This is a genomic window from Micromonospora sp. DT15 (assembly GCF_049841475.1).
Lineage (GTDB): Bacteria > Actinomycetota > Actinomycetes > Mycobacteriales > Micromonosporaceae > Micromonospora.
The window spans coordinates 49,137-105,041 of sequence record NZ_JBNCKJ010000013.1; the positions used below are offsets into that span (position 1 = coordinate 49,137).

Consider the following 55,905-nt stretch of genomic DNA (forward strand, 5'->3'; position numbering starts at 1 on the left):
AACAACATCGGCGGCGTACACAACGCCTTGGGGGACCGGCAGCGGGCCCTCGACCACTACCACCAGGCTTTCACCATTACGCGGGAGGTCGGCGACCGGGCCGGCGAAGCTGCCACCCTCAACAACATCGGCGGCGTACACAACGCCTTGGGGGACCGGCAGCGGGCCCTCGACCACTACCACCAGGCTTTCACCATCATTCGGGAGGTCGGCGACCGGGCCGGCGAAGCCGTCACCCGGTACAACATCGCGGTGGCCCACCAGGCGGACGGTGACCTGGACCAGGCGATCCGGGAACTCGAACACGTCGTCGACCTCGACCGGCAGGTCGACCACCCCGACCTCGAAGCCGACACCGCCCTCCTCGAACAACTCCGCCGACAACGCTCCCTGCCTGACCCGGCCAGGGGTCAGTGAGGGCGGGTCAGGCTCGCGTAGATGTCCAGGTGTCGCTTGATGACCACGTCGGGGTGGAACGTCTGCTCGTACCGCAGCCGGGCCGGTGCGGAGAGCGCGGCGGCACCGGCCCGCGCGACCGGGAGCGCGGCGGACAACGCGGCCGCTTCCGGCGGGACCACCCAGCCGGCGGTGCCGGTGACCAGGCCGGCCGGCACCGCAGGCGGACCCGCCGGTGGCGGCGCATGGCCGGCGACGGCGGAGGCGATCTCGGCGGGCCCGGTGCCGGCGGGCTCGTGGGGTGCGTCGGCACCGACGAGGTACGGGATGCCGCCCAACGCCGTCCCGAGCACGGGTCGGCCGTTCGCCAACGCCTCGATGATCACGGTGGGCAGCACGTCGTGCCACATCGCGGCGGCGATCACCACGGCGCTCGCCTCAACCGCGGCCTGCACGCCGGCCCGGTCGAGCTGACCGAGGTAGACCACGTCGGGTCGCTCGGCGGCGGCTGCCTCCACGAGCGGGCGCAGCTCGCCGTCACCGGCCACCCGCAGCGTGCCCAGCGAGCCCACCGGGTGCCGGCGCCAGGCGTCCAGCAGCAGGTCGACGCCCTTCTCCGGGGAGAGCCGGGCCATGTAGAGGAACCCGTCGCCCAGCGGCGCCGGCCGACCCGGGTCGGGGATGGCGTTCGGCTTCACCACGATGCGTTCGTCCGGAATGCCGTAGTCGCGGAGGTGGTCGGCGATCGCCGAGGTGAGCGCGATGTACCGATCCACCGAGCGCCAGGTGCCCCGGTGCACGGCCAGGGTGGTCGCCATCAGCGCGCTCTGCACGGCCGAGTCGCGGTAGCAGCGGTGCTTGATAGCGGGCACACCCAATGCCCGGCCCTTGCAGTCCTGGCAGATCACGCCGTCGCGGAAGTAGATCCCCGACGAGCAGACCTGCCGGTAGTTGTGCACCGTCTGCACCACCGGCACGCCGTGCCGGTGCGCGGTCCGCACCACCCAGGGCGAGATCAGGGGGTACGGGTTGTGCAGGTGCAGAACGTCAGGTCGGTGCTCGGTGAGCAGGCGGCTCAGGTCGTGTTGTGCGCGGGGCGCCCAGATCGGCGAGATCGGCAGCAGGGCCTTCGCCGACTTCGACATCGACGGGATCTCGTCCGAACTGCGAATGAAGGGCAGCACCTCGACCCCAGCGGCGGTGAGCTGGGCGATCTCCGAGTCGACGATCGTGTTCTCACCGGAGGGCTGGGCTTCCCGGTACCGGTTGTGGGCCACCACGATTCTCACGGAGCTTGCCTCTCGTTCGCGATTGCGGGACTCGCAAGCTCATTCCTCACGCTCACGGGAAAGAAGGCTACCGTTGTGTCGTGCCCGAACTACCGGAGGTTGAGGCGCTCGCGGGTTACCTGCGTCAGCGCGCGGTGGGGCGGCGCGTCGATCGGCTGGAGATCGCCGCGATCAGCGCCCTGAAGACGTACGAGCCGGCACCCACCGAGGTCGCCGGCCGGGCGGTGGTCGACGCCAGTCGGCACGGAAAGTTCCTCGACGTCCTCTTCGAGGGCGGCCTGCACCTGGTGGTGCATTTGGCGCGAGCAGGCTGGCTGCACTACCGGGAGGCGTTCCCCGCCACCACCCCGCTCCGTCCGGGCAAGGGCCCGATAGCGGTGCGGGTACGCCTGGATGACGGTTCCGGCTTCGACCTCACCGAGGCCGGCACCCAGAAGAAGCTGGCCGCGTATCTGGTCACCGACCTCGCGACGGTTCCCGGGGTGGCCAAGCTGGGCCCGGACGCGCTCGCCGCGGATCTGCCCCTCTTCGCCGAGCGGCTGCGGAGCAGGCGGGGGCAGGTCAAGGGGGTGCTGACCGACCAGTCGGTGCTGTCCGGGGTGGGCAACGCGTACTCCGACGAGATTCTGCACGCCGCGAAGCTGTCCCCGTTCGCGATCACCGATCGGCTCACCGACGCCCAGATCGCCACCCTGCACGCCGCCACCCGACAGGTTCTCGGCGACGCTGTCGAGCGGTCCCTCGGTCAGCGGGCCGCGGAGCTGAAGGGCGAGAAGCGCTCCGGGCTGAAGGTGCACGCCCGCACCGGGCTGCCCTGCCCGGTCTGCGGGGACACCGTGCGCGAGGTGTCGTTCGCCGACTCCAGCCTCCAGTACTGCCCGACCTGCCAGACCGGCGGCAAGCCGTTGGCTGACCGTCGGTTGTCTCGTCTCGTACGGTGAGTAATTGCACTTCAGGACTACGGAGCGGAATCGCCCTCACTGAGTGAAAGCTCCGGTCCGCCGTTCTGGTCACGCGCGTATCCATCGGTATAGTGGCCCGGTCCCCGGCTTCTGAAATGGTGCGGAGCCGGCCAGATCCCGCCAGCACCGGCGGTCGCCAATCTCCTTCGGGGCGACGACCGGTCGGAGCCCGCGTGGGAGACTGGGACGGTGGGCGACCCGGGCCTTCACGCCGAGTGAGCGGCCCGTGTCATGCGGGAGGACATGGGTGAGGTGACGGCAAGCCTCCAGCGCCCGGTAACCAACGAAGGCCGGAGCAGACTCGTGCGGCACGTCGACAGCTTCGAGATCCAGCCGCCGACGCCGCCGTCCCACAACGGCGTCCCTCGGTCGGCCTGGACGAGGGCTCGACGCCGTGTCTCCCGCTGGCACCGCCCCTACATCGCGATACTGCTGCTGCTCGACTTCGGCGCGGCGGCGTTCGCCAGCTGGATCGCGATCCAGCTCTTCGACCAGGCCGCCTCCGGGTTCAACGACCTCAAGCAGGACCCGACCTGGTTCCACACCGTCTCCTACCTGCTGCTCCCGCTCGGCTGGGTGGTCATCCTCTGGAGCAACAGGGCCTACGACCGGCGCTATCTGGGGCTCGGCCCGGACGAGTTCAAGCGGGTCATCCGGGCCGCGGTGACCGTCGCCGCGAGCGTCTCGTTCCTCGCGTTCGCCACCAAGACCGCGCTGTCCCGCTGGACGGTCGGCACGGCACTCCTCGGGGCGCTGCTGCTGATCCTGTGGGGCCGTTTCGTCGCCCGGTGGGCGCTGCACTACATCCGGCGGCGGGCCGGCCAGGCCGCTCACCGGATGGTGCTGGTCGGCACCCTGCCCGAATGCCTGGAGGTCTACGCGGCGGTCACCCGCAGCCCGGCCGCCGGGCTGATGCCCGTCGCCATCCACATCACCGACGGGTACGCGGCGGCCAGAGGCATGCCGACCCCGGTTCCGGTGTACGCCGGACGCGACGTCCTGGCCCTGGTCCGTGAGGTCGGTGGGGACACCATCGCCGTCTGCGGGTCGGCCAGCGCCGAGCCGGGCGAGTTGCGCCGGCTGGCCTGGCAGTTGGAGGGCTCCGGCGTCGACCTGGTGGTCGCCCCGCAGCTCACCGACATCGCCGGCCCCCGGGTGCACATCCGGCCGATCGAGGGTCTGCCGCTGCTGCACGTCGAGGAGCCGACCCTCTCCGGGCCGGCGCTGCTGGCCAAGAACCTGATGGACCGGGTCGCCGCCGGCCTCGGCCTGCTGCTGCTGATCCCGCTCTTCCTGGCCATCGCCGTGGCGATCCGGATCTCCGACCCCGGGCCGGTCTTCTTCCGCCAGCCTCGGGTGGGGCACGAGGGGCGCACGTTCCGGGTGTGGAAGTTCCGGACCATGTACGTCAACGCCGAGGACCGGCTGGCCAGCCTGGTCGATCGGAACGAGACCGACGGCATGCTGTTCAAGATGAAGGAGGACCCTCGGGTCTTTCCGGTCGGTCGCTTCCTGCGGGCCACGTCGCTGGACGAGCTGCCGCAGCTGATCAACGTGCTGTGGGGCGAGATGTCGCTGGTCGGGCCCCGCCCGCTGCCGGCCGACGACGGTGACTTCCTGGGTGACGTGCGGCGCCGACTGCTGGTCCGCCCCGGCATGACCGGGCTGTGGCAGGTCTCCGGCCGCTCCGACCTGTCCTGGGACGAGTCGGTCCGACTGGACCTTTACTACGTCGACAACTGGTCGCTCGCGTATGACCTGAGCATCCTGTGGCGGACCGTCGGGGTGGTGCTCGCCCGCAAGGGCGCGTACTAGAGGGTTGGCGCGCGGGCTCGCAGGGGCGAGGATCGCTGCGTGGCTGCCAACCTCTCCGCCGTGGTCGGCGTCGTCTCACTCGTCACCGCGCTGACCGCGGCTCTGCTGGCGGTGCTGCGGCTGAGGGCCCGCCGTGGCATCGCCACCGCCACCCAGCGGGCCACCTACGAGGTGCTGCACACCGCCGGCCTGGCCGCCGAGCCGCTGCGGGCGGGATTGAGCGAGGCTGGCGCGGCGAAGGCCGTACGGCATCTGCGGGCGCTGGTGGGCGCGGTCGGGCTGGCGCTCGCCGACGCCGACCGGCTGCTCGCCCTCGACGGGCGCGGCACGCACCACGGGGAGCAACTGCTCGCGGCGGCGCAGCGGACTGTGGGCAGCGGCCGCTCGACGGTGCTGGGTGAGCAGGAACTGCACTGCGACCGGGTCGACTGCCCGGTCCGCGGGGCGGTGGTCGCGCCGTTGCTGGGGGCCGACGGCCGGGTGGTGGGCGCTCTGGTGGCGGTCGCCGACAGCCCGCCGCCTCCGGGGTTGGTGCAGGCCACCCTGGAGACGGCGCACTGGGCCGGCAACCAGCTCGCCCTGGCCGAGCTGGACTCGTCGCGGGAGCGGCTGGCCCGCGCCGAGATCCGTGCATTGCGGGCGCAGATCAGCCCGCACTTCATCTACAACGCGCTGACCGCCATCGGCTCGTTCGTCCGCACCGACCCGGAGCGGGCCCGGGAGTTGATCCTGGAGTTCGCGGAGTTCACCAGGTACTCGTTCCGGGCGCACGGGGAGTTCACCACGCTGGCCGAGGAGCTGCGGTCGATCGACCGCTACCTGACCATCGAGCGGGCCCGGTTCGGCGACCGGTTGCAGGTGCGGTTGCAGATCGCCCCGGAGGTGCTGCCGGTGACGCTGCCGTTCCTCTGCCTCCAGCCGCTGGTGGAGAACGCGGTTCGCCACGGGTTGTCCCGCAAGCCGGGCACGGGCATGGTGAGCATCGAGGCCCGGGACGCGGGAGCCGAATGCCACATCACGGTGGAGGACGACGGAGTGGGAATGGATCCGACCACGCTGACCGCCGGCATCGCCGAGCTGGCCCACAGCACCGGCGACCCCGGTGAGGACACGGGCCAGCACGTCGGCCTCTCCAACGTCGACGAGCGGTTGCGCTCGGTCTTCGGGGACCGGTTCGGCCTGGTCGTGGAGACCGGGTTGGGCTCGGGCACGAAGGTGAGCATGCGGGTGCCGAAGTTCCACCCGGGCGTACGGGCAGGGTCGTGAGCGAGCGGACCGGGACGGGGGCGGTGAACGCGACCGGTTTCCTGCGCGTCCTCGCGGTGGACGACGAGCCGCCCGCGCTCGACGAGCTGGCGTACCACCTGCGGGCCGACCCCCGGGTGGCCCGCCTGCACACAGCCGGGGATGCCACCGAGGCGCTGCGGTTGCTGCGCGACGGTGACGTGGACGTGGTCTTCCTGGACATCCGGATGCCCGGCCTGGACGGGATGGAGCTGGCCCGGGTGCTGCGCCGGTTCGCCCGGCCACCGGCGATCGTGTTCGTCACCGCGTACGACGACGGTGCGGTGGACGCCTTCGATCTGGGCGCCACCGACTACGTGCGGAAACCGGTGCGCGCCGATCGGTTGGCCGAGTCGCTGCGCCGGGTGATCGGCTCACGGGTGGTGCCGTCGCACCCGGCGGCGTTGGCCCGCGCGGAGGAGGACCCGACCATCCCCATCGAGCTGGCCGGCACCACCCGGATGCTGCCCCGCTCGGCGGTGCGCTGGGTGGAGGCGCAGGGCGACTACGCCCGGTTGCACACCGCCGAGGGGTCGCACCTGGTGCGGGTCTCGCTGGCCACGCTCGCGGAACGCTGGGCCGATGCCGGCTTCGTCCGGGTGCACCGGTCGTACCTGGTGCAGTTGAAGTTGATCGCGGAGTTGCGCTTGGTCAACTCCGGCTACGTGGTGGTGATCGACTCGACCGAGCTGCCGGTGAGCCGGCGGCACACCCGGGAGCTGAAGGACAAGCTGGTCAGGGCCGCGAAGCAGGATTGGAGTCGCTGAGCCGGGAATGGAAGCAGCCCTACCGTACGTTGTACGCTAGTCCGTACGACTTCCGGGAGGCCTGCCGTGACCGAGACCCCGTTCGACGCCGCATCCGAGTTCGACAACCAACTCGACCGACTGGTGCAGCTCGGTTACCCCGCCCTCGCCGGGCTGACCGAGAACGCCTTCCGCGACCTGGTCACGCCACTGCGGGCCACTGCCGTCGAGGGGGCCGCCGGACTGCCCGCCCCCACCGACGCCCGGGTGCCGTTCCTGCTGGTCATCACCCGGGACCTGATCGGTGTGCCGGAACGGGTGGAGCTCACCACACTGGCCGGCAAGCGCAAGCCCGGCGTCATCGACCGGAACTACGCCGAGGACGACCTGCCCCGCTTCGACCCGATCAAGGAGCTGGAGGTCCCGGCCGGTCCGGCGTACCTGCTCTTCGACGTCGACCGGGGCGAGGAGTTCCGCAATCTGGCCCCGGCCACGGCCATGGAGGGGATCACCGCTCAGGGCCGGTTGCCGCTGAGCATCGACGAGGGGCTCGCCTTCATCACGCTGCACCCGGCCGCGTTGGCGAGCAACCGGTGCTTCTCGCTGGTCGGCTCCCGCTGTGGCGACAAGCGGGTGCCGGCGCTGTGGATCAGCCAGGGCGCACCCAAGCTCGGCTGGTGCTGGTACGGCAACCCGCACACCTGGCTCGGCTCCGCCTCGGCCCGACCGGAGCGCATCCCGTTGAAGATCTCGTAGGCCTGGTCGTCCTCGGGGAGGCCCTGGAGTTCCCACACGCCAGTCGGCATGATCCCCGAGTTATCCACAGCCGTGCGCGGTTCTCCACAGGTTATTCACAACGCAAACCACTGATCTCCACGGCCGCTCCCTACAGTCAGGACCCATGAACGAACGCCGGGTACTGGTGGTCGAGGACGAACGGACCATCGCCGAGTCCATCGCCGCCCGACTGCGGGCCGAGGGATTCACCGTGGAGATCGCGGCGGACGGGCCCAGCGCGGTCGCGCAGTTCCACGCCGGACAGCCGGATCTCGTCGTCCTCGACGTGATGCTGCCGGGCTTCGACGGACTGGAGGTGTGCCGCCGGATCCAGGCCGACCGGGCGGTGCCGGTGCTGATGCTCACCGCCCGGGACGACGAGACCGACCTGCTCGTGGGGCTGGCGGTCGGCGCGGACGACTACCTCACCAAGCCGTTCTCCATGCGGGAACTCACCGCCCGGGTGCATGTCCTGCTGCGCCGGATGGAGCGGGCTGCCGCCACTCCCGCGCCGCCGGCCATCCGCCTCGGCGACATCGAGATCAACCAGGCCGAGCGACGCGTCCGCCGGGCCGGGGCGGACGTGCACCTCACCCCTACCGAGTTCGACCTGCTGGTCCACCTCGCGGGACGACCTCGCACGGTGCTCCCTCGGGAACGGCTGCTCGCCGACGTCTGGGGATGGGTCGACGGGAGCGGCACCCGCACCGTGGACAGCCACATCAAGGCTCTGCGCCGCAAGCTCGGCGCCGACCTGATCCGGACCGTCCACGGCGTCGGGTACGCCCTGGAGATGCCCGCGTGATCGGCCGCGCGTTCGACTGGCTGGAACGGGTGCTACCGCGTCCACTGGATCCCGTCCGCTCGATCAAGATGAAGCTCGGCGTCCTGCTGGTCGCGTCCTGGGCCGTGGCCATCGGTTACTTCTGGTACGGCATCGGTTGGCTCCCGCCCGGCACGGCGGTCACCAGCATCTGCATCGCGCTGGTGACCTCGCAGGTGCTCGCCCACGGGATGACGTCGCCGCTGCGCGAGATGACGGCGGCCGCCGGGGCGATGGCCCGCGGCGACTACACACGTCGGGTGCGCGCCACCTCCCGCGACGAGGTCGGCGAGCTGGCCCAGGCGTTCAACAAGATGGCCGAGGACCTGCACGCCTCCGACCAGCGCCGACGCGAGCTGATCGCGAACGTCTCGCACGAGCTGCGTACGCCGATCACCGCGTTGCAGGGCGTGCTGGAGAACATGGTGGACGGGGTCGCCGACCCCGAACCGGCAGCGCTGCGTTCGGCGTTGGCCCAGACCCAACGGCTCGGGCACCTCGTCGCGGACCTGCTCGACCTGTCCCGACTCGACGCCGGGGTGGTGCCGCTGCGGCGGGTACGCATCGACGTGTGGGACTTCCTCGACGAGGCGGTGGAGCACGCCACCGCCAGCGCGTCCGGTGCCGGTCTGGACGTGCGCTTCGAGCTCCGGGAGCTGCCGACACCGCTGACGGTCCACGCGGACCCGTGGCGGCTGCACCAGGTCTTCGCGAACCTCCTCGACAACGCGGCCCGACACAGCCCACCCGGCGGCACGGTACGGGTGTGCGCCGAGGAACACGGCGACCAGCTCCGCTTCGAGGTGAGCGACGAGGGCCAGGGCATTCCACCGGCGGAGCGTTCCCGGGTGTTCGAGCGCTTCACCCGCGGCGACCGGTCGGCCGGCGGCGGGACCGGGCTCGGCCTGGCCATCGCCCGGTGGGTCGTCGAACTGCACGGCGGTCGGATCGGTGTCCTCGATCCCGCCGGACCGGACCGGGGTGGCCGGCCCGGCTGCCGCATCCAGGTCACCATCCCGTGCGACGGGCCACACCGAGAAGAGGCAGCATGACCAGCCCTGGCAGTACCCCTCTCCCGGCCAACGGGCCGACCGGACCGCCGGTCTCCCCGGTCGTCGGCCCCGGCCCGGCTGCCACACCGGTCGCCGGCCGACCTCAGGCGTGGCCTGTCGCACCCGCCCCGCCCGGGCCCCCGTCGCTGATCCAGCGTCGCTGGCCGGGGCCGCCCGGACCTGCCCGTCCGCTGGTGCTGGGGGCGCTGGCGGCTGCGGCGGTCATCGGGGCGTCGACCCTGACGATGCTTCGTCCCGGCCTCGGCTGGCTGGTGGCCGCGCTGGCCGTCACCGCTGCCCTCGGCACCGCCAGCGTCGTCCGTTCCGGGAGGCCGTCCCCGACGGGGAGCGCCATCACACCGACCAGCGCGGCGGTACCGCAGGGACCGACGGCCGCGCCGGAGCGGACTGTCCAGGCGGATCCGGCCGCCGCGCCCGAGCCGACCGTCCAGACGGCCACCGCCCGTCCCGGTGCCACGGGGGCACCGGGGCGGGCGGTACAGGCCCTCTGGGCCGCCGCGACGGTCGCGTTGGTCGCCGTCGGCACGGTCCGGGCCGCCGGCTGGCTCTTCGCCCTCTGCCTGCTCGCGGCGGCGGTGACCGGGGCTCTCGCGGTGACCGGTGGGCGAAGCCCGCTCGGCATGCTGGTCGCCGTGACGCTGCCGCCCGCCGCGACGGTACGGGCGCTCCCGTGGGCGGTACGCGGAGTACGCGACACCCGCCCGGCAGGGTCCGGGGTCGGCTTCGGACGAATCCTCACCAGCCTGGCCGTCTCCGCCGTCCTGCTGACGCTGTTCGGGCTGCTCTTCTCCTCCGCCGACGCGGTCTTCGCCGAACTGGTCACCGGTCTGCTGCCCGACATCTCGCTACCCGGCGTGATCGGCTGGACGTTCCGCCTGGTGGTGATCGGCGGTGGTCTGCTCGGCGGCGCGTACCTGATCAGCCGCCCACCCGACCTGGAGGGCCTGCGACCGAGGCCGTCACGACCGGTCCACCGACTGGAGTGGACCCTCCCGCTGGTGTTGCTCGACGCCCTGTTCGCCGTGTTCGTGCTGGTCCAGCTGACGGTGTTGTTCGGCGGCGCGGGGCACGTGCTGCGTACGGCCGGGCTCACCTACGCCGAGTATGCCCGTGGCGGGTTCTGGCAACTGCTCGCCGTCACCGCGCTCACCCTGCTGGTGATCGCGGTCGCCGCCCGCCGGGCGTCGCAGGCCACCCGCGCGGACCGGCTGCTGGTCCGCGTACTGCTCGGCACGCTCACCGCGCTCAGTCTGGTGATCGTCGCCTCGGCGCTCTACCGGATGCAGGTCTACGCCGACGCGTACGGGGCGACCCGGCTGCGGCTTGTCGTGGCGACCATGGAGCTGTGGCTCGGGCTGCTCTTCCTCCTGGTCGGGGTCGCCGTGGTGCGGCTGCGGGCCGAGTGGCTGCCCCGGTTGGTGATCGGTACCGCGGTGCTGGCGCTGCTCGGGTTGGCGCTCGTCAATCCCGACCGGCTGATCGCCGACCGGAACGTCGACAGGTACCTGGAGACCGGCCGGTTGGACGTCGGGTACGTGTCCGGGTTGTCCGCCGATGCGGTACCCGCGTTGGCCCGACTGCCCGATCCGATGCGCATCTGCGCACTGACGCAGATCGCCGCCGAGCAGCCCCGGGACGGCCTCTGGGCGACGAACCTCGGCCGGCTGCGGGCCCGAGCGGAACTCGACACGATTCCGCTGAACCGCACGCTGACCTACTGCCTCGAACTGGGACGCTGGTGAGCGTGAGCGCTTGACAATCGCGTACGGCGGGCGAGACTGCCGGGGTGGCCAAGCAACTCCCCGACGTGGGGTCGAGCGGTGCGGTGCCGCCGCCCCGGCGGTCCCGGATCGTGCTGGCCGAGATCACCAGGCAGGACACCCGCGCCGAGCGGACCCGCGCCGAGCTGGCCCAGCAGACCCAGGTCGGCGAGGCGCTGGTCCGCGGCCTGGTCCGGGCCCAACTCGCGCTGGCGCTGCGGCTGTCCCTGGTGGTGGCCATCGGGTTGGGCGGGCTGCCCTGGCTGTTCGCGATCGCGCCCTCGCTCGGCCGGACCACCGTCGCCGGCGTCAACCTGCCGTGGCTGCTGCTCGGGGTGGTCTCCTTTCCGTTCCTGATCGCCGTGGGCTGGGCGTACGTGCGGCTGGCCGAGCGCAACGAGCAGGACTTCACCGACCTGGTGCAACGGCCGGAGCGCTGAGTGGGCAACGACTTCGTGGTCCCGGCCATCGTCGCGGTCACCCTGGTCACCGTCGGGATCGGCTTCTACGGGCTGCGGTTGGCCCGGACCACGTCCGACTTCCTGGTGGCGTCCAGGGCGATCAGTCCGACCTGGAACGCCGCCGCCATCGGCGGGGAGTACCTGTCGGCGGCGAGCTTCCTCGGCATCGCGGGGCTGGTCCTCAAGTACGGCGTGGACGTGCTCTGGTACCCGGTCGGGTTCGCCGCCGGGTACCTGGCCCTGCTGCTCTTCGTGGCCGCGCCGCTGCGCCGCTCCGGTGCGTTCACCCTGCCCGACTTCTGCGAGTTGCGGCTGGGCTCGCGTCGACTCCGCATACTGGCCACCGCCTTCGTGATCTTCATCGGTTGGCTGTACCTGGTGCCGCAGCTCCAGGGCGCCGGGCTGACCCTGGCCACGGTGGCCGGCTCCCCGTACCCTCTCGGAGCCCTGCTGGTGGCGGCCGTGGTCACCGCGAACGTGGCGCTGGGCGGCATGCGCGCGATCACCTTCGTGCAGGCGTTCCAGTACTGGCTCAAGCTGACCGCTCTCGCCGTACCGGTGATCTTTCTGGCCCTGCAGTGGCAGGCCGACGGCCGCCCGGCGGTGACCCCGCCGGACGGGCCGACGTTCCGGGCCGCGACCACCGTCGTGGTCGAGCACCGCGCGGCCCTCACCCTGCCCAACGGTGACATCCGGGAGGTACGCCCCGGCGACGAGTTGACCTTCGCCGCCGGTGATCCGGTGCCGAACGTCTCCGGGGTGGCCACCGATGCCAACGACTGGTTGCTGCCCAGCGCCGCCGGTGACGACGACCGGGGGCTGTTCGCCACGTACTCGCTGATCCTGGCCACCTTCCTGGGCACCATGGGCCTGCCGCACGTGCTGGTGCGCTTCTACACCAATCCGGACGGCGCGGCGGCCCGTCGGACCACCCTGGTCGTGCTGGCGTTGGTCGGCGCGTTCTACCTGCTGCCCACTCTCTACGGGGTCCTCGGCCGGATCTACACCCCGCAGTTGCTGCTCAGCGGCCAGACCGACGCGGTGGTGGTGCTGCTACCCGAAGCCGCCCTGGGTGACGGTCTGGCCGGGCGGCTGCTCGCCGCGCTCGTCGCCGCAGGCGCCTTCGCGGCGTTTCTCTCCACCTCGTCCGGTCTGCTGACCAGCGTCGCCGGGGTGATCTCGACCGACGTGCTCGGTCGGGGATCGGTACGCGGGTTCCGGCTGGCCACCGTCATCGCCGGTGGTGTGCCAGCGGTGCTGTCGCTGCACGTTTCCGGGCTGGACGTCTCGCAGGTCGTCGGGCTGGCCTTCGCGGTCGCCGCGTCGAGCTTCTGCCCGCTGCTGGTGCTCGGCATCTGGTGGCGCGGGCTGACCGACGTGGGTGCCACCTCCGGCGTGGTGGCCGGCGGCGGCGCGGCGATCGGCGCGGTGCTGGTCACCGTGCTCGGCCCACCGCTGTCCGGCTGGCCGGCCACGCTCATCGCCCAGCCGGCCGCCTGGACGGTGCCACTGGCCTTCACCGTGATGGTCGCCGTGTCGATGGCAACCCGCCGCCGCGCACCAGCCGACGTCGCCGCCACCATGCTCCGCCTGCACACCCCGGAAGCCCTCCGCATGCAGTGAGCGCCAACGCCCGGCCCCGGTCTCGCGCCAACGCCCGCGCCGATCTTGCAGTTTCGGTGGTGGATACGGGTGTTTATGCACCTTGTGTCGGTGCAGAAAGTGCAAGATCGCGTCGCGGTCCGCCTCGGGGATGATCGCGGGTCCGTCTGTCGCTGGAGGGCGGAACTGGTGATCGGCGGATAACGTCGGCGCATGACTGTTGAGCACCCCGCGCTCGCACTGCGTGGCCTGGCCAAGCGGTTCGACGGCACGATCGCGGTGGCCGGCGTCGACCTGGACGTCCCCGCCGGCTCCTTCTACGGCCTGCTCGGCCCGAACGGCGCCGGCAAGACGACCACGCTGTCGATGGCTGTCGGGCTGTTGCGACCGGACGCCGGCTCTGCCTGGGTGCTCGGGCACGACGTCTGGCAGGACCCGGTCACCGCCAAGCGGCTGCTCGGCGTGATGCCCGACGGGGTCCGGTTGTTCGACCGGCTGACCGGGGCGGAGCTGCTGGCGTACAACGGGTTGTTGCGGGGGATGGACCCGGCGGTGGTCGACCAGCGGGCCGCCGAGCTGCTGGACGTGCTGGCGCTCGGCGACGCCGGTCGCACGCTGGTGGTGGACTACTCGGCGGGCATGAAGAAGAAGATCGGCCTGGCCTGCGCGCTGCTGCACGGTCCTCGGGTGCTGGTGTTGGACGAGCCGTTCGAGGCTGTCGACCCGGTGTCCGCGGCGCTGATCCGGGACATCCTCACCCGGTACGCGGCCGGTGGCGGCACCGTGGTGTTCTCCAGTCACGTCATGGAGGTCGTCGAGCGGTTGTGCTCGCACGTGGCGATCCTCGCTCAGGGCGTCATCAAGCGGGTCGGGACCATCGACGAGGTCCGCGGCGGTCGCTCGTTGGAGCAGGTCTTCGTCGAGGTGGTCGGCGGGCGCACCGCTACCGGCGAGGAGCTGTCGTGGCTCTCCCAGTGAGCGCGAACGCCACCCCCGCCGCGCCGCTACGGTCGGTCTCCGCTCGACACTTCGTACGGCTCAAGCTGCGGGTGATGGGCAACAACTTCCGGGGCCAGGGCTGGCGGATCGCCCTGTTCATCGGCGGCGCGTTGCTCGGGCTCTGGTTCGCGGCCAGCGGGTTCTTCCTCTTCGCCGCGCCGGGCCTGGCCGGCAACGGCCGGTACGCGGTGCTCGTCGCGGCGGCCGGCGGCGGGCTGCTGGTGCTCGGCTGGCTGCTCCTGCCACTTGTCTTCTTCGGCGTGGACGAGACGCTCGATCCAGCCCGGTTCGCGCTGCTGCCACTGCCCCGGCGCACGTTGGTGACCGGCCTGTTCGCGGCGGCTCTGGTCAGCGTGCCGGTGCTCGCGGTGCTCCTCGCGACGTCCGGGCTGGTGCTGACCGCCTGGTCGTTGGGTGGCTGGTCGGCGGGGTTGGTCGCCGCCGTGGGTGTGCTCGCCGGGCTCCTGCTCTGTGTTGCGGCGAGCCGTGCGGTGACCAGCGCCTTCGCCACCATGCTGCGGTCCCGACGGGTCCGCGACCTGGCAGCCGTGCTGCTGGCGGTGACGGCGGCGCTGCTCGGCCCTCTCCAGGTCATCGGCCTCGCCGCGCTACGGGAGGCGGACTGGAGCCGGTTGAGCGGTGTGGCGACCGTGATCGGTTGGACGCCGTTGGGCGCCCCGTGGACGCTCGGCATCGACGTGGCCCAGGGGCGTGCGTGGGCGGCACCGGTCAAGTTGCTGATCACTGTGGTGGCGCTCGGCGGCCTGCTGGCCTGGTGGTCCCGGTCGCTCGAGTCGGCGATGGTGGGCGCGGCGAGCGGCGGCAAGGCACCGGTTCGACGCGGGGTCGCGGGTGGCGCGGTCGCCCAACTGTTCCCCCGGGCCGCTGGCTGGGCCCGCCGGGACCGGTTCGGTGCCCTGGTCGCCCGGGAGGCCCGTTACTGGTGGCGGGACGCGCGCCGCCGCGCCAACCTGATCTCGATCGCGGTGGTCGGCATCTTCGTGCCCGTCTTCGTCAACGTCACCGGCGGCGACTTCGCTGCCATGGACAGCGGGGGGTTGACGGCGGCTGCCAACGACAGCTCGCCGGTCGTGGTCACCATTTCCATGGTTCTCGTGGGTGTGCTGGCCGCCGCCACCCTGGCCAACCAGTTCGGTTTCGACGGCAGCGCGTACGCCGCGAACGTGGTGGCCGGCGTGCCCGGCCGGGTCGAGCTGCGGGCGAGGATGACGGCCTTCTCGCTGTACGTGCTGCCGATGCTGGCGTTCGTGTCGGTGGTGCTGTCGGTGCTGCTCAGTCGACCCGGATGGATCGGGCTCACCTTCGGCAGCCTGGTCGCCACCTACGGCGTCGGGCTGGCGGTGAACAGCCTGGTCTCGGTGCTCGGGGCGTACTCACTGCCGGAGACCAGCAACCCGTTCGCGATGAACAGCGGCGCGGGGCTCACGAAGGGGCTGCTCACCCTGCTGAGCATGCTCGCCTCGGCGGTAGCCGCGGTGCCGATGGTGGTGGCCGCCGCGCTGCTCGGTGACGCGTGGCTCTGGCTGGCCCTGCCGGTCGGCGGCGCGTACGGGCTGGGCGCGGCGCTGCTGGGCACGTACCTGGCCGGGGACGTGCTGGACCGCCGCCAGCCGGAACTGCTGGCCACTGTCACCCCGCGCCGTTAACCGACGCGGCGGCCAGCCGCCTGGCCAGCGTCGGCGAGAAAGTCACGCCAGGCGGCCGGAGCGAAGGTGAGGACCGGGCCGGAGCGATCCTTGCTGTCCCGGAGGGGCGGCCGCGCCGGGCGCGACCGGGTCGGAGCGGTTGGCTGACCCCGGCGCAGACCTGGCGGGCGAACGGCGGGCGCTGGTGAACCCCGCAGCCCAGCAGCCGGATCGGGCCTCCGACCAGGCAGGCGACCGGACGACACACCGCACCAGGGATCGGTGTCTCACCGCGAGCGTGATGTCCCTGAGGCATCAATATGATTCACAGACATCACCCTCATTCGGGCATTGCCCTCCGCCGAGCGGACCGCGCCGCGGCCGGGCGACCCCACCGCCCGGGACGGCCGGAGAGCCGACGTGAGCCGACCGCACCTGCCGATGCGGCCCGCCGACCTGCACGAGCGCTTCCTTGGTTGGGCGAGGGCCCGGGGCGGCACAATGTTTCACGTGAATCATGAGCCGGGTGCCGAGATCCACCACACCGATCCGTTCGCTGTGCCGACCGGGCAACGGTCGCCGGTACGCCGGCTGCGTGGTCGCCTCGCCGCACCGGTGACCCTCTGGACGGCGCCCGGTCCGGCCGGGCTGACCGTCTCGTCCACCCTGGTGGCCGAGGGGGAACCCGACCGGCTGCTCGGGCTGATCGACCCGGAGTCCGACCTCTGGGCGTCGGCCGAGGAGTCGGGTCGGTTCGCTGTCACGCCGCTCGGCCCGCCGCACCGGCAGCTCGCCGACCGGTTCGCCGGCCTCTTCCCCGCCCCGGGCGGGCTCTTCGCGACCGGCGCGTGGAACGAGACGCCGTACGGGCCGGTTCCGGCGGACGCCGGTGGCTGGGCCGGGTGCCGGCTGGACACCGCCCGGGAGTACGGCTGGGGCCTGCTGGTCGAGGCCACCATCGAGGCCGTCGACCTGACCGGGGAGGCCACCCCGCTGCTGCACTACCGGGGTCGCTACCACGAGCTGCCGATCTGAACGGAAGCCTCCCCATGAGGCGACCGATCACCGCAGTGACCTGAGTCACTTGGCGCAGCCAGCCAACCGCTCGGCGCACTCGCCGACCGGCGTCGATCTCAGCCTTCCCTGCCGGGGAGTGCGCTCTCTACGGTGCGCGAAACTCCTCTGACGCCTGTGAAGGTGGTGATCCACAGATGTCCACGGACACACCCGCTCCGGCCGCTTCCCAGTCGGACAAGTACCTGGCCGTACAACGGTCGGACGAGTTCGCCGGGCTGCGGCGTGCGCTGCGCGGCTTCGTCTTCCCGATGACCGTCGCGTTCTTCCTGTGGTATGCGCTCTACGTCATTCTCTCCGCGTACGCCCGGGACTTCATGGGCACGAAGCTGTTCGGCAGCAACATCAACGTCGCACTGGTCTTCGGCCTGCTCCAGTTCGTCTCCACGTTCGTGATCGCCTGGCTCTACTCCCGGTACGCGGACCGGAAGATCGACCCCATCGCGGACCGAATCCGCGCCGAGATCGGGGAGGTGACCCGTGAAGACGGTTCACGCGGTTGAGTCGTTCCTCGCGGCTGAGGCGGGCAATCACACCGCCCGCAACCTGACCATCACGCTCTTCCTGGTCTTCGTGGCAGTGACCCTGGGCATCACCATCTGGGCCAGCCGGCAGACCAAGACGGCTACCGACTTCTACGCGGGCGGCCGGTCCTTCTCCGGTTTCCAGAACGGCATGGCGATCGGCGGCGACTACATGTCGGCCGCCTCGTTCCTCGGCATCGCCGGCATCATCGCGTTGTACGGCTACGACGGCTTCCTCTACTCGATCGGCTTCCTGGTCGCCTGGCTGGTGGCCCTGCTGCTGGTCGCGGAGCTGCTGCGCAACTCGGGCCGGTACACGATGGCGGACGTGCTGGCCTTCCGGATGCGTCAGCGTCCGGTGCGTACCGCGGCTGCGGTCTCCACCATCACGGTGTCGATCTTCTACCTGCTCGCGCAGATGGTGGGCGCCGGCGCGCTGGTCGCGCTGCTGCTCGGCATCCGGCCGGGAACGACCTTCCTCGGCATGGACGCGGCCACCGCCAAGGTGGCCACCATCATCATGGTCGGCACCCTGATGATCATCTACGTGACCGTGGGTGGCATGAAGGGCACCACCTACGTGCAGATCGTCAAGGCGTTCCTGCTCATGGGCGGCGCGCTGTTGATGACCATCCTGGTGCTGGCGAAGTTCAACTTCAACCTGTCGGAGCTGCTCGGCCAGGCGGCCGCCGCATCCGGCAAGGGCAGCGCGTTCCTCGAACCCGGGCTCCGGTACGGCGTCGAGGTCGCCGGCAACTCGACGCAGACGTTCTACAACAAGGTCGACCTGCTGTCCCTGGGCATCGCCCTGGTGCTCGGCACCGCCGGTCTGCCGCACATCCTGATCCGCTTCTACACGGTGCCGACCGCGAAGGCGGCCCGTAAGAGCGTGCTCTGGGCGATCGGCATCATCGGCACCTTCTACCTGCTCACCCTGGCCCTCGGCTTCGGTGCGGCGGCGCTGGTCGGCAGCCAGGCGATCACGGCACAGGACAAGGCCGGCAACACCGCCGCGCCGCAGTTGGCCGAAGCGCTCGGCATCGACTTCTTCGGCGGCGAACTGGGCGGGGCAGCTCTGCTGGCGATCATCGCGGCGGTCGCCTTCGCCACCATCCTCGCGGTGGTCGCCGGGTTGACGCTGGCCTCGTCGTCCAGCCTGGCGCACGACTTCTACGCGAACGTGCTGAAGAAGGGTGAGGCGTCGGAGCGGCAGGAGGTGCGGGTCGCCCGGATCTCCGCCCTGGGGATCGGCGCGGTGTCGATCGCCCTGTCGATCTACGCGCAGAACCTCAACGTGGCGTTCCTGGTGGCGCTGGCCTTCGCGGTCGCCGCCTCGGGCAACCTGCCGGCGATCCTCTACAGCCTGTTCTGGCGGCGGTTCAACACCTCCGGCGCGGTGTGGTCGATCTACGGCGGGCTGATCTCGGCCGTGCTGCTGGTGTTCTTCTCGCCGGTGGTCTCCGGTGCGGCGACGTCGATGTTCCCGGACCACGACTGGCAGTGGTTCCCGCTGTCCAACCCGGGCATCCTCTCCATCCCGTTCGGTTTCCTCTGCGGGTGGATCGGCACTGTCATCTCCAAGGAGCACGACGAGGACAAGTACGCGGAGCTGGAGGTGCGCGCCCTCACCGGCTCAGGCGCCCACTGATCACAGCACCTGTCGAGGGGTTCCCTGTTGACGTCGCACGTCAACAGGGGACCCCTTCGGCGAATTCGGCGGTCGGTAGGCTGAGCGCATGAAGGTTGCTGAGCGCTTTGGTTCCGATCACCGCGTCCTCGTCACCGGCGGAGCTGGCTTCGTCCCGTCACACCTGGTGGACGCCCTGATCGCCCGAGGCTGCACGGTGGTGGCGCTGGACAACTTCGTGACCGGCTCCAAGGAGAACGTCGCCCACCTGCTGGACCGGCCGACCTTCACCCTCGTCGAAGCGGACATCTCCGACGGTCTGCCGACCCACCACCCGGCGCTGGCCGAGCGGTTCGACGCGATCCTGCACATGGCCTCTCCGGCCAGCCCCACCGACTTCGCCCAACTGCCGGTGGAGATCCTCCGGGTCGGCTCGGTCGGCACCCTGCACCTGCTGGAACGCGCGGTCGCCGACGGCGCCCGGTTCCTGATGGCCTCCACCTCCGAGGCGTACGGAGACCCGAAGGAGCACCCGCAGCGGGAGACCTACTGGGGCAACGTCAACCCGATCGGGGTCCGCAGCGTCTACGACGAGGCCAAGCGCTTCTCCGAGGCCGCGACGATGGCGTACCACCGCTACCGCGGGCTCGACGCGGCGATCGTCCGGATCTTCAACACGTACGGCCCGCGGATGCGCCCGGACGACGGCCGCGCCATCCCCACCTTCATCTCCCAGGCGCTGCGCGGCGAGCCGATCACCGTGCACGGCACCGGCAACCAGACCCGGTCGATCTGCTTCGTCGAGGATCTGGTGCGCGGCATCCTGCTGCTGCTCGACTCGACCGAGACGGGCCCGGTAAACTGCGGCACCGAGCACGAGCTGACCATGCGGCAACTCGCCGAGTTGATCGTGTCACTCTCCGACAGCACCTCGAAGGTGACCTATGTCACCCGCAGCTCGGATGACCCGGAGATGCGCCGCCCGGATCTGACGCTCGCTCGCGAACTGCTCGGATACGAGCCGTCGGTCGCGCCCGAAGATGGCCTGCGACGCACGATCGAGTACTTCCGGTCGCGGCTAGGGTAACCGGATCCCCGCGTACCGCCTGCCGCTGAGTGTCGCCTGAAGGCGGCAGTGGCTCCCGCTACGTACCCTGATTTACATGTCCGCGACCTCGTCTGCCGGCGTCCCGCATCCGTACCTGCACCGCAGCGCCGGCCGCGCATCGGTGCCCGGCCCCGATCGGGGCGCCTCCGGGCGTGCCCGTCCGACCGAGGCGCGCTTCTACCCGTCGTACGACGAGGAACAGCCCCGGTCCGGCGGCCCGGCGGGGCCGACCGGGCCTGGCGGCCCGGGTGGCACCGGCGGGTCGGGACGGCGCGGCCCGCGACCGCGCTGGGGCCGGATCGCCCTGGTGGCCGGGGCTGCGGTGCTGGTGCTGGCGCTGCTCGGCAGCGTCGGCGCCTGGTTGTACGCCCGCAACCTCAACAGTGACCTGGCCCGCACCGACCCGTTCGCGGAGATCACCGGTGGTCGGCCCGCCAAGACCGTCGATGGCGCGCTGAACATCCTGCTGGTCGGCAGCGACTCACGGGACCCGGACGCACCGGTCGACAGCAAGAGTCAGTGGCGCGCCGACACGATCATCGTCATGCACATTCCGGCCGACCACCAGGAGGCCTACCTGGTCTCCATCCCCCGGGACCTGTACGTGCCGATCCCGGAGAGCGCCGGCGCGGACTGCGGCTCCGGTTCGCGCGCGAAGATCAACGCAGCGTTCGCGTTCGGTGGGCTGCCGCTGGCGGTACGCACCGTGGAGTGCTTCACCGACGTTCGGATCGACCACGTGATGGCGATCGACTTCGGCGGCTTCAAGGAGGTCACCGACGCTCTCGGCGGGGTGGACCTGAAGGTGGAGCGCACCATCACCTCGATCCACAAGCCGTACCGGACCTTCACCAAGGGCACCAACCACATGGACGGTGCGGAGGCCCTGGACTGGATCCGGCAGCGCAAGCAGTTCCCGGACGGTGACTTCGCCCGGATGCGGCACCAGCAGGAGTTCCTCCGGGCCCTGATGGACAAGGCGGCCAGCACCGGCACGCTGGCGAACCCGAAGAAGCTGAACGATTTCCTCAAATCGGTGACCGCGGCCGTAACCGTCGACCAGACTTTCTCGGTTACAGACATGGCGCTTCAGTTCCGTAACCTGCGCGGCCAGAACCTCACCTTCGTGACCAGCCCGAACTCGGGCAGCGACACGATCAACGGCGAGTCGGTGGTGGTGTCGGACCGGGAGAAGGCGCTCGCGATGTACCAGGCCATGTCCGCCGACACGATGGCCGACTGGGTCAAGGCGAACCCGCCGAAGAGCAACGACGGCGGCTGAGCGCGGCCCGGCTGGCACCAGCCGTTCGGATCATCGAGCGGCGACGATCGACTGAGTCTGCAAAATTCGACGTCCGGATTGACCCGGGATGAACTCGCCAAGTCGATTTGATGTACGTACAGTGGTGCCGCCCCCTCCTGATCACGAGCTGGAGCACGCATGCCGGTTCAGGCCAGTCGTCGCCCTTCTTCCTCCGGGTCCGCCGCCCCCAGCGGCCGAGTCGCTGCGGCCATACCCGCGCAGGCGCGCCCCTCGGGAGGCGGGCCGGGCTCGCGTCCGCCGGGTAGCGGCGGTGGCGGCGGTGGCGGCGACCGCCCGGGTGGCGGTGGGTCGAAGAAGCGGACCAAGCGCAAGGACCCGCTCTGGGCCAGGCTGACCGTCGTCTTCGGTGCCGTGCTGATGCTGAGCAGCGGGGTGGCCATCGTCGGCAGCAAGGCGTTGATCGGGCAGGCGACCGGCGGCATCGCGAAGGGCAACCTGCTGGGTGATGCCGGCAAGTCCGACGCCGAGGGCGGTGCGAGCCTGGACGGCCCGATCGACATGCTGCTGCTCGGCGTGGACGCGCGGGAGCGCTGGGCCGCCGACGACGTCCGTTCGGACAGCATCATCGTCCTGCACATTCCGGCCACGCACGACCAGGCGTACCTGATCTCGATCCCCCGGGACACCGAGGCGCAGATCCCGGCGTTCAAGAAGAGCGGCTACGGCGGCGGTTCCGGAAAGATCAACGCCGCGTTCCAGGCCGGTGCCGCCAACGGTGGCGGCTGGGAGGGTGGCGCCCAGCTGATGGCCCAGACGATCAAGCGGCTCACCGGGATCAGCTTCGACGGCGCGGCGATCATCAACTTCGGTGGCTTCAAGAACGTCATCGACACCCTGGGCACGGTGCGGATCTGTGTCAGCCAGGAGGTCAAGTCGCTGCACATGTCGTACGTCGACGGCAAGCCCATGTGGAACGCGGACGCCAAGAAGACCGGCAAGCAGCGGACCCCGGTGGTGCACAAGAAGGGCTGCCAGGAGATGGAGGGTTGGGCCGCGCTCGACTACTCCCGCCAGCGCAAGACCCTCAAGAACGGCGACTACGACCGGCAGGCCAACCAGCAGCAGCTGATCAAGGCGATGGCGAAGAAGGCCACCGAGGGTGGGATGTTGTCCAACCCGGCCAAGATGAACAACCTGATCAAGGCGGCGGGCAAGGCATTCGTGCTGGACACCGGCGGCGTGCCGATCGAGGACTTCATCTTCACCATGCGCGGGGTCACCGGCAACGAGCTGACCATGCTCAAGACCAACAACGGCACCTTCAACGCCAACAACAACAACACCGAGGGTCTGAACGAAGAGACCCTGGCGATGTTCCAGGCGGTCAAGCAGGACAAACTCGCCGAGTTCGTCTTCACCCACCCCGAGGTGATCTCCACTCGCAAGTGAGGCCGGGAGTCGCGGAAAGCCAGCGACGACCTCCTCACCGCCCGTAGCCTGACGTGAACGGGTTTCACGTATCGGCTGCGGGGAGGCGGTCACGTCCAGGTGGGGACGGAACGCAGCGGGCCGGGCCGAAGCAGCCCCGTCCGCCCGGTCGCCCCGCGCCCGTGGGCCGCGGATCCTGCTCGGCATCGGCCTGGCCCTCGTCCTGCTGGCGGGGCTCGCCGTGGCCGGGCTCAAGACGCTCAGCCACCGCTACGACCGCACGGTGACCAAGGAGCAACTGCTCGACGCCGACGCCCGCACCGAGCGCACCGACCTGGACGGCCCGCTCAACTACCTCCTGGTCGGCTCCGACCGGCGCCCGGGCGAGAGCGGCCCCGACCAGCGCTCGGACACCATCCTCATCGTGCACGTCCCCGCCGGGCAGCGGGAGGCGTACCTGGTCTCCATCCCGCGTGACCTGCTGGTCGCCATCCCGCCCGCGAACGGCTTCGGCGGCGGTCAAGACAAGATCAATGCCGCGTACGAGCACGGCGGCGGCGGGCAGGCCGGCGCCCAACTGCTCTCCGCCACCCTGCACCGGCTCACCGGCATCCGGTTCGACGGCGCCGCGCTGATCGACTTCTCCGGCTTCCGGAAGGTCATCGACCTGCTCGGCGGGGTGGAGATGTGCGTGGACACCGAGGTCCGCTCGATCCACACCAACCGGGTCTTCCCCACCGGCTGCCAGCAGATGGACGGCGCGCAGGCGCTCGACTACGTCCGACAGCGCTACGACCTGCCCGGCGGTGACTACGACCGGCAGCACCACCAGCAGCAGCTGCTCAGGGCGATGTTGGACAGCGCCGGCAAGGCGGACCTGCGGAGCAACCCCGTCAAACTGGACCAGGTGCTCCGGGCGGTCGGCGGCTCGTTGACCGTCGACACCAACGGCGTACCCCTGGAGGATCTGCTCCTCGCGCTGCGCGCGCTGCCGCCCGACGGGATGCGCGGCGTCCAGGTGCCCTCCTCGCCGCAGACCATCGACGAGGTCTCGTACGTGGTGCTGGACAACGGCGGCAACGGGCTGTTCGAGGCGCTGCGCGACACCCGGGTGCCGGCCTGGGCGCAGGCCAATCCCCGCTGGGTGACCCGGTTGTGACGGTGCCGACGGCCCGGTCGGTGTCGAACCGGGCCACGAGGATCTAGTGTTGCTTCCTGTGTTCGGACCCCAGGTTCCCACAGTGCCCGTGACCGAGATCGCCGACGAGACCTACCTGCTGGATGTGCGGGAGGACGACGAGTGGGCGGCCGGCCACGCGCCCACCGCTCACCACCTGCCGATGATGCAGCTGCCGGCCCGGCTGGCCGAGGTGCCCACAGACCGGGAGGTGGCGGTCGTCTGCCGTTCCGGCGGGCGTTCCGCCCAGGTCGTCGCCTACCTGATCAACAACGGTTGGGAGCAGGTGCGCAACGCCGACGGCGGGATGCGCCAGTGGGCTGCCGTCGGCCGACCGGTGGTCGACGCGAACGGGCAGCCCGGCCAGGTCATCTGAGGCCGGCGCAATGGGCGGGCCACTGGTCTTCGCGCACCGCGGCGCCTCGTTCGACCTACCCGAGCACACCCTCGCCGCGTACCTGCGCGCCCTCGACGAGGGCGCCGACGGCCTGGAGTGCGACGTCCGGCTGACCCGGGACGGGCACCTGGTCTGTGTGCACGACCGACGACTGGACCGCACCAGCAACGGTCGCGGTCTGGTCAGCGCGCGTACGCTCGCCGAACTGGACGCCCTGGACTTCGGCTCGTGGCACCCGGGCGGCGCCCCGGACGGTGATCTGCCGCCTGACGAGTCACACACCCGGCTGCTGACCCTGGCCCGGCTCCTGGACGCGGTGCTCGCCGCCGGGCGGCCGGTCCGACTGCTGGTGGAGACGAAGCACCCGTCCCGCTACGGCTCAAACGTGGAACGGCGGCTGGTCAGCCTGCTGCGCCGGTACGGGCTCGCCGACCCCACGCCGGACGACCCGGTGCAGGTAACAGTCATGTCGTTCTCCCCGCTGGCGGTCCGTCGGGTGCGCGAGCTGGCCCCGACGCTGCCCACCGTGCTGTTGCTGGAGGTGCTGCCGCGCTGGCTGCGGTTGGGCCGGCTGCCGTTCGGCACCCGGATCGCCGGGCCGGGCATCGGCCTGGTCCGGACCCGCCCGCAGTTGCTGCCTGCGCTACGCGCCGCCGGCAACCAGGTGTACGTCTGGACGATCAACGAGCCGACCGACCTGGAGCTGGTGCTGGCCGCCGGGGTGGACGGGATCATCACCGACCGGCCCGCGTACGCCCTCGCCCGGCTGGACCGCTGACCCATCGACCGGGCGGGGGTGCCCAAAACCGGGTCGGCGGGGCAGACTCGGCACATGCCGGAGCGTATCGATTTCCCCGCTCTCCTCGCCGGCCACACCGTCGTGATCGAGATGATCAACTCGGGCGACGCGGGCCTGCCGGTCCTCACCCAACTGCTCCGGGTGGCCCAGCCGGCGCTCGGCGCGACCGGGATGGCGTTCGTCGAGTTCGGTCCCACCGGCGGTCGCGTCATCGCCGCGACCGGCGCGGCGGAATGGGCCCTGGGCCGACCACTGGCGGTCGACGACCCGGACACCGTCTGCCTGCTCACCGGACCACGGGTACGACAGGCGCGGGTGAGTGACCTCAACGGCAAGCTGGCCGCCGAACTGGCCGGCAGCGGCCTGCGCCGGATGGTCGTCTCCCGGGCCGAGATCGGCGGTCACACCGTCGGCAGCCTGCACGCGCTCTACCCGGGCGACGACGAGCCGGGCGCCGAGCAGCAGGGGGTGATCGCCTATCTCGCCTCCTGCGTCGGGCACATGTACGGCGACCAGAGTGGCCTGCCGGTGCACGGCGACGGCCCGGTGGTGGCGGCCCTCGCCGACGGGCTGGCCGTCGTCGACCGGGACGGGCACGTCCGGCTCTGGAACCCGGCCGCCGCCCAGGTCACTGGCCGGACGGTCGAGCAGTCGCTGAGCCGCCCGCTGCCATTCCCGCTGCCACCCTCCGGGCAGGTTCGGGACCATCGGATGCCGGACGGCCGCTGGCTGCGGATCACCTCCGGCGACCTGCCCGGCCCGGGAACGTTACGGGTGGTCACCTTCCGCGACATCACCGACCAGCAGCGCCGCGACCACGACCGCGAACTGTTCGTCGCGGTCACCAGCCACGAGCTGCGCACCCCGGTCACCGTCATCAAGGGGTACGCGGACACCCTCACCGACCACTGGGAGTCGCTGACCGACGTCGACCGACGGCAGGCGGCCCGGGTGATCGGGCAACGCGCCAACGAGCTGGCCCGGCTGGTCGACCGTCTGCTCAGCTCGGCGGCCGAGGTGGGGCCGGGCGACGACCCTCCCACCCCGTTCGACCTCGGTGAGGCGCTGCGCTCCGCCGTCGTCGACCTGCCGGCCGAGCTGCGCCGCCGGCTGGTGCTCCGCCTTCCGAGCGACCTGCCCAAGGCGCTCGGTCACCGGCCCAGCCTGGCCACGGTGCTGACCGAGTTGACGACGAACGCCGGTAAGTACTCGGCACCTGAATCTCCCATCGAGATCACCGCCTCGGGCGACGGTCATCTGGTGGCGTTCCGGGTCAGCGACCAGGGCATCGGCATCCGACCCGAGCACGTGGAACGGGCGTTCGACAGGTTCTGGCAGGGCGAGTCCGGCGACCGGCGCGGCTATCCCGGAGCCGGGCTCGGGCTCTATCTCGTCCGCCGGATCGTTGAACAACAGAATGGATGGGTATCCCTACGTCCGAGGACCGGCGGCGGTACGGTCGCAGAGGTGCGGCTACCACGCGGTTGACCAGGGGTGGCGCGACGTGGAGGCGACGGTGGCAGCGGCAACGAGGGATCGGGCCTGGTGCGTGGTGGTTCCGCACCACCCGGGCGGGGCACGGCTGGCCCGACACCGGCTCGCCGCCGAGCTGACGGATGTCGTACCCCCGACGATCCTCGCGGACCTGATCGCGGTGCTCGCGGAGCTGGTGGGCAACGCGGTGCGGCACGCCAGACCGCTGCCCGGCGACGTGATCAGGGTTGCCTGGCACCTGCGGCCCTCGGCCGAGGGCACACTGATCCAGCTTCGGGTCACCGACGGCGGCAGCGCGAGCACCGGGCCACGGCTCCGGACGGCCAGCCCGGATGCGGCGGACGGGCGCGGCCTGCACATCGTGGCCGGCCTGGCGACCCGTTGGGGCGTCGAGCAGGACGGCATGGGCCAGCGCGTCTGGGCGGAGTTCGACGGGGTGCCGACACCCCGACCCGACCTGGTGCCGGCCGGCTGAGGACCACTCGGGCGGGTCCCGGTCACGGCGAGCCGCTCGAAGCTCTAGGCTGTGACGCCGTGAGTAAGCGTCGAAAGAGCCAGCGCGCCGCCGCCGACACCACCCCTCGTCGCGACAAGGTGCGGGACGTCTTCGTGCCGCGTCCGTTCGACGGGCTGGTCGACGAGTCCGAGTGGATCGCGCTGCGCGAGTTGGTGCCCGCCGCCTCCGCCCCGCTGCGGCTGGCGCCCGCCCTGGTCGAGGAATTCGGCGACCGGACGGCGACGCTCGCCACGGTGCTGCCCATGGCCGCCCCGGCGATCACCAAGCCGGACGGGCGGGTGCTGATCGGCCTCCAGCGCCACCAGCAGTCCGGTGACGTGTCGCGGGACCTGGCCGACGCGTTGCTCAGCGCGCTGCGCGCTGAGCCGGGTGGCCAGGTGGCGGTGGCGCCACTGCCCGGCCCCGGGCCCCGGCTGCAGGACATCCTCGTGGACGGTCCGCTGGACATCACCATGCACGACGGTTTCGACTTCTGGCTCGACCCCGGGGCCGCCGACGATCCGACCGTCCAGGCGTCACTGGAGCGGGCGAACGCGGCCATCTACCCAACGGTCCGGCTGACCGCGGCGAAGGCCGCGTACTGGTGTCAGGTCCCGGAGAAGGCCCACGTGCGCTGGGTGCTGCCGGACGACGAGGACGCCGCCCTGGACGCGCTGGCCCGACTCGGCGCGGCTGGCACGTTGACGCTCGGCGAGCAGACCAAGTTCGCCGGCATGTTCCGCGCGCACGGCCGACTCGTGCCGGTCTGGGACCTGCCGGAGGAGACCCCGGCCGCCGAGTGGGAGGAGCCGGTGGCGCAGTTCGCCAAGCGGTACGCCGAGGCGCTCACCGTCACCGACCCACTCGACGCCGCCGGCCGCCGGGCCCGTCAGGGGCTGCTCGGCCGTCAGCTCACCCTGCGCTGAGCCGGGGACGACAGCGCCCGCCGCGCGGCCGGCGCTGTCGTCCACTCAGCCGGACGGCTGCGCTCGTCGCGGGCTCAGCCGGCGACGGGTAGCGGCTCCCGGGTGATCGGGCAGGACATGCAGCGCGGTCCGCCCCGACCGGAGCCCAACTCGGAGCCGGCGATCGGGATCACCTCGATGCCGGCCCGCTCCAGTTGGGCGTTGGTCGCCGTGTTGCGCTCGTAGCCGACGCAGAGCCGGGGGGCCAGCGCGAGGGTGTTGTTGCCGTCGTCCCACTGCTCGCGTTCCGCGGTGACCGGATCCAGGCCGGTGTCGATGACCCGGAGCAGGTCGAGGTCCATCGCGTCGGCGGCGGCCCGCAGGAACGGTGCCGGCCCGTCCACCCGCGGGTCCTCGCCGTCCCCGCCGGCGATCACCGTGTACGCGGACAGCGTGCTGGCGATGTTGGGGTACATCAGGACGGCGTCCACGTCGACCATCGTGCACACGGTGTCCAGGTGCATGGTGGCGCGTTTCTGGGCGATCGGCACCACCAGGATGGTGTGGGCCAGGCCGGCGGCGAAGACCTGTCGACCGAGGCGTTCCGCGCCGGCCGGTGTCGTCCGCTCACCCACCCCGACCGCCAGCACGCCGGGCGCGAGCAGCAGCACGTCCCCGCCCTCCAGGTGCTCAAGGGTGGGGCGGTAGACGAACTCGGTGCCGGCGAACCGGGGGTGGTGGCGGTAGATGGCGTCGGTCAGGGTGGTCTCGCGGCGGCGGGCCGGCATGGCCAGGCTGGTGACGCCGACCCGGTCGCCGATCCACAGCGACGAGTCGCGGGTGAAGAGCAGGTTGGGCAACGGGTCGATGACGAAGTCGTGTCGGTCCATCAGCGTGTAGACCAGCCCACCGGGCCGCTCGGAGCTGATCCGCAACTCCTCGTGGGCCAGCCCGGCGGTGAGCACGTCGGCCAGCGCGGCCGGGTCCAGGTAGGAGAGGTGGTCGGCGACGCGGGCGCGCAGCGTGTCGCCGAGCCGCCGGGAGCGCAGCACCTGCTCGGTGAGTTCGGCCCGGGCGTCCGCGACGGCCAGCGTCTCGGCCAGCAGGGTGGCCAGGTAGAGCACCTCGACGCCGCGTTCGCGCAGGGCGGCGGCGAACGCGTCGTGTTCCTCCTGGGCGCGCTCCACCCAGGGGATCGCGTCGAACAGGAGCGAGTCGTTGTTGCGCGGGGTGAGCCGGGCCAGTTCGGGGCCGGGCCGGTGCAGCAGTACGGTGCCGAGCCGGCCGACTTCACTGTCGACGTAGTGGGTCACTCCCGCAGCGTAGGGCAGGGTTTAGCGGCATCCGAGAAAAGAACTGTGGATGAATATGGCATTCATCCACAGTCACTCCGGCGCTCCGGCTTGCAGAACACCGGTAGTGGCAACGTAGGGTAGTGAGGACATAACTTCGAGGGACCTTTTGCCGGAGGTCGCGATGACTGTCTTTCCCGCACGACGAGCCGTACCGTCCGCTCGGGCACTGCCGCCCGTCGCGGTGCCACACCCCCGCGTCGAGGCGCCGGGGGTTCTCGAACCGGTCCGTCCGACACCGCTCGAATGGGCCCGCCGCCGTCGTGCTGAGCGGGGTGCACGCCGCCTGGAGGCGGCCGGTGCACGGGCGTTGGGCCAACTCGACCACCTCGGGCCTTCCTGGCACGTGATCGAGTGGCCGCGCACCGACGTGACAGACGTCCTCGACCACGGTCAGGACGATCGAGCCGGGTTCCTCGCCATCGGGCCGAGTGGCCTCTTCGCCGTGACCATCGCCGACCACGGCCGGGCCCGGGTGCTCGTCGCCGGAGACGTGGTGCAGATCAACGGCAAGCGACCTCCGTACGTGGCCGAGTCCCGCCGGGACGCCAAGAGAGCCAGCAAGGCCCTCTCGGAGGCGGTGGGGCTTCCCGTTCCGGTGACACCGGTGCTGACCTTCGTCGGTTCGGGCGTGATCAGCGTCTACGGCCTTCCGAAGGACTGTCTGATGGCCACCCACCGGGAACTGGACCGGCTGCTCGTGGCCGGTGGCAGCCGGATCAGCCCTGCCACCGCCGAGAAGCTTTCCCGGGTCGCGCAACACCCGGGCACCTGGCTGAACGGCACGTACCGTCCAACCGCCGACTACCGGTGGTACGACGAGGGCCGAACGGCCGCTGACAAGCCGGCCCACCGCCGGTAACGTCACCGGCGACGCCACGCGGCTCCGGTCCCCCCGTTCACCTCACCGGTTTCCGCGCCGTCACCGGTCGCTGCGGTTCACGCTGCGCGCCCCGGTGACCCGGTGCGCTCGGTGATTCCGTCGGCGACCCGCTAGCGTGGACAGTCGATCGGTGCACATAGGAGGCGCGGTGGCCCACGTCGAACTTTCGCTCTCGGAAGCGTTCGTGCCGGCGGCGCGGGCCTCGACAGAGCCGGAGTCCGACAATGTCGGCCAATGGTCGTCGACAGTCTCCCGGGCCGACGAGCCGTGCCTGCTGATCGACGCCGACACCCGGGTGGTGGCAATCTCCGCGGCCGGTTGCGAACTGCTCTGCCTCGGTGAGCCGGCCGGGCTGATCGGTCGACCGTTGCTCGATGGCGGGCTGCGCCTGCTCGACTTCACCGCCAACCGGGGCGAGCTGACCGAAGCCGAGATCGACAAGATTCCGCCCCTGCTGGCGCTCTCCTCCGGCCGACTCGCCCGGGGGCTACTCAGGGTGCAGGCCGCCTCCGCGAACAGCTCCGACGCGACAGTTGACGCGATCTCCACCCCGGTGCTCACCGACGGCACCGTCGCCGGCTCACTCACCTTCTTCTCCGAGGTCTGACCTGCGGCGCAGTGTGTCCTTCGCCGCACGCGGCGTTGCCGGGGCGGGTTTGCACGAAGGCCGTAGGGTGCCCTCATGCTCGATATCGCTCTGCTGCCGGGGGAATACGCTGTGTGCCGGCTGGCTCCTGGCAACACCCTGCCGTACGCGCTGTCGAGCGGGCTGCGCGGCGCGGACGTGGTGACCGTGAGCTGGACCTCCGACGGGATCTCCGTGATCTGCCCGACCGAGCGGGCGCCGGCACAGGCCGTGGTGGAGACGACCTGGCGCTGCCTACGGGTCACCGCCCCGGTGACGCTGGCCGGCACCGGCAGTCTGGCCGCGCTGGTCGACCCGCTCGCCGAGGCCCGGGTCAGTGCCGTCACGTTCTCCACGTTCGACACCGACTATCTGCTGGTGCCGACCGTCCGGTTGACCGAGGGCACGGCCGCGCTCCAGCGCGCCGGGCATCGCGTCACCGGCTGACCTTCACCCGACCGGCCGCTCACCCTACGATGGGCTCGGCCACCCCGGCCGCGAAGAATTCTCCGATGTCCCGAGGATCGGCCCGTGCCGTTCACCCCGCCCCCGCCCGCGTCCCCCGCACCGCGGTCGACGATCCACCCCGCACCGGCGGCTCCTGGGCGGGCAGTCGATCGCGTTCCGGCGCGGAGCCTCGCCCGAGTCCTGCCGATGGCGCTCGCCGTCGCGGCGCTGGCCGGCTGTGGCGCCCCACCCGGGCTGGGGGAGCCGACGAGCGTTCCCACCCACACCGCAGCCCCGACACCGTCCGGCCCGAGCACCGCACCGGCCACCCCGCCGGCCACCGCCCCGTCTCTCGGCACTGTCACGCCCACCCCGGACGCCGGGTTGGTCGCGACGGCCTGCCGCAACGGGCCGACCGGCCAGCGGGTGCTGCAACTGTTGCGGGGCAGGGCCGGAGTGCTGCCGGCGAACGTCCGGGTCCAGGTCCGCACCGGGCCGCTCTGCGCGGGCGACTGGCAGTTCACAGTGCTGACGGTGACCGGGCACGAGGAACTCCAGGTGATCACCCGGGGCGAGCCCGGTTCCCCGGTGCTGGTCACCGCCGGCACTGACGTCTGCACCATCGAGGTCCGCGCCACCAGTCCGGCCGGGATTCGGGCCCTCGCCTGTGACGCCGGCCCGGCCAACGGGCCGGGTGCGTAGGCTGATCGGCATGCCGGGAACACCGCCGACACGTTTCGTCTTCCTCGGGCCGGAAGGCACCTTCGCCGAGCAGGCCCTGCGCTCGATACCCGCCGCCGAGCGCGGTGCCCGTACGCCCGCTCGCAGCGTCGGAGAGGCGCTGGACAGCGTCCGCGCCGGCGACGCCGACGCCGCCCTGGTGCCACTGGAGAACTCGATCGGCGGGGCGGTGGGCGTCACGCTGGACGAGATGGCCGAGGGCGAGCCGCTGGTGATCACCCGGGAAGTGATCCTGTCGGTGGAGTTCGTGCTCGCCGCACGGCCCGACACCCCGCTGACCTCGATCCGCACCGTCGCGGCCCATCCACAGGCGTCTACCCAGTGCCGGGGCTGGTTACGCAACCACCTGCCCGACGCCGTGGTGGTCGACGTGCTCTCCAACGGCGCGGCGGCCGCCGGTGCCGGCACGGGCGAGTACGACGCGGCGATCTGCGCACCGATCGGAGCCGCCCGGCACCGACTCACCACACTCGCCGACAAGATCGCCGACCACCCCGACGCGGTGACCCGGTTCGCGTTGGTGTCCCGCCCCGGGCCGCCACCCCCGCCGACCGGTGACGACCTCACCTCGCTCGCGGTCTTCATCGCCCACGACCGGGTCGGCGCGCTGCTGTCCGTGCTGATGGAGCTGGCCGTCCGTGGGGTCAACCTGACCCGGATCGAATCCCGGCCGACCGGCGAGGCGTTGGGCCGCTACGTCTTCTTCCTGGACTGCACCGGCCATGTCGCCGACGTACGCCTGGGCGAGGCGTTGCAGGGGCTCCGCAGGGTCTGTGCCGACGTCCGCTTCCTGGGCTCCTACCCCCGGCACCGGTGGGCCGAGGCGGGCGAACGCCCGGTGCCCGCGCCGGCGGGCCTCTCCGACGTCGACTACGCCGACGCGGCGGCCTGGTTGGCCCGCCTGCGTACCGGCGAGTTGACCTGACCGGCGCGGAGCGCCCCCGAGGAAACGGGAGCGCCCGCGCCGCCGCGGTCAGCTCGACGGATCAGGTGCGCGTCGCGCGACTGCCGATCAGCTCAGCAGACCGCCGAGCAGACCGCCCTCCTGCTGCTGCTGGCCACTGCCCATGACCGGTGGCTCCTCGGACGGCTGCACCACCACGAAGCCCTGACCGGCGAAGCTCATGGTGAACGACTCACCGGTGCGGCGCCCCAACAGAGTGCCGAGGCCGAGCTGTTCGGCCCGGTGGTAGCCGGTCTGGAGGTTTGCCGACCAGCAGACCGCGGCCTGGGGGTCGACGTACGTCGGGGCGTCCACGTTCAGCACGACCGGGGTGCCCTTGGTGGTGATGGCGATCCGCCCGTAGCCGCTGAACACACAGTTGAAGAGGCCGGACGAGGACGCCATCCCGGCGCCGCCGACCATCCTGATGTCGTACTGGAGGGTGGAGTCGAAGGCGAGCACGCTGCTGCCGTTGATGGAGAGGGCGTCGCCCGGCTCCAGGTCGATGATGTGCACGTCCTTGGCCAGCTCGGCGAGGAAGACGTCACCCTGCCCGGTGACCTTCATCAGCGGGACGCCCTCGCCGGTGAGCTTCTGCTTGAGGAACTTGCCGAGCCCACCTGAACCCAACGCCTGGAACTGCACATTCCCCTGGTAGGCGACCATCGACCCGACCCGGGCCATCGCCTCGCCGTTGAGCTCGATCTTCAACATCTTGGAGTTCTGCAACCGCATGCCGGGCTGCGCGGACTCCTTCTCCAGATTCTCCGCGGAGAACAGCTCGCTGCGCATGAAAGGGCCTCCTGAATAGGGTCGCGTTCGCTGCACCGACGGTAGGCGACCTCGGCAAGCGCCGGCCGTCGGACGGGCGGCGCGGCGCGGCGCGTTCGTGTGGCGCGGGTGGGCGGACGTCGAGCGGCGGGGCTCAGCCCCAGCCGAGCGCGTGCAACCGCGCGTCGTCGATGCCGAAGTGGTGGGCGATCTCGTGTACCACAGTCACCGCCACCTCGTCGATGACGTCGTCGTCGTTGTCGCAGATCCGCAGGATCGGACGGCGGTAGATGAAGATCCGGTCGGGCAGCACACCGGAATAGCCCCAACCGCGGTCGGTGAGCGCATGCCCCTCGTAGAGGCCGAGCAGGTCGACCTCTCCCGGTGGTGGGTCGTCCTCGACCAGAATCACCACGTTGTTCATCAGGCCGAGTAGTTCTTCGGGCACCTCGTCGAGGGCTTCGCCGACCAACTCCTCGAAGCGCTCACGGCTCATCTCCACCGGCACCTCGCCCATTGTGCCCGACGCGCGGGCACGCGGCCCGGTCCTGCTGGACGACGGTGACTGTCATCCGCACATGCACGGAAGAAGCGACCACCCGAAACCGGGCGGAGGCTCCTTCCGTGGACGTACGGGGTGGGCCGGCTGGCTCAGGCAGCCAGGCGGGCGTTGAGGGTGATCTCGGCGCCCGGCGAGAGCAGGCGGGAGATCGGGCAGTTGGCCTTGGCGGCCTCGGCGAGCTTCTGGAACTCCGCCTCGTCGATCCCCGGGACCTGGCCGACCGTCTCCAGGTCGATCCGGGTCACGGTCATGCCGGCGTCGGTCTTGTCCAGGTGCACCTTGGCGGTGGTCTCGACCGAGGTGGCCGTCGAGCCCGCGTCGGCAAGCGCCTTGGAGAACGCCATCGAGAAGCAGCCGGCGTGCGCAGCGGCGATCAGCTCCTCGGGGTTGGTGCCTTCACCCTCCTCGAAGCGCGACTTGAAGGAGTAGTTGCCGGACAGGCCGCCCTTACCGGTGCGAATGGTGCCCGCGCCCTCGGTGAGATTGCCCTGCCATTGTGCTGAAGCGGTACGGATAGGCATGGGGCAAACGCTAGCGGAAAGGCGACCATCGGGCGACAGACCGGCGCGCGCGCCAGCCCTGCGATCCCTGTCACCACCAGCTTGCTGTGCCATGATGCGACCCAGGTCCGTGACCGGCGAAGGGTGGCCGATGTCCGAGGAGCTTCCGATCCCGCGGCAGGGCGACCGCTCCGAGGCCCCTGCGGTGATCGAGTGGGGTGCCGACGAGCCGGCCCCGCGACGCCGCTTCGCCTGGTCCCTGGCCGACCTCGCGCAGGATCCCCGGCTGCCCCTGCTGCTCGCCGGTCTGGGCGCGGTGGCCGCGATCGCCTCGCTCGTCGGTGAGTGGCTGGTGATGAGCCTGCCGAACGGTGGGCCCGAGGGCAACACGACGATCGAGGTGCCCGCCGGGGTGTCCGAGGTCGGTGGCTTCGGGGTCGGCTACCTGGTCGGGCTTATCGCCCTCGTCTGTGCCGTGGCGCTGACGTTGCGCGGCACGGCGGCCGTACGGCCGAATGCCCGGCTGGCCGGCCTCACATTGGCCGCTGCCCTGCTGGTGCTGCTGGTGGCCGCCACGGCGGGCCTCGACAACCCCGGTCAGCGAAACTTCTTCTACTCGCTCGAGGACGGCTTTCGGATCGAGTACGGCCGTGGGCTGGTGATGGCGTTCGTCGCCTGTGTGCTGTTCGCTGCCGCTCTGCGACTGACTCCCGCCGCACCCCCCGCCGTGTTCGGCGGCACACCAGACGACGATGACCGGCCCGGCGACGCGCCAGCACCGCGCCCCTGGCGCCGCCGCCGGGGCCCCGATCCGATCGAGGACGGCCTTCCGTCTCCGGCCGACCTGACGGTCACCCCCGCCGCCCCCTTCGCCCGCCCTGACTCCCAGCCCTGACCGGCCCCCCTTCACCCGCTCACCGAACGGGAGTGGGTGGGAGTTGGCGTCCGATTCGCCTGGAAGTCATGGATGCGACCCGTTCCGCGAGGTACGGTTGCTGACCCGCCGTCACTCCGAGACTCGGGTTCCCTGACCCTGGCGGTGCGACGGCGGCGGGCGAAGGAGGAACCATGACCCGCCCGGGACTGCCCAAGTTGATCGCGACCGACCTCGACGGGACGCTGGTCCGCAGCGATGACACCGTCTCCGCGTACACCCATGGGGTGCTCGACCGGGTGCGCGCCGCCGGAATCCCGGTGGTCGGCGCGACCGGACGCGGCCCTCGGTTGACCGAGTTGACCCGCAACGACATCCGCGCCGCCGACTTCCTGGTGATGGCCGGCGGTGGACGGGTGGTCGACCAGAGCGACCCGAGCGGCCCGGTGGTGCTCCGCGACGAGCGGCTGCCCGCCGAGGTTCTGGCTCGGCTCCTCGCCGACCTGGAGGCGGAGGTCGGCCCGCTGACCGTGATGGTCGAGGCGTCCGACGAGCACGACGCCCCGCTGTGGGGCGACTACCACGAGAGCTGGCCGTACCAGGACCGCTTCGAGGCACGCACTCGCGACGAGTGCCTCGCCTGCGACGTGATCAAGGCGTTCGCCCGGACCGCCGACCATCACGTGGACGAGCTGCTGGCGGTGGCCCGCCGGATCGTCCCGCCGCAGGTCGCCACACTCACCCAGGCCGGGCTCGGCTTCATCGAGATCTGCCCGCCCGGCGTGGACAAGGCGACCGGGTTGACAGTGGTGGCGCAGACCCTCGGGGTCGACCCGGCCGATGTGCTGGTCTTCGGCGACATGCCCAACGACCTGCCGATGTTCGAGTGGGCCGGCTGGTCGCGGGTGGCCGTGGCCAACGCGCACCCCGAGTTGCGTGCCGTCGCCGACGAGGTGACGTTGCGCAACGACGACGACGGGGTGGCGGTGTATCTGGACCGGCTACTGTCCCGGTAATGGGAGACACACCCCGCCTCATCGCCACCGACATCGACGGCACGCTGATCCGCGACGACCACACCGTCAGCCCACGCACCGCCGACCTGCTCGCGCGGATCTCTGCGCAGGGCACGCCGGTCGTCCTGGTCACCGGCCGTCCGGTCCGCTGGCTCAAAATGGTGTACGACCAGCTCGCCCGACCGCTGCCGGCGGTCTGCGCCAACGGCGCCGTGGTCTACGACCCGTTCTCCGACGAGGTGGTGCGGGCTGACCCGCTCGCCCCGCACCACCTGGCCGAGGTGGCCCGGAGGCTACGGGCCGAGGTGCCCGGGATCAGCTTCGCCGTGGAGATCCTGGACAGCCGGGAGATGCGGCACGAGGAGCACTACCCCCTGCGCTGGGACGCCGACGCCAGCGGCATCCGACCGGTCGAGACGCCGGAGGAGTTGCTCTCCGTCCCGGCGGTGAAGCTCCTCGCCCGAGCCGGCGAGCAGGACCCGGATGCCTTCGCCGAGCTGATCGCCGCGGCGGTGGCGGGGTTGGCCGAGGCCACGCACTCGTCGTCCTCGGGGCTGGTGGAGATCTCGGCGGCCGGCGTGACCAAGGCGGCGGGGCTGGCCTGGTACTGCGACCAGGTCGGGGTGGCCGCGGAGGACGTGCTGGCCTTCGGCGACATGCCGAACGACGTGCCGATGCTGACCTGGGCCGGGCGTGGTGTGGCGGTGGCCAACGCGCACCGCGCCGTCCTGGCGGTCGCCGACGATGTGACGACGGCGAACACCGAGGACGGCGTGGCGGCGTACCTGGAGAAGATCTTCGGGGTGGACTGAGGTCAGAGGTACTGACCGGTGTTGTGGCCCTCGCCGCCGCCCGGCTGGCCGATGCCCGGCATCCCGGGGACGACCCCACCGGGGCCGCTGGGCAGCGCCTGCCGGCCGCCGCGCATCTGCTCCAGCTGCACCCGGGCGGCCATCTGCTGGGCCACCAGGGCCGCCTGGATGCCGTGGAACAGGCCCTCCAGCCAGCCGACGAGCTGGGCGTGCGCGATCCGCAGCTCGCTCTCGCTGGGGGCCTTGTCCTCGGCGAAGGGCAGCGAGATGCGCTCCAGCTCGTCGCGAAGCTCGGGGGCGAGGCCCTCCTTGAGCTCGACGATCGACCGCTCGTGGATCTCCCGCATCCGGCTGCGGCTGGCGTCGTCGAGAGGTGCGGCCTTCACCTCCTCCAGCAACTGCTTGATCATGCTGCCGATCCGCATCACCTTGGCCGGCTGTTCGACCAGGCGGGTCGGGTCCTCGCCCTGGCCCTCGTCGGTCTGCATCGTGCCGATCGGCCGGCCGTCCGGACCAACCACCACCACTGTGCCGGAGTGGCCGGAGTCGTCGGGGCCGGGCTCGTCGTTCTGTCCAGCGGAGCGCGCTTCGGTCATGGGGTCCATCTTTACCCAGCGGGCGCGACCCATGCCGCCCGGGACCGACTACCGGGGCCGAACCACCCGGGCGGGGCGCGCTACCGTCGCGCCATGCCTGTCGACCCGCGCGCCGTGTTGACCCGGCCCGCCCCGGAGCCCGACCGGACGGTGGCGTACGGGGACCACCCGGATCAGGTGGCCGATCTGCGCCTTCCGACGGGTACCGGGCCGGCCCGGCCGCTGGTCGTCGTCCTGCACGGCGGCTTCTGGCGGGCCGAGTACGACCGGCGGCACACCGGCCCGCTGGCCGCAGCCCTCGCCGCCGACGGTTACCCGGTGGCGCAGCTGGAATACCGCCGCACCGGGCAGCCCGGGGGCGGCTGGCCGGGCACCCTCACCGACGTACTGACCGGGGTGGCCGAGCTGCCGGCGCTGGCGGCCGAGGCGCTGCCCGGCCGGGTGAGCCTGGCCGCGCCGATCCTGGTCGGGCACTCCGCCGGCGGCCACCTGGCGCTGTACGTGGCGGGCACCGCACCGGCGACGGTGGGCGGAGTGCTCGCGCTGGCCCCGGTGGCCGATCTGGGCGAGGCGTACCGGCGGGATCTGGACTCGGGCGCGGTCGCCGCGCTGCTCGGCGGCGGCCCGGCGCACGTCCCGGACCGGTACGCGGCCGCGGATCCACGAATGTTGGTACCGATACCAACACGCACAGTAGTCGTTCATGGCTCTGACGATCATCAGGTTCCAGTGGAGATGAGCCGGGATTTCGTCGCGGAAGCGCGTGCCACGGGTTCCGATATCTCCCTTGTTGAACTGCCCGGATGCGAGCATTTCGGGCTGATCGACCCGGAGGCCGTCGCCTGGCCTCAGGTCCTTGCCGTGTTGCGGTCCCTGCACGATGATCAATAGCCATTGACGCAGCGTCGCGGACCAGGTAGAACGCCGTTGGGGCGGTGTTCAGCCCTGCAACGCTTCCCTGGAAGGAACTCGGTGTCGCAGATGAATCGCAGGCGGGCGCTCCAACTGTTGGCCGCGCTCGGAACCACCGGGTTCGTCGCCGCGTGCGGCTCCGACGGTGACGCCGAGCCGACCGCCGACCGGGGCCCGATCAAGATCGGTTTGATCACGCCGCAGGCCGGTGGTTTCAAGAGCATCGGCGATGACATCACCAATGGCTTCCAGCTCTTCCTCGACCTGCACGACCAGCGGCTGGGCGGCCACTCGGTGGAGCTGCTGACCGCCGACGAGGGCGACACCGCCAAGACGGGCAAGGCTGCCGTCGAGGGCCTGCTCAAGCAGGGCGTGCTGGCACTCACCGGCGTCGTCAACTCGGCGGTGATGGTCGGCATCCGGGACACCGTGGAGCAGGCCCGGGTCCCGCTGATCGGCTCCAACGCCTCACCGAGCAGCCTTCAGAGCGTCTTCTACATCTGGCGGACCTCGTACGTGCTCGACGAGGCCGGCAAGGCGCTGGGCACCTACCTGCGCGAACAACTGCCGGCGAACGGCCGCGTCGCGATCATCATGCCGGAGAACGTCGGCAGCCCGGACGTCGTCCGCGGCTTCCGGGAGTACTTCGGCGCGAACGACCCCCGGATCCGCGACGCGGTGACCTACACCAGCGCCACCTCCAACCCCGGCAAGACGACGTACGCCTCGGACATCAGCAGGGCGCTGGCCAAGAAGCCCACAGCGGTCTTCTGCTTCTTCGCCGGAGCGGCGGCGGTGGAGTTCATCAAGCAGCTGCGCGAGAAGTTCGCCGGGCCGATCTACGCACCCGGCTTCCTCACCGAGGGCGCCGTGCTGGAGAACCTGAAGGACAACGCGCTGGGCATCCAGACCGCGCTGAACTACTCGGCCGACCTGAACAACACGTCGAACCGGGTCTTCGCCTCGGCGTACCGCAAGAAGTACCAGGTCACCCCCACCACGTACGCGATGGCGTCGTACGACGCGGCGCAGGTGCTCGACCAGGCCATCCAGCTGACCGGTGGGAAGCCCACGCCGCAGCAGGTCAACCTGGCCCTGGGCAAGATCGGCCAGATCGACAGCCCGCGCGGCATCTGGCAGTTCAACCAGCCGCGTACCCCGCAGCAGAAGTGGTACCTGCGCGAGGTGCAGCGCGACGGTCAGGTCATGTCGAACGTGCTGATCAACGAGCTGGCCACGCTGGGCTGAACGCCCACCCGGAGCACGATTCGGGGCCGGTCTCCCAGTGGGAGGCCGGCCCCGGAACGTTCGCGGGTCAGTGCCGCAGCTCGGCGATGCAGCACTTCACGCTGCCGCCGCCCTTCTTCAGCTCGGCCAGCTCGACCGGGACCGGGGTGTACCCGGCCGCCTTGAGCTTGCCGGCCAGGCGGGTGGCCTCGCTGTTGAGCACCACGTTCGCGCCGTCGCTGACCAGGTTGAGCCCGAAGGCCATCGCGTCCTCGTCGTCGGCGATCACCGCGTCCGGGAAGAGCTGGGTGAGCACCCGCTGACTGGCCGCGGAGAACGCGCCCGGGAAGTAGACGACATTCGCGTCGTCGATGGCCGCGAGCGCCACGTCCAGGTGGTAGAAGCGGGGGTCGATCAGGCGCAGCGACACCACCGGACGGCCCAGCGCCTCCTGCGCCTCCGCGTGCGCCGGGATCTCGGTACGGAAGCCGTGCCCGGCCAGGATGAGCCCGCCGTGCGCCTCCGGCACGTACGCGAAGTCGCCCTCACCCTCGTTGGTCTCGCTGGGTGCGATGAACCGCCAGCCCTGCGCGTCGTAGAAGGCGTGGTGGGCGGCGGCCTCGGCGGCCCGCTGCTCGTGCTTGAACCGGGCGCCGTAGACGCTGCCGTCCACCACGAAGCCACCATTGGCGGCGTAGACCATGTCGGGCAGGCCCTGCTCGGCGGTGAGCAGGTGCACCTCGTGGCCGAGGCCGACAAGCGTCTCGCGCAGCCGGTCCCACTGCTTGACGGCCAGGGCCCGGTCGACCGGGGTGGTCACGTCCATCCACGGGTTAATCGCGTACTCGACCGCGAAGTACTCCGGCGAGCACATGAGATATGTCCGCTTTCGCGGGAAACGCTGCTGGTTCACGGTCACCAAGAGTAGGTACCGTGGAACTTTGAAAACAGCCACAAGCGTTGCTTCCCAGAGGCGGAACGTTGCAGATAGACGCGGTAGACCAGCGGATCATTGCGTTACTCGTCGCGGACGCCCGTGCGTCCTACGCCGACATCGGTGCCCGGGTGTCACTCTCCGCCCCGGCGGTCAAACGTCGCGTCGACCGACTGCGCGCCACCGGCGTGATCAGGGGATTCACGGCCGTCGTTGATCCGGCCGCCGTCGGCTGGACCACGGAGGCCTTCGTCGAGCTGTTCTGCGCCGGCCGGACCACCCCGGCGCAGATCGGCGTGGCCGCCCGCCGGCACCCCGAGGTGGTCGGCGCGTACACCGTCTCCGGGGAGGCGGACGCGCTCGTGCACCTGCGCGCCGCCGACATCAGCCATCTGGAGGCGGCATTGGAGCGGCTGCGTGCCGAGTCCTTCGTGACCTCCACCCGCAGCACCATCGTGCTCTCCCGGCTGGTCGAGTCGCCCGGCGTCGGCCCGTCCGCCGGCACCTCTTGACCTCAACCCAGGTTGAGGAGATGGACTGGCCCCGAGTGGGCGAGGCAGCCCACCGGGGACGAGGGGGCTGTCATGCGGGCGATCTGGTTACGTGAGTTCGGCGGGCCCGAGGTGCTGGTGCCCGGCCCCGCGCCGGACCCGGTCCCCGGTCCCGGTCAGGTGCTGATCGACGTCGCACACGCGAACATCACCTTCGTCGAGACCCAACTGCGCGCCGGTCACCCCGGCCCGTTCCGCCTCACCCCACCGCTGATCCCCGGCAACGGCGTCGGCGGGGTGATCACCGCCGTCGGGCCGGACGTCGACCCGGCGCTGACCGGGCAGCGGGTGGTCAGCGCCACCGGAGGTTCCGGCGGTTACGCCGAACGCGCGGCAGTGGACGCGTCGGCGACGATCGCCGTGCCGGCCGGGTTGGCTCTGGACGAGGCGGTGGCACTGCTGGCCGACGGGCGGACCGCCACCATGCTCATCGAGGCGGTCGGCGTCCGCCCCGGTGACCGGGTGCTGGTGGAAGCCGCTGCCGGCGGCGTCGGCAGCCTGTTGGTGCAGCTCGCGGTCCGCGCCGGGGCACTGGTGATCGGCGTGGCCGGTGGGCGACGCAAGGTGGACCTGCTACCCGGCCTGGGCGCCCAACTGGCCGTCGACTACCTGCTGCCCGAGTGGGCCGATCAGGTCCGCGCCGCGGTGGGCGGGGTCGACGTGGTGCTCGACGGGGTCGGTGGTTCGGTGGCCCGGGCCGCCTTCGACCTGCTCCCGCCGGGCGGCCGGATGGTCAGCTTCGGGCTGGCGAGCGGGGAGTGGTCCCCGGTGTCGACGGAGGCCGCCACGGCACGGCAGGTCACCATGATCCGCCCGGACGTGCCACCGGCCCGGCTGCGGGCGTACACCGAACAGGCCCTGACGGACGCGGCGGCCGGCCACCTGCGACCGCTCATCGGCCAACGCTTCCCACTGGAACGCGCCGCCGACGCGCACGCCGCCATCGAGGCGCGCGCGACGGTCGGCAAGACCCTGCTGGACGTGGCCTGATCGAACTCAGAGGTACATGCCGGTGCGGTGCTCCGACTCGTCGCGTCGGACCGGCTTGTCACCCTCACCGAAGAACCGCTTGCCGCCGAACTCGCCGTGCAGACGATCGTCCAACTCGTCGGCGAGACCGGTCATCACCTGCACCGCCAGCATCAGATGGGTCGCCTGGAAGTTGCGGCCGAACACCGGGATGGACGCCCACACCGTGTCGTCGGCGCAGTAGAGGCGGCCGATCGGCATCCGGTTCGTCAGTTCGGAGAGCTTGACGTAGAGCCGCTCGGTCGGCTCCACCTCGGTGAGCACCGGGGAGAAGACGTCCACCAGGGGCGGGTTGTCCCGCACGCGCACGAAGACCATCGCCGAGCCGGCGCGGATGGTGATGTCGCCGTCCGAGTCGATCTGCAACCGGTCGGTGTCCGACTTCAACATGGTGGAGACCACGGTTCGGACCCGATCGGCCAGGTCGAGCACGTCGTCCTGCTCGACCTGCGCGGCGGCCGCCTCGGCCAACGCCTCCTCCAGGTCCGCCTCGACGTCGGCGTCCGGACCGAACTCGCTGCGAGCGGTGCCCAGCGGTTCCACTGCCAACGGCTCGCCCTCGGCGTCGTGCACCAGATAGACGAGGAAGGCCGGGTGCGGAGCGCCGTAGACGTCCCGCAGCGTGCGGGAGAGCAGGGTGGCGACCTGGGTCGACTCGGCCGTCGTGGCGTTCAGCCCGAAGGAACCGCCAGAGCCGGCGACCACCCCGGGCGGGGACCAACCGAGCGCGACCATGTCCGCAACCGCGCCCCGGTCCAGTCGGTAACCCGCCGGCAGAGCGGCGTTGCCGACCGCGCGGGCGGACAACACCCGGTCCGCGTCCACGTCGACGCTGATCGAATAGACAGCGTCCCCGGTGCCGGAGGCGGTGGGGTCCAGGGTCAGGTCGAGGTTTGCGCCGACGGGAAGTTCCCGCAGCCGTACGGCGAGCGCACGGGCGAACTCCCGCCACGCCTCGGTCACCTTCGCCCGCAGGTCGGTGGTGCTGGGCTCGTCGAGCAGGATCGATTCCGCCGGCTCAATCGAAGCGCCGGGCAGCTCACCGTGCGGCGCCGAGGGGTGGTCAGCCGTCATGATCGCCTCCGTCCGTCACGATCACCCTACCCACGCCGCCCGTGGGTCGGATCAGCCCGGACCGGGATCGGACAGCGGCGGTCAGGGGGCCGTCGGGTCCGTGGGGTCGGCGCCCAGCTCGACCGGCCAGGCGCCCGCCAGCGCGCTGAGCCGGGCCGCGGCGTCCGCCGGGTCCGCGCCCCGACCAACCGCCAACCCGAAGAGGTACGCGGTGACCGGCGCACCCGGACGCAGCACCTGGTGGGCGACGTCCCGGGCCAGATCCAGCACCGCCGGCACCGGCACCGCGGTCGGGTCCAGATCCAACTCGACACACACCGCCGTGACCCAGTCGTCCATCACCGTCATCGCGCCCACTCCTCCGCCCGGCGTACGTCCTCGTCAGTGTCGCAGTCGAACCACGGCGGCGGGCCCTCGCCGGACCAGGCCACCTCCGACACGACGAGCCTCGCCAGCAACGCCCGGACCGGGGCCCCGGACAAGCTGCCGCCCCGCTCGACCGCCAACCGGTCCACCGCCGCCCGCAGCGCGGCCACCCGCCAGATGCCGCAGAGCGACTGCCGCCGCCCGTCCCCGTCCACGAAGCACGCCCCGTCGGGTCGCTCACCGCCGCCGAGGCCGGCGCGGGCCGGCGCGAGGCCGTCGCGGGCCGGCGGTGCGGCGAGGCCGTCACGGACCAACGGTGCGGCGAGGCCGTCACGGACCAACGGTGCGGCGAGGTCGCCACGGACCGGCCGTGCCGGATCGGTGCGGCCGCCCGCCGAACCGATGTCGGGGGTCTCCCGATCGAGGTGGTGCAGCAGATCCCCGATCGCGGCCCGGGTGAGCAGCGGCAGGTCGGCGGCGAGCAGCGCGACCAAGGTGACGTCGGTGTCCAGCAGCGCCAGTCCGGCCGCCGCCGCGGCGACCGGACCGCCGCCGGGCGGGTCCTCCCGGACGACCCGGACGCCCGCCGGCACGGCGTCGGCCGCACCGACAAGCACCCGCGGCGTCGCGTCGGCGACTGCGGCCAGCACCCGGTCGCGCATCGGCCGGCCGCCGATCGGAAGCGCGGGCTTGTCGAGCCCGCCCATCCGTCGGGCGGCCCCACCCGCGAGCACCACGGCGGCGTACGTCCCCACCCGGCCACCGTATCCGTGCCACCGCCAGCTCCCGCCAACCCCTCACCCCCGGTGCCCCTCACCCGGCCAACCCTTCGCCCCGGTGATCATGGAGTTATCGCTCGACACGCCGACGACACGCACGGGCAACTTCATGATCAACGCGTCGGGGCGTCGGGGCACGCGCCCGGGGGCGGGCGTTGGGGGCACGCGCCCGGGGTGGGGTTGGGGTGGGTGGGGGTACGGGGTGGGGCGGGGGGTGGAGGATGGCGGGATGGGACGGGCAACTGATCGACGGGGCGTACTCCGGATCGACCTGGACGCGGCGACCGCCGGACGCGGGGCGATCCGCCGACCGGACACGCTCGCCGTGGAGGAGCCGCTGGAGATCCGGGTCGGCGCGGCAGGCCCCGGCCGACGCCGGCCGCTCGCCGTCACCATGCGTACTCCCGGCGACGATCTGGACCTGGCCATCGGGTTCCTGCTGACGGAGGGGCTGATCCGGTCGACCGACGACGTGTTGACCGCGCAACTCTGTGCCGGCGCGGAGACGCCGAACACGTACAACGTGGTGGACGTGGTGCTCGCCCCCGGCGTACCGGAACCGACCACCGACCCGTCCCGGAACTTCTACACGACCAGCTCCTGCGGTGTCTGCGGCAAGGCCAGCATCGACGCGGTACGCACCCGATCGCTCTTTCCGGTCGCGGCGGACCCGCTCAGCGTGCCGGCCACGCTGCTCGCCGAGCTGCCCGACCGGTTGCGCGCCGCCCAGCGCGGTTTCGATCGGACCGGCGGGTTGCACGCGGCGGGGTTGTTCACCCCCGACGGTGAGCTGGTGGTGCTCCGGGAGGACGTGGGCCGGCACAACGCCGTGGACAAGGTGATCGGCTGGGCCGTGCGGGAACGCCGGCTGCCGCTCACCGGGCACCTGCTGCTGGTCTCCGGACGGGCCAGCTTCGAGCTGACCCAGAAGGCGTGGATGGCGGGGTTGCCGCTGCTGGCAGCGGTGTCCGCCCCGAGCACCCTCGCCGCGGAACTGGCCGACGAGGCGGGGATGACACTTGTCGGCTTCCTGCGCGGGCGGACCATGAACGTCTACACCGGGCCGCACCGGATCACCGTGGAGCAGCCAGCCTGACCCGAGCGGCCGGTCAGCGACCGATCCGGTCGATCAGGTCGAACAGGGCCAGCCGTGCGGCGGCATCACGGGCGATCAGGAAACCGGCGATGCCGAGGATCCAGCCCAACGCGCTGCCCGCCTTCGTGACGATCCAGGTGTTCAGGCGGGCCAGCACCGGCTCGACCAGTCGCGGGCGGGCCACTCTGGCACCCAGCAGCAGCACCGCCGGCAGCACCATGACCAGGCAGTATCCGGCGAGCAGCACCACCACGCTCGCCGCTCCCACCTCCGAGGTGGCCAACAGACCCACCGCACCGAGGTACGGAAGCATGGTCGCCACCTCGGCCAGCGCCGCAAGCAGCGCGAGCCCGACCAACCAGCGGGCCGAGGAATCTCCGGCGGTGGCCCGGTCCCGCCAGCGCAGGACGCCACCGGTACGGGGACGCCGCTTGCCGTCGTAGCGGAAGCTGAGCGCCAGCATTCCCACGCCCAGCACGAGTTGTGCCCAGAGGACGCCCCGGTTGTCCAGGGCACCGCCCAGCGCGTCGCCCAGGCTGCTGCCTCCCCAGACCAAAAGCAGCCCAACCGCGAGGTAGAACACCGCGATGGTGGCGAGGTAGCCCAGGATCCGCCGGACGTTGACCGGCCCGGGTGCGAGCAGCAACCAGACCGGGATGAAGAGGGTGCCGATGCTGGTGCTGTCGATCAACGCCAGCCCGGCCAGCGACAGCAGCAACTCGGGGGTCATGTCGTACCAATGCGGAGAACGGCCACGAGATCATTCTCTGGCGGCGGCGAGCCTGCCGCGTCGGCCGTGAACAGGAGCAACGCGTACATCCTTTGACGGAGGCGTCGCCGGAAGACCCGTCACGCCAGGTCGAGGATGCTCCAGTTGGTAGGGAGCACCTTCGCCGCCACCTCGGGTCGCACTGTCGCGTAGTGCGCCTCGTGGGTGAGTGCCGCGCGGGCGGCATGGCCGAACGAGATGTCGCCGTCCACGGCGCGGGCCAGCCGGCCGGTGTCCTGCACGTTCTCGACGTCGAGCGGCAGCAGACGGATCATCGGGGCAGTCATCATCAGGGCCAGTAGCGCGGCATCGATCTCGTCGGCCAGGCTCGCGAAGGCGACAGCCAGGCACGTCGCTGGGACGGCGACCTGCCGACCCTCGTCGGCGACCTCCAGCATCAACTCCCCCACCGAGACGTTGCCCTCGATGTAGGCAGTCAGCGCCGACGCGTCGAACACGGCAGCGATCTGATCGCTCATCCGGGGCGGCCCAACATCCGGCGTCCCTCAGCCAGGGCGTCCGCCGGAATGGGTGTCGCCAGGCGCTCTCGCCATCGCGCCCTACCCGCCTCGGTCACCTCGATGCCGGCGCGCCGCAGCACCTCGTCGAGGTGTACGCGGGCCATCTGCACCCGTACCGCCGCGGTGATGGCGGCCGAGACGTTGGGCTGCTGGTCGAGCCAGTCCGCGACGTCGTCGGGAAGGCTCACGGAGCGCTTCACTGTCACGTCCGCCAGCCTATCAATTTCGGTAGCACCTGCGGTATTACCACGCGGGTGATCGCGTCCTTCAGCGGCGGCCACGACGGCTCCGCTTGCGGGGGCGGATGACGCCGGGCATCCCGACCGACGGCCAGCCGTCCAGCTCGGCCGGGGGCACGCCCCGTCGGAGCAGGTCGTCCAGCAACAGCGCGAGCGAGTAGTCGGGGTGCAGGCTCAGCGTGCGTTCGAGCGCGACCGCCGCCAACGCGCCCTGCCCGGCACGCCAGGCGGCGAACGCCAGCAGCGCACCCGGCGCGGCGGCCACCTCCGGCTCGGCGCGGCGCAGCACGTCGGTCCAGAGGGCGATGTCCCGGTCCCGGCCGTCGGTGCGTTCCCACGCGTGATCGCGGACCGGCAGGTGGGTCATCAGCAGGCTCAACCAGGCCACCTCGTCGTCGTCGAGCCGTTCACCACGCCGCTGCCGACGCTGGGCCTCGCGGACCGCCGCCACCCCGGCGGCGCGCAGCGCCCGCGCCCCGAGCAGGTCGCTCTCGGGTGCCTGCTCGACCAGCTCGGCCAGTCTCAGCTCGGCGCGGGCGGTGGCCGCGCGGGCCGCCTCCCGGGCCGGCCCCTCCACCGGTGCCACCTGCGCCACCAGGGCGGCCCGGTCGGGGAGCGCGACCTGACCGGCGAAGACCGCCGAGGCGGTCACCGGGTTGGCGGTCGGGTCGTAGCGGCGACCCTCGGGCGGGCAGCACTCGGGCTCGGTGCAGAGATAGGACCACCAGCGGCCGTCGGTCACCCGCAGCGCGTCGAGCACGTGCAGCCCGAAATCGTTCAACGCGTCGCGCAGCGCGTCCACTGCTGGGGTGACCTGCTCCGGTTGCCCGTAACCCACAACCGTGGCGGCCTCCGCGCCCTGCCGGCGGAGCACACTAGCCAGGTGCCCTGCCAGTCCGCCCAGCTCGGTCGGGTCGGGCAGGTCCGCGCGGGCGGCGAAGACGATCTGCCGGCCGACCAGCGCCACGGCGACGACGCTGTCGGTGGGGTGGAAGCCGAGCAGGTACGGCACAGCGGCGATCAGGTCGGCGGGTGAGCGGACGGCGAGCTGAGGGCGTTCGGTCGAGGTCATGTCGGAAGCCTGCGGCGGGCGTGCCGGGCCCTGCCACCCCTGTGGACGACACGCGGTTTATCCACAGTTACTTAACGTGTTTTCCCTGCTCACGCGCCACCTACGGGTGCGGAAAGAGCGCCGATGTCGTCGGGCGACACCTGGCTGTCGTAAGGAGCGGTTACCGTGCGCTGATGGACCTGGCGTACCTGCGCACGCATCCGGCACACCTCCCGACCTTCCGGACCCATCAGCGGCTCCGGGAGACGCCGGTCGCCGGTGGGAACATCTGCGCGGCCGCCCGGCTCACCCTCGACGACGGCCACTCCGTCTTCGCCAAGTCCTGGTCGGAAGGCGCCGACCGACCGGCGCCGGAGGGCTTCTTCGCCGCTGAGGCCGCCGGCCTGCGCTGGCTGCGGGAGGCGGGCACTGTCGGCGTACCCGAGGTGATCGTGGTGTTGCCGGAGCTGCTGGCGCTCGACTGGGTGGAGCCCGGCGAACCGACGCCGGAGGCAGCGGAGCGCTTCGGCCGGGAGCTGGCCGGGCTGCACCGGGCGGGCGCAACCGCCTTCGGTGCCGCCTGGCCCGGCTTCATCGGCTCGCTCCCACAGGACAACACCCTCACCGGCGGGCGCTGGTCGACCTGGTTCGCCGAGCGACGCCTCGCCCCCTACCTGCGACGCTCGGTCGACGCTGGCGCGCTGACCAGCGCCGATGCCGCTCTGGTCGAGCAGGTGATCGGTCGCCTCGACGGGCTCGGCGGCGACGAGCCGCCCGCGCGCATCCACGGCGACCTGTGGCCGGGCAACGTGCTGTGGGGGATCGACGACCGGGCCTGGCTCGTCGACCCGGCGGCGCACGGCGGGCACCGGGAGACGGATCTCGCCCAGCTCGCCCTCTTCGGCGGCATTCCCCACCTGGATCGGGTGCTGGCCGCCTACCAGGAGAGTTGGCCACTACCGGCCGGTTGGCGTGACCGCGTGCCAGTGCATCAGCTGCATCTGCTGCTCGTGCACACAGCACTCTTCGGCGTCAGCTTCCGAGATGTGGTCGTCCAGACCGCCCGTGGCGTCCTGAGCCGGGCCGAGCGCGCTACGGTCGACAGGTGAGCGTCGCCCCGGGGATCGACGGCGTCCTCGTCGACCGGTACGGCCGCGTCGCCCGGGACCTGCGCGTGTCCCTCACCGACAAGTGCAACCTGCGCTGCACCTACTGCATGCCGGCGGAAGGGCTCCCCTGGCTGGCCGGCCCCGAGTTGCTGACCGACGAGGAGATCGTCCGGCTGGTCCGGGTGGCTGTCGAGCTGCTCGGCGTGACCGAGGTGCGGTTCACCGGCGGTGAGCCGCTGATCCGAGCCGGGCTGGTCGACATCGTGACGGCGGTCGCCACCCTCGAACCCCGCCCCCGGGTCTCGCTGACCACCAACGGCATCGGCCTGGACCGACTGGCCCCGGCGTTGCGGGCGGCCGGCCTGGACCGGGTGAACGTCTCACTGGACACCCTGGACCAGGACCGGTTCACCAAGCTCACCCGGCGCCCCCGCCTCGACGCGGTGCTGGCCGGGCTCGCCGGTGCGGCGACCGTCGGGCTCAGCCCCGTGAAGATCAATTCAGTGCTGATGCGTGGTGTCAACGAGGACGAGGCGCCGGCGCTGCTCCGCTTCGCCCTTGAGCACGACTACCAGCTGCGAATCATCGAGCAGATGCCGTTGGACGCCCAGCACGGTTGGGCCCGCGACACCATGGTCACCGCCGAGGAGATCCTGGCGTCACTGCGTACCGTCTTCGATCTGAGCCCCGACCCGACCGAGCGCGGCGCGGCACCGGCGGAGACCTGGCTGGTCGACGGAGGCCCCGCCCGGGTCGGCGTGATCGCCAGCGTCACCCGCCCCTTCTGCGGGGACTGCGACCGCACCCGGTTGACAGCCGACGGCCAGGTCCGCGCCTGCCTCTTCGCCACCGAAGAGTCGGATCTGCGCGCCGCGCTGCGCACCGGTGCCGACGACGACGAGTTGGCCCGGCGCTGGCGTACCGCGATGTGGGGCAAGCGTGCCGGGCACGGCATCGACGATCCCACCTTCCTCCAGCCGACCCGTCCGATGTCAGCGATCGGAGGCTGAGCGTGGAGTCGACGACGCTGACCATCCGCTACTTCGCGGGCGCCCGCGCCGCCGCCGGCCGCGCCGAGGAGATCGTGCCTGCTGGGCGGTCACTCGACGACCTCACGGCCGAGCTGACCGAGCAGCACGGCGACCGGCTCGCCGGGGTGCTGCGGGTGGCGAGTTTCCTCGTGAACGGCGTCAGCTGTCATGATCGTCAGACCCCCCTACCGGCCGGGTCCACGATCGATGTCCTGCCCCCGTTCGCGGGCGGCTGAGGGAGGCTTCACACATGATGGCGGTTCTGGGGTTCGTGGCTGTCCTGGCGCTGGTCACCGGCCTCATCCACCTCTACCTGTGGAAGCGGCTCGTTCGGGACGCCACCGCGCCGGGCCGCTGGCGACGGGTCGGCGGCATCGCCGCAGTGGTGCTGGCACTGCTCGTGCCGGTCACGATGGCCGGCACGCAGGCCGGGCTCTACTGGCTCGCCTGGCCCGGCTACCTGTGGCTCGCGCTGATGTTCTACCTGCTGATCGTCCTGGTCGTGCTGGAAGTCCCGATGCTCGTCGCCCGGCTGGTGCTGCGCCGCCGGGTGGTCGCCGCGGAGCCCACCACCGCCGCGCCCGAGCCGGTGCTCGTCGGGGCCGCCGGGCCGACCGACCCGCCGGCCGCCGACGCCGTCGCGGCACCGGACCACGACCCGTCCCGTCGGTTGGTGCTCGCCCGTGGGGCCGCCATCTTCGCCGGTCTCACCGCCACAGGCATCGTGGGGTACGGCGTTCGCACGGCACTCGGTCCACCCCAGCTCGACCGGGTACGCATCCCGCTCGCCAAACTCCCCCGCAGCATGGACGGCCTGCGCATCGCCACCGTCTCCGACATCCACCTCGGTCCGCTGCGCGGCCGGGCGCACACCGAGCGGATCGTCGCCGCGATCAACCGGCTCGACGCGGACCTGGTCGCGGTGGTCGGCGACCTGGTCGACGGGTCCGTCGCCGAACTCGGCGCGGCCGCCGAGCCCCTGCGTGACCTGCGCTCCCGGTACGGCAACTTCTTCGTCACCGGCAACCACGAGTACTACTCCGGGGTGGAGGAGTGGGTCCAGGAGGTCGACCGGCTCGGCCTACGGGTCCTACAGAACCAGCGGCAGGAGATCCAGGCTCGGGGTGGTGTGCTCGACCTGGCCGGCGTGAACGACCTCACCGCGGCCGGCACCGGCCTCGCCGCCGGCCCGGACTTCGCCGCCGCCCTCGGCGACCGCGACCCGAGCCGTCCCGTGGTCCTGCTCGCGCACCAGCCGCTGGCGGCGAAGGAGGCCGCCCGCTACGGCGTCGACCTGCAACTGTCCGGGCACACCCACGGTGGGCAGATGGTGCCGTTCAACCTGGCCGTCAGGCTCGAGCAGCCGGTGGTCAGCGGCCTCGGCGAGGTCGACGGCACGAAGGTCTACGTGACCAACGGCGCCGGTTTCTGGGGGCCACCGGTCCGGGTCGGGGCCGAGCCGCAGATCAGTCTGGTCGAGCTGCGCTCGGCATAGCGGAGGTCACGTCCGCGCGTGGCGGCGGGTGGCCGGCGCGGCGGGCGTGACAGGATGCGGCGTGCCCCCGTTCAGCGCCGTACCCCCCGGTGGCCTACCGCCATTCGTCGCGGACCTGCACATCCACTCGAAGTACTCGCGCGCGTGCAGCCGTGACCTCACCCTGCCGAACCTCGCGTGGTGGGCCCGGCGTAAGGGCATCGGCCTGCTCGGCACCGGCGACTTCACCCACCCCGCCTGGTACGACCACCTGCGGGAGACGCTGCGCCCGGCCGAACCGGGGCTCTACCGGCTCGACCCGGAGGCGGAACGGGACCTCGCCCGGCGGCTGCCACCCCGACTCGCGCCGAACGCGGAGGCGGACCCGGTCCGGTTCATGCTGAGCGTGGAAATCTCCACCATCTACAAGCGGGACGACCGGACCCGCAAGGTGCACCACCTGATCTACCTGCCGGATCTGGACGCGGTGGCCCGGTTCAACACCGCCCTGGGCCGGATCGGCAACCTCGGCTCCGACGGCCGGGCGATCCTCGGACTGGACTCCCGCGACCTGCTGGAGATCACCCTGGAGGCCAGCCCGGACGGCTACCTGGTGCCTGCACACATCTGGACTCCCTGGTTCTCCGCGCTGGGCTCGAAGTCGGGCTTCGACGCGATCGCGGACTGCTACGCCGACCTGGCCGAGCACATCTTCGCCGTGGAGACCGGGCTCTCCTCCGACCCCGCCATGAACTGGCGGGTCGGCAGCCTGGACGGCTACCAACTGGTGTCCAACTCGGACGCGCACTCGCCGCCGGCGCTCGGCCGGGAGGCGACGGTGCTGACCGCCGAACGGGACTACTTCGCCGTTCGGGAGGCGCTGCGTACCGGTGACGGCCTGGCCGGCACCATCGAGTTCTTCCCGGAGGAGGGCAAGTACCACGCGGACGGGCACCGGCTGTGCGGGGTCAACTGGACTCCGGAGCGCACCCGGGCCGCCGACGGGCGCTGCCCCGAGTGCGGCAAACCCCTCACCGTGGGTGTCCTCAGTCGGATCGAGGAGTTGGCGGACCGGCCGGACGGGCACCGGCCGGCGCACGCCCGGGATGTCACCCACCTGGTGCCGCTGGGCGAGATCCTCGGCGAGATCAACAAGGTGGGTGCCCGGTCGAAGAAGGTCGAGGGGCGGCTCAACGAGCTGCTGGCCACGCTCGGCCCCGAGCTGGAGATCCTGACCACGACGCCGCTGAGCGAGATCGCGCAGGCCGGTGGTGAGCTCCTCGCGGAGGGCATCGGGCGGCTGCGGCGCGGCGACGTCCGCCGGGTGCCCGGTTACGACGGCGAGTACGGCGTGATCACGCTCTTCGACCCGGCCGAGCTGGGCGCGCAGGAGACCCTGTTCGACGTACCGGTGCCGGCGCAGCGACGCCCCTCGGAGCCGGCTCCACGGGTCCCGGCCAAGCGCCCGGCGGCGGCCAAGGCGGAGCCGAAGCGGAAGCCGGTCCCGGCGCCCGCGCCGCCGATCGCGTCACCGCCGTCTCCGCACGAGCCGTTCGAGCCGATGCTCTCCGGCATGGAGGAGGTCGGCACCGGCCTGCTGGACCGACTGGACGCCATGCAGCGGGTGGCCGCCTCCGCACCCGGCGGTCCGCTGCTCATCGTGGCCGGTCCGGGCACCGGCAAGACCAGGACGCTCACCCACCGGATCGCGTACCTCTGCGCGGAGCTGAACGTCTTCCCCGAGCACTGCCTCGCGATCACCTTCACCCGTCGGGCAGCCGAGGAGCTGCGGCACCGCCTCGACGGCCTGCTCGGCCCGGTCGCCGAGGACGTCACGGTGGGTACGTTCCACGCGTTGGGGCTGACCATCCTGCGGGAGAACGTCGGCGCAGCGGGTCTCCCCGCCGACTTCCGGATCGCCGACGACGCCGAGCGGGCGGCGGCACGCACCGAGGCCGGCGACGACAGCGCCGCTTACGTGTCGCTGCTGCGCAAGCAGGACCTGGTCGACCTGGACGAACTGGTGACCCTGCCGGTGGAGCTGCTGCGGGCCGACCGGAAGCTTGTCGACCGGTACCGGGACCGCTGGCGGTGGATCTTCGTCGACGAGTACCAGGACGTCGACGAGGTGCAGTACGAGCTACTGCGACTGCTCAGCCCCGCCGACGGCAACCTCTGCGCGATCGGCGACCCGGACCAGGCCATCTACTCGTTCCGGGGTGCCGACGTCGGCTACTTCCTGCGATTCTCCGAGGACTTCACCGACGCCCGACTGGTCCGACTCAACCGCAACTACCGCTCGTCGGCCCCGATCCTGGCCGCCGCCGTGCAGGCCATCGCGCCGTCCTCGCTGGTCCGGGGCCGGCGGCTGGACCCGGCCCGGCTCGACCCGGAAGCTCCGCTGGTCGGGCGGTACCCCGCGGCGTCGGTGAACGAGGAGGCCGACTTCGTCGTGCGTACCGTCGACGATCTGGTCGGCGGGTTGTCGCACCGCTCGCTGGACTCGGGCCGCATCGACGGCCGGTCCACCTCACTGTCGTTCTCCGACATCGCCGTGCTGTACCGCACCGACGCGCAGGCCGCCCCGATCGTGGACGCCCTGACCCGGGCCAACATCCCCGTGCAGAAGCGTTCCCACGACCGGCTGCGGGATCGGCCCGGGGTGGCGGCCATCGCCCGGGAGCTACGACACGCCGACGGCCTGTCCGGCTCACTTGCCGCCCGGGTGCGGCTGGCCGGTCAGGTGGTCGCCGAGCGGTTCGCCGTGCCCACCCTGGACGGCGCCAGCAGTGCGGTCCGCCCCGAGGACGTCCGCTCGGCCGTGGACCTGCTGACCCCGCTGGCCCGACGCTGCGGTGACGACCTGGAGGCCTTCCTGTCGCAGTTGGCCACCGGCGCCGAGGTGGACGCCCTCGACCCGCGCGCCGAGGCGGTCACGCTGCTCACCCTGCACGCCGCGAAGGGCCTGGAGTTCCCGGTTGTCTTCCTGGTCGGTGTCGAGGACGGGTTGTTGCCGTTGCGCTGGCCGGGCTCGACCCCCGACGAGGACGCCGTCGCCGAGGAGCGCCGGCTCTTCTTCGTCGGCCTGACCCGGGCCCAGGACCGGCTGTACGTCAGTCACGCCGCCCGCCGCACCCGACACGGCACCGAGCGCGACTGCGCACCTTCGCCGTTCCTCAGCACCATCGACCCCGGCCTCTTCGAACGCTTCGGCGAAGCCGAACCCCGCCGCCCCAAGGACCGCCAACTCCGCCTGATCTAAGCCCGAGCCGCCGAGCCGTCGCCGATCTTGCACTTTCGGTTGCCGATGTGCGTGGGCTGCCTCTTATGTCGGCGCAGAAACTGCAAGATCGACGAAGCCTGGAGGCGGGGCCGGGCCGGGGGGGTGTTAGGGGAGGAGGGCGGCTAGCCAGGCGCCCGCCAGCAGGGCCGGGCCGAGGGGTAGCAGGGTGGTCCGGTGCACCTTTCGGGTGACGAGCAGGGCGAGCACCAGACCGCCGTGCAGCACGTGCGGCAGGAGCAGCCCGGTCAGCAGGGCGTCCCACCCCAACCAGCCGAGCGGCAGGCCGAGGACGGCGGCGAGTTTCACGTCCCCGAAACCCAGCCGTGAGCCGGGCAGCAGGGCCAGCAGCACGTGCGCCCCGCCCGCGACTACCGCACCTGCCAGCGCGCCGGGCAGCCGGCCGGGAGTGCCG

58 protein-coding genes and 1 pseudogene (1 of these 59 cut by a window edge) are annotated in these 55,905 nt (G+C 71.6%); 43 read left to right on the plus strand and 16 right to left on the minus strand.

Going from position 1 to position 55,905, the window contains the following annotated elements; genetic code table 11:
* Positions 1-417: tetratricopeptide repeat protein (locus ACLQ3F_RS25930; protein WP_425851970.1), on the plus strand; the 417-nt coding region annotated here is incomplete at its 5' end.
* On the opposite strand, the gene ACLQ3F_RS25935 is transcribed toward ACLQ3F_RS25930, so the two are convergent.
* Positions 411-1,685 (minus strand): glycosyltransferase, encoded by a 1,275-nt coding sequence (locus ACLQ3F_RS25935; protein WP_425851972.1) that lies wholly within the window; start codon positions 1,683-1,685, stop codon positions 411-413. The genes ACLQ3F_RS25930 and ACLQ3F_RS25935 overlap by 7 nt on opposite strands.
* Before the next feature lie 80 nt (positions 1,686-1,765).
* Between ACLQ3F_RS25935 and ACLQ3F_RS25940 the strand changes: the two genes are divergently transcribed.
* From ACLQ3F_RS25940 to ACLQ3F_RS25995, 12 genes are all read left to right on the plus strand, one after another.
* Entirely contained in the window at positions 1,766-2,626 is an 861-nt protein-coding gene (locus ACLQ3F_RS25940) for an Fpg/Nei family DNA glycosylase (RefSeq protein ID WP_238687553.1), read from the plus strand.
* Between the two features lie 264 nt (positions 2,627-2,890).
* On the plus strand, positions 2,891-4,462 hold the full coding sequence (locus ACLQ3F_RS25945; RefSeq protein WP_355418248.1) for a sugar transferase: 1,572 nt from the start codon (positions 2,891-2,893) through the stop codon (positions 4,460-4,462).
* Between the two features lie 39 nt (positions 4,463-4,501).
* A complete protein-coding gene (locus ACLQ3F_RS25950) occupies positions 4,502-5,728 on the plus strand; it encodes a sensor histidine kinase (RefSeq protein ID WP_425851974.1) in 1,227 nt (408 codons plus the stop codon).
* Positions 5,729-5,751: 23 nt separating this feature from the next.
* Positions 5,752-6,513 carry a LytR/AlgR family response regulator transcription factor gene (locus tag ACLQ3F_RS25955; protein ID WP_355005152.1) on the plus strand — a complete coding sequence of 254 codons (762 nt, stop codon included), beginning with the start codon at positions 5,752-5,754 and terminating at the stop codon, positions 6,511-6,513.
* Positions 6,514-6,579: 66 nt separating this feature from the next.
* Positions 6,580-7,248 carry a DUF5701 family protein gene (locus tag ACLQ3F_RS25960; RefSeq protein WP_425851976.1) on the plus strand — a complete coding sequence of 223 codons (669 nt, stop codon included), beginning with the start codon at positions 6,580-6,582 and terminating at the stop codon, positions 7,246-7,248.
* 145 nt (positions 7,249-7,393) lie between these two features.
* Positions 7,394-8,074 carry a response regulator transcription factor gene (locus tag ACLQ3F_RS25965; protein ID WP_425851977.1) on the plus strand — a complete coding sequence of 227 codons (681 nt, stop codon included), beginning with the start codon at positions 7,394-7,396 and terminating at the stop codon, positions 8,072-8,074.
* On the plus strand, positions 8,071-9,144 hold the full coding sequence (locus tag ACLQ3F_RS25970; protein ID WP_425851979.1) for a sensor histidine kinase: 1,074 nt from the start codon (positions 8,071-8,073) through the stop codon (positions 9,142-9,144). The genes ACLQ3F_RS25965 and ACLQ3F_RS25970 overlap by 4 nt, the downstream gene beginning before the upstream one ends.
* Positions 9,141-10,907 carry a DUF4153 domain-containing protein gene (locus tag ACLQ3F_RS25975; RefSeq protein ID WP_425851980.1) on the plus strand — a complete coding sequence of 589 codons (1,767 nt, stop codon included), beginning with the start codon at positions 9,141-9,143 and terminating at the stop codon, positions 10,905-10,907. The genes ACLQ3F_RS25970 and ACLQ3F_RS25975 overlap by 4 nt, the downstream gene beginning before the upstream one ends.
* Positions 10,908-10,951: 44 nt before the next feature.
* On the plus strand, positions 10,952-11,365 hold the full coding sequence (locus tag ACLQ3F_RS25980) for a hypothetical protein (RefSeq protein WP_238669992.1): 414 nt from the start codon (positions 10,952-10,954) through the stop codon (positions 11,363-11,365).
* Entirely contained in the window at positions 11,366-13,009 is a 1,644-nt protein-coding gene (locus ACLQ3F_RS25985) for a cation acetate symporter (RefSeq protein WP_425851982.1), read from the plus strand. It begins immediately after the preceding gene.
* Positions 13,010-13,201: 192 nt separating this feature from the next.
* Positions 13,202-13,966 carry an ABC transporter ATP-binding protein gene (locus ACLQ3F_RS25990; RefSeq protein ID WP_203119014.1) on the plus strand — a complete coding sequence of 255 codons (765 nt, stop codon included), beginning with the start codon at positions 13,202-13,204 and terminating at the stop codon, positions 13,964-13,966.
* Positions 13,951-15,654: an ABC transporter permease gene (locus ACLQ3F_RS25995; RefSeq protein ID WP_425851984.1), complete on the plus strand. Its 1,704-nt coding sequence runs from the start codon at positions 13,951-13,953 to the stop codon at positions 15,652-15,654. The genes ACLQ3F_RS25990 and ACLQ3F_RS25995 overlap by 16 nt, the downstream gene beginning before the upstream one ends.
* Here the strand turns inward: ACLQ3F_RS25995 and ACLQ3F_RS26000 are convergent.
* Positions 15,651-15,758 (minus strand): annotated as a pseudogene (locus ACLQ3F_RS26000) (DUF397 domain-containing protein); the annotation flags it as partial. The gene ACLQ3F_RS25995 and the pseudogene ACLQ3F_RS26000 sit on opposite strands and share 4 nt — an antisense overlap.
* A 316-nt stretch (positions 15,759-16,074) precedes the next feature.
* On the opposite strand from ACLQ3F_RS26000, the gene ACLQ3F_RS26005 reads away from it, so the two are divergent.
* The 12 genes from ACLQ3F_RS26005 (at position 16,075) to ACLQ3F_RS26060 (ending at position 27,947) form a co-directional block, all read left to right on the plus strand.
* The gene (locus tag ACLQ3F_RS26005) at positions 16,075-16,668 is read left to right on the plus strand and encodes a flavin reductase family protein (protein ID WP_357258035.1); all 594 of its coding nucleotides are present in this window, start codon (positions 16,075-16,077) and stop codon (positions 16,666-16,668) included.
* A gap of 176 nt (positions 16,669-16,844) precedes the next feature.
* Positions 16,845-17,210 (plus strand): DUF485 domain-containing protein, encoded by a 366-nt coding sequence (locus tag ACLQ3F_RS26010; RefSeq protein WP_355004471.1) that lies wholly within the window; start codon positions 16,845-16,847, stop codon positions 17,208-17,210.
* Entirely contained in the window at positions 17,188-18,879 is a 1,692-nt protein-coding gene (locus tag ACLQ3F_RS26015; RefSeq protein ID WP_357193634.1) for a solute symporter family protein, read from the plus strand. The genes ACLQ3F_RS26010 and ACLQ3F_RS26015 overlap by 23 nt, the downstream gene beginning before the upstream one ends.
* Before the next feature lie 88 nt (positions 18,880-18,967).
* The gene (locus tag ACLQ3F_RS26020; protein WP_091396807.1) at positions 18,968-19,945 is read left to right on the plus strand and encodes an NAD-dependent epimerase/dehydratase family protein; all 978 of its coding nucleotides are present in this window, start codon (positions 18,968-18,970) and stop codon (positions 19,943-19,945) included.
* Between the two features lie 76 nt (positions 19,946-20,021).
* Positions 20,022-21,248 carry an LCP family protein gene (locus tag ACLQ3F_RS26025; RefSeq protein WP_357193631.1) on the plus strand — a complete coding sequence of 409 codons (1,227 nt, stop codon included), beginning with the start codon at positions 20,022-20,024 and terminating at the stop codon, positions 21,246-21,248.
* 159 nt (positions 21,249-21,407) lie between these two features.
* Positions 21,408-22,679 carry an LCP family protein gene (locus ACLQ3F_RS26030; protein WP_357193628.1) on the plus strand — a complete coding sequence of 424 codons (1,272 nt, stop codon included), beginning with the start codon at positions 21,408-21,410 and terminating at the stop codon, positions 22,677-22,679.
* Between the two features lie 220 nt (positions 22,680-22,899).
* On the plus strand, positions 22,900-23,817 hold the full coding sequence (locus ACLQ3F_RS26035; protein ID WP_357193625.1) for an LCP family protein: 918 nt from the start codon (positions 22,900-22,902) through the stop codon (positions 23,815-23,817).
* Positions 23,818-23,875: 58 nt separating this feature from the next.
* Entirely contained in the window at positions 23,876-24,211 is a 336-nt protein-coding gene (locus ACLQ3F_RS26040) for a rhodanese-like domain-containing protein (protein WP_030331693.1), read from the plus strand.
* A gap of 10 nt (positions 24,212-24,221) precedes the next feature.
* A complete protein-coding gene (locus ACLQ3F_RS26045) occupies positions 24,222-25,010 on the plus strand; it encodes a glycerophosphodiester phosphodiesterase (RefSeq protein WP_357193622.1) in 789 nt (262 codons plus the stop codon).
* Positions 25,011-25,064: 54 nt separating this feature from the next.
* Positions 25,065-26,519: a PAS domain-containing sensor histidine kinase gene (locus ACLQ3F_RS26050; RefSeq protein WP_357193619.1), complete on the plus strand. Its 1,455-nt coding sequence runs from the start codon at positions 25,065-25,067 to the stop codon at positions 26,517-26,519.
* Positions 26,520-26,580: 61 nt separating this feature from the next.
* Positions 26,581-27,000 carry an ATP-binding protein gene (locus ACLQ3F_RS26055; protein ID WP_425852122.1) on the plus strand — a complete coding sequence of 140 codons (420 nt, stop codon included), beginning with the start codon at positions 26,581-26,583 and terminating at the stop codon, positions 26,998-27,000.
* A 59-nt stretch (positions 27,001-27,059) separates the two neighbouring features.
* Entirely contained in the window at positions 27,060-27,947 is an 888-nt protein-coding gene (locus ACLQ3F_RS26060; protein WP_355004478.1) for a DUF5926 family protein, read from the plus strand.
* Between the two features lie 74 nt (positions 27,948-28,021).
* Here ACLQ3F_RS26060 and ACLQ3F_RS26065 read toward each other — a convergent pair whose 3' ends face one another.
* Positions 28,022-29,239 (minus strand): arginine deiminase, encoded by a 1,218-nt coding sequence (locus tag ACLQ3F_RS26065; protein WP_425851989.1) that lies wholly within the window; start codon positions 29,237-29,239, stop codon positions 28,022-28,024.
* Positions 29,240-29,402: 163 nt separating this feature from the next.
* Between ACLQ3F_RS26065 and ACLQ3F_RS26070 the strand changes: the two genes are divergently transcribed.
* The 5 genes from ACLQ3F_RS26070 to pheA all read left to right on the plus strand — a co-directional run bounded on the left by ACLQ3F_RS26070 (position 29,403) and on the right by pheA (position 32,899).
* Complete coding sequence (locus ACLQ3F_RS26070; protein WP_355004480.1) at positions 29,403-30,140, plus strand: hypothetical protein; 738 nt, start codon at positions 29,403-29,405, stop codon at positions 30,138-30,140.
* Positions 30,141-30,309: 169 nt separating this feature from the next.
* The gene (locus tag ACLQ3F_RS26075; protein WP_238681601.1) at positions 30,310-30,768 is read left to right on the plus strand and encodes a hypothetical protein; all 459 of its coding nucleotides are present in this window, start codon (positions 30,310-30,312) and stop codon (positions 30,766-30,768) included.
* A 75-nt stretch (positions 30,769-30,843) separates the two neighbouring features.
* Positions 30,844-31,233, plus strand: coding sequence for an ACT domain-containing protein (locus tag ACLQ3F_RS26080; RefSeq protein WP_357193605.1), 390 nt, complete (start codon positions 30,844-30,846; stop codon positions 31,231-31,233).
* Between the two features lie 207 nt (positions 31,234-31,440).
* On the plus strand, positions 31,441-31,935 hold the full coding sequence (locus ACLQ3F_RS26085; protein WP_425851991.1) for a hypothetical protein: 495 nt from the start codon (positions 31,441-31,443) through the stop codon (positions 31,933-31,935).
* Positions 31,936-31,945: 10 nt separating this feature from the next.
* Positions 31,946-32,899, plus strand: a complete 954-nt coding sequence (gene pheA / locus ACLQ3F_RS26090; RefSeq protein ID WP_355004484.1) for a prephenate dehydratase — start codon at positions 31,946-31,948, stop codon at positions 32,897-32,899.
* An 87-nt stretch (positions 32,900-32,986) separates the two neighbouring features.
* On the opposite strand, the gene ACLQ3F_RS26095 is transcribed toward pheA, so the two are convergent.
* From ACLQ3F_RS26095 to ACLQ3F_RS26105, 3 genes are all read right to left on the minus strand, one after another.
* On the minus strand, positions 32,987-33,709 hold the full coding sequence (locus ACLQ3F_RS26095) for an AIM24 family protein (RefSeq protein WP_354969821.1): 723 nt from the start codon (positions 33,707-33,709) through the stop codon (positions 32,987-32,989).
* Positions 33,710-33,842: 133 nt separating this feature from the next.
* Positions 33,843-34,190: a metallopeptidase family protein gene (locus ACLQ3F_RS26100; RefSeq protein ID WP_357193788.1), complete on the minus strand. Its 348-nt coding sequence runs from the start codon at positions 34,188-34,190 to the stop codon at positions 33,843-33,845.
* Between the two features lie 149 nt (positions 34,191-34,339).
* Positions 34,340-34,771: an OsmC family protein gene (locus ACLQ3F_RS26105; protein WP_355004485.1), complete on the minus strand. Its 432-nt coding sequence runs from the start codon at positions 34,769-34,771 to the stop codon at positions 34,340-34,342.
* Between the two features lie 130 nt (positions 34,772-34,901).
* On the opposite strand from ACLQ3F_RS26105, the gene ACLQ3F_RS26110 reads away from it, so the two are divergent.
* The 3 genes from ACLQ3F_RS26110 (at position 34,902) to ACLQ3F_RS26120 (ending at position 37,452) form a co-directional block, all read left to right on the plus strand.
* Positions 34,902-35,645, plus strand: coding sequence for a hypothetical protein (locus ACLQ3F_RS26110; RefSeq protein ID WP_425851994.1), 744 nt, complete (start codon positions 34,902-34,904; stop codon positions 35,643-35,645).
* A 173-nt stretch (positions 35,646-35,818) separates the two neighbouring features.
* Positions 35,819-36,640, plus strand: coding sequence for an HAD family hydrolase (locus ACLQ3F_RS26115; protein ID WP_355004487.1), 822 nt, complete (start codon positions 35,819-35,821; stop codon positions 36,638-36,640).
* Positions 36,640-37,452: an HAD family hydrolase gene (locus ACLQ3F_RS26120; protein ID WP_357193594.1), complete on the plus strand. Its 813-nt coding sequence runs from the start codon at positions 36,640-36,642 to the stop codon at positions 37,450-37,452. The genes ACLQ3F_RS26115 and ACLQ3F_RS26120 overlap by 1 nt, the downstream gene beginning before the upstream one ends.
* Positions 37,453-37,454: 2 nt before the next feature.
* On the opposite strand, the gene ACLQ3F_RS26125 is transcribed toward ACLQ3F_RS26120, so the two are convergent.
* Positions 37,455-38,057 (minus strand): bacterial proteasome activator family protein, encoded by a 603-nt coding sequence (locus ACLQ3F_RS26125; RefSeq protein ID WP_355004489.1) that lies wholly within the window; start codon positions 38,055-38,057, stop codon positions 37,455-37,457.
* A gap of 84 nt (positions 38,058-38,141) precedes the next feature.
* Here ACLQ3F_RS26125 and ACLQ3F_RS26130 point away from each other — a divergent pair, with 84 nt between their 5' ends.
* Both ACLQ3F_RS26130 and ACLQ3F_RS26135 read left to right on the plus strand, forming a co-directional pair.
* Positions 38,142-38,939: an alpha/beta hydrolase family protein gene (locus tag ACLQ3F_RS26130; protein WP_425851996.1), complete on the plus strand. Its 798-nt coding sequence runs from the start codon at positions 38,142-38,144 to the stop codon at positions 38,937-38,939.
* An 81-nt stretch (positions 38,940-39,020) separates the two neighbouring features.
* Entirely contained in the window at positions 39,021-40,208 is a 1,188-nt protein-coding gene (locus ACLQ3F_RS26135; RefSeq protein WP_425851997.1) for an ABC transporter substrate-binding protein, read from the plus strand.
* Positions 40,209-40,275: 67 nt separating this feature from the next.
* Here the strand turns inward: ACLQ3F_RS26135 and ddaH are convergent, their stop codons facing one another.
* Positions 40,276-41,109 carry a dimethylargininase gene (gene ddaH, locus ACLQ3F_RS26140; protein WP_355004492.1) on the minus strand — a complete coding sequence of 278 codons (834 nt, stop codon included), beginning with the start codon at positions 41,107-41,109 and terminating at the stop codon, positions 40,276-40,278.
* Between the two features lie 59 nt (positions 41,110-41,168).
* Here ddaH and ACLQ3F_RS26145 point away from each other — a divergent pair, with 59 nt between their 5' ends.
* Both ACLQ3F_RS26145 and ACLQ3F_RS26150 read left to right on the plus strand, forming a co-directional pair.
* Positions 41,169-41,633 (plus strand): Lrp/AsnC family transcriptional regulator, encoded by a 465-nt coding sequence (locus ACLQ3F_RS26145; protein ID WP_357193585.1) that lies wholly within the window; start codon positions 41,169-41,171, stop codon positions 41,631-41,633.
* Positions 41,634-41,705: 72 nt separating this feature from the next.
* Entirely contained in the window at positions 41,706-42,662 is a 957-nt protein-coding gene (locus tag ACLQ3F_RS26150; protein ID WP_425852000.1) for a zinc-binding dehydrogenase, read from the plus strand.
* A 6-nt stretch (positions 42,663-42,668) separates the two neighbouring features.
* On the opposite strand, the gene ACLQ3F_RS26155 is transcribed toward ACLQ3F_RS26150, so the two are convergent.
* From ACLQ3F_RS26155 to mobA, 3 genes are all read right to left on the minus strand, one after another.
* On the minus strand, positions 42,669-43,775 hold the full coding sequence (locus ACLQ3F_RS26155) for a T3SS (YopN, CesT) and YbjN peptide-binding chaperone 1 (protein ID WP_357193579.1): 1,107 nt from the start codon (positions 43,773-43,775) through the stop codon (positions 42,669-42,671).
* A gap of 81 nt (positions 43,776-43,856) precedes the next feature.
* Positions 43,857-44,123, minus strand: coding sequence for a DUF6457 domain-containing protein (locus tag ACLQ3F_RS26160; RefSeq protein ID WP_425852001.1), 267 nt, complete (start codon positions 44,121-44,123; stop codon positions 43,857-43,859).
* Positions 44,120-44,896, minus strand: coding sequence for a molybdenum cofactor guanylyltransferase (gene mobA, locus ACLQ3F_RS26165; RefSeq protein ID WP_425852003.1), 777 nt, complete (start codon positions 44,894-44,896; stop codon positions 44,120-44,122). The genes ACLQ3F_RS26160 and mobA overlap by 4 nt, the downstream gene beginning before the upstream one ends.
* Positions 44,897-45,149: 253 nt before the next feature.
* Between mobA and fdhD the strand changes: the two genes are divergently transcribed.
* Complete coding sequence (fdhD, locus tag ACLQ3F_RS26170; protein WP_357257860.1) at positions 45,150-46,016, plus strand: formate dehydrogenase accessory sulfurtransferase FdhD; 867 nt, start codon at positions 45,150-45,152, stop codon at positions 46,014-46,016.
* Positions 46,017-46,029: 13 nt separating this feature from the next.
* On the opposite strand, the gene ACLQ3F_RS26175 is transcribed toward fdhD, so the two are convergent.
* From ACLQ3F_RS26175 to ACLQ3F_RS26190, 4 genes are all read right to left on the minus strand, one after another.
* The gene (locus tag ACLQ3F_RS26175; RefSeq protein WP_357257863.1) at positions 46,030-46,746 is read right to left on the minus strand and encodes a GAP family protein; all 717 of its coding nucleotides are present in this window, start codon (positions 46,744-46,746) and stop codon (positions 46,030-46,032) included.
* 119 nt (positions 46,747-46,865) lie between these two features.
* Complete coding sequence (locus tag ACLQ3F_RS26180) at positions 46,866-47,264, minus strand: hypothetical protein (protein ID WP_425852005.1); 399 nt, start codon at positions 47,262-47,264, stop codon at positions 46,866-46,868.
* A complete protein-coding gene (locus tag ACLQ3F_RS26185; protein WP_357193565.1) occupies positions 47,261-47,512 on the minus strand; it encodes a hypothetical protein in 252 nt (83 codons plus the stop codon). The genes ACLQ3F_RS26180 and ACLQ3F_RS26185 overlap by 4 nt, the downstream gene beginning before the upstream one ends.
* A 61-nt stretch (positions 47,513-47,573) precedes the next feature.
* Positions 47,574-48,617: a DUF4192 domain-containing protein gene (locus ACLQ3F_RS26190; protein WP_425852007.1), complete on the minus strand. Its 1,044-nt coding sequence runs from the start codon at positions 48,615-48,617 to the stop codon at positions 47,574-47,576.
* 173 nt (positions 48,618-48,790) lie between these two features.
* On the opposite strand from ACLQ3F_RS26190, the gene ACLQ3F_RS26195 reads away from it, so the two are divergent.
* The 5 genes from ACLQ3F_RS26195 to ACLQ3F_RS26215 all read left to right on the plus strand — a co-directional run bounded on the left by ACLQ3F_RS26195 (position 48,791) and on the right by ACLQ3F_RS26215 (position 55,472).
* Complete coding sequence (locus ACLQ3F_RS26195) at positions 48,791-49,705, plus strand: fructosamine kinase family protein (RefSeq protein ID WP_425852009.1); 915 nt, start codon at positions 48,791-48,793, stop codon at positions 49,703-49,705.
* Positions 49,702-50,715, plus strand: coding sequence for a GTP 3',8-cyclase MoaA (moaA, locus tag ACLQ3F_RS26200; RefSeq protein ID WP_425852011.1), 1,014 nt, complete (start codon positions 49,702-49,704; stop codon positions 50,713-50,715). Before ACLQ3F_RS26195 ends, moaA begins: the two co-directional genes overlap by 4 nt.
* A 2-nt stretch (positions 50,716-50,717) precedes the next feature.
* Complete coding sequence (locus ACLQ3F_RS26205) at positions 50,718-50,972, plus strand: MoaD/ThiS family protein (protein ID WP_357193553.1); 255 nt, start codon at positions 50,718-50,720, stop codon at positions 50,970-50,972.
* A gap of 14 nt (positions 50,973-50,986) precedes the next feature.
* Complete coding sequence (locus ACLQ3F_RS26210) at positions 50,987-52,231, plus strand: metallophosphoesterase (RefSeq protein ID WP_425852013.1); 1,245 nt, start codon at positions 50,987-50,989, stop codon at positions 52,229-52,231.
* A gap of 61 nt (positions 52,232-52,292) precedes the next feature.
* Entirely contained in the window at positions 52,293-55,472 is a 3,180-nt protein-coding gene (locus ACLQ3F_RS26215; RefSeq protein ID WP_425852015.1) for a UvrD-helicase domain-containing protein, read from the plus strand.
* Positions 55,473-55,598: 126 nt separating this feature from the next.
* On the opposite strand, the gene ACLQ3F_RS26220 is transcribed toward ACLQ3F_RS26215, so the two are convergent.
* Positions 55,599-55,905, minus strand: the end of a protein-coding gene (locus ACLQ3F_RS26220; protein ID WP_425852017.1) for a prepilin peptidase. It continues 347 nt past the right edge of the window; only the last 307 of its 654 coding nucleotides appear in the window; its start codon lies beyond the right edge, outside the window; it ends in the stop codon at positions 55,599-55,601.

What these genes read in the sequence shown, in the direction of transcription:
- ACLQ3F_RS25945 (WP_355418248.1), top strand. Translation starts at nt 2,891, where the DNA reads ATGGGTGAGGTGACGGCAAGCCTCCAGCGCCCGGTAACCAACGAAGGC.
- ACLQ3F_RS25965 (WP_425851977.1), top strand. Translation starts at nt 7,394, where the DNA reads ATGAACGAACGCCGGGTACTGGTGGTCGAGGACGAACGGACCATCGCC.
- ACLQ3F_RS25975 (WP_425851980.1), top strand. Translation starts at nt 9,141, where the DNA reads ATGACCAGCCCTGGCAGTACCCCTCTCCCGGCCAACGGGCCGACCGGA.
- ACLQ3F_RS25990 (WP_203119014.1), top strand. Translation starts at nt 13,202, where the DNA reads ATGACTGTTGAGCACCCCGCGCTCGCACTGCGTGGCCTGGCCAAGCGG.
- ACLQ3F_RS26005 (WP_357258035.1), top strand. Translation starts at nt 16,075, where the DNA reads ATGCGGCCCGCCGACCTGCACGAGCGCTTCCTTGGTTGGGCGAGGGCC.
- ACLQ3F_RS26010 (WP_355004471.1), top strand. Translation starts at nt 16,845, where the DNA reads ATGTCCACGGACACACCCGCTCCGGCCGCTTCCCAGTCGGACAAGTAC.
- ACLQ3F_RS26020 (WP_091396807.1), top strand. Translation starts at nt 18,968, where the DNA reads ATGAAGGTTGCTGAGCGCTTTGGTTCCGATCACCGCGTCCTCGTCACC.
- ACLQ3F_RS26025 (WP_357193631.1), top strand. Translation starts at nt 20,022, where the DNA reads ATGTCCGCGACCTCGTCTGCCGGCGTCCCGCATCCGTACCTGCACCGC.
- ACLQ3F_RS26030 (WP_357193628.1), top strand. Translation starts at nt 21,408, where the DNA reads ATGCCGGTTCAGGCCAGTCGTCGCCCTTCTTCCTCCGGGTCCGCCGCC.
- ACLQ3F_RS26045 (WP_357193622.1), top strand. Translation starts at nt 24,222, where the DNA reads ATGGGCGGGCCACTGGTCTTCGCGCACCGCGGCGCCTCGTTCGACCTA.
- ACLQ3F_RS26050 (WP_357193619.1), top strand. Translation starts at nt 25,065, where the DNA reads ATGCCGGAGCGTATCGATTTCCCCGCTCTCCTCGCCGGCCACACCGTC.
- ACLQ3F_RS26070 (WP_355004480.1), top strand. Translation starts at nt 29,403, where the DNA reads ATGACTGTCTTTCCCGCACGACGAGCCGTACCGTCCGCTCGGGCACTG.
- ACLQ3F_RS26080 (WP_357193605.1), top strand. Translation starts at nt 30,844, where the DNA reads ATGCTCGATATCGCTCTGCTGCCGGGGGAATACGCTGTGTGCCGGCTG.
- ACLQ3F_RS26085 (WP_425851991.1), top strand. Translation starts at nt 31,441, where the DNA reads ATGGCGCTCGCCGTCGCGGCGCTGGCCGGCTGTGGCGCCCCACCCGGG.
- pheA (WP_355004484.1), top strand. Translation starts at nt 31,946, where the DNA reads ATGCCGGGAACACCGCCGACACGTTTCGTCTTCCTCGGGCCGGAAGGC.
- ACLQ3F_RS26095 (WP_354969821.1), bottom strand. Translation starts at nt 33,709, where the DNA reads ATGCGCAGCGAGCTGTTCTCCGCGGAGAATCTGGAGAAGGAGTCCGCG.
- ACLQ3F_RS26105 (WP_355004485.1), bottom strand. Translation starts at nt 34,771, where the DNA reads ATGCCTATCCGTACCGCTTCAGCACAATGGCAGGGCAATCTCACCGAG.
- ACLQ3F_RS26110 (WP_425851994.1), top strand. Translation starts at nt 34,902, where the DNA reads ATGTCCGAGGAGCTTCCGATCCCGCGGCAGGGCGACCGCTCCGAGGCC.
- ACLQ3F_RS26115 (WP_355004487.1), top strand. Translation starts at nt 35,819, where the DNA reads ATGACCCGCCCGGGACTGCCCAAGTTGATCGCGACCGACCTCGACGGG.
- ACLQ3F_RS26120 (WP_357193594.1), top strand. Translation starts at nt 36,640, where the DNA reads ATGGGAGACACACCCCGCCTCATCGCCACCGACATCGACGGCACGCTG.
- ACLQ3F_RS26125 (WP_355004489.1), bottom strand. Translation starts at nt 38,057, where the DNA reads ATGGACCCCATGACCGAAGCGCGCTCCGCTGGACAGAACGACGAGCCC.
- ACLQ3F_RS26130 (WP_425851996.1), top strand. Translation starts at nt 38,142, where the DNA reads ATGCCTGTCGACCCGCGCGCCGTGTTGACCCGGCCCGCCCCGGAGCCC.
- ACLQ3F_RS26150 (WP_425852000.1), top strand. Translation starts at nt 41,706, where the DNA reads ATGCGGGCGATCTGGTTACGTGAGTTCGGCGGGCCCGAGGTGCTGGTG.
- ACLQ3F_RS26155 (WP_357193579.1), bottom strand. Translation starts at nt 43,775, where the DNA reads ATGACGGCTGACCACCCCTCGGCGCCGCACGGTGAGCTGCCCGGCGCT.
- ACLQ3F_RS26160 (WP_425852001.1), bottom strand. Translation starts at nt 44,123, where the DNA reads ATGACGGTGATGGACGACTGGGTCACGGCGGTGTGTGTCGAGTTGGAT.
- fdhD (WP_357257860.1), top strand. Translation starts at nt 45,150, where the DNA reads ATGGGACGGGCAACTGATCGACGGGGCGTACTCCGGATCGACCTGGAC.
- ACLQ3F_RS26175 (WP_357257863.1), bottom strand. Translation starts at nt 46,746, where the DNA reads ATGACCCCCGAGTTGCTGCTGTCGCTGGCCGGGCTGGCGTTGATCGAC.
- ACLQ3F_RS26180 (WP_425852005.1), bottom strand. Translation starts at nt 47,264, where the DNA reads ATGAGCGATCAGATCGCTGCCGTGTTCGACGCGTCGGCGCTGACTGCC.
- ACLQ3F_RS26190 (WP_425852007.1), bottom strand. Translation starts at nt 48,617, where the DNA reads ATGACCTCGACCGAACGCCCTCAGCTCGCCGTCCGCTCACCCGCCGAC.
- ACLQ3F_RS26195 (WP_425852009.1), top strand. Translation starts at nt 48,791, where the DNA reads ATGGACCTGGCGTACCTGCGCACGCATCCGGCACACCTCCCGACCTTC.
- ACLQ3F_RS26210 (WP_425852013.1), top strand. Translation starts at nt 50,987, where the DNA reads ATGATGGCGGTTCTGGGGTTCGTGGCTGTCCTGGCGCTGGTCACCGGC.